This is a genomic window from Klenkia marina (genome assembly GCF_900101025.1).
Lineage (GTDB): Bacteria > Actinomycetota > Actinomycetes > Mycobacteriales > Geodermatophilaceae > Klenkia > Klenkia marina.
The window spans coordinates 848,496-904,134 of sequence record NZ_FMUH01000002.1 but is presented as its reverse complement, the minus strand read 5'-3'; the positions used below and the strand labels follow the sequence as shown (position 1 = coordinate 904,134).

The 55,639-nt window shown below is 74.6% G+C and carries 47 protein-coding genes and 1 pseudogene; 13 read left to right on the top strand and 35 right to left on the bottom strand.

The annotated features are described in order from the left end of the window. The 7 genes from BLP29_RS09605 to BLP29_RS09575 all read right to left on the bottom strand — a co-directional run. The coding region (locus BLP29_RS09605; RefSeq protein ID WP_133379100.1) for a hypothetical protein at positions 1-1,955 on the bottom strand (1,955 nt) is incomplete at its 3' end. Positions 1,956-2,043: 88 nt separating this feature from the next. After that, positions 2,044-3,447 carry an NAD(P)H-quinone dehydrogenase gene (locus tag BLP29_RS09600; protein WP_092802846.1) on the bottom strand — a complete coding sequence of 468 codons (1,404 nt, stop codon included), beginning with the start codon at positions 3,445-3,447 and terminating at the stop codon, positions 2,044-2,046. Positions 3,448-3,516: 69 nt separating this feature from the next. Beyond that, entirely contained in the window at positions 3,517-4,488 is a 972-nt protein-coding gene (gene meaB / locus BLP29_RS09595; protein WP_092802843.1) for a methylmalonyl Co-A mutase-associated GTPase MeaB, read from the bottom strand. Next, a complete protein-coding gene (gene scpA / locus BLP29_RS09590; protein WP_092802840.1) occupies positions 4,488-6,695 on the bottom strand; it encodes a methylmalonyl-CoA mutase in 2,208 nt (735 codons plus the stop codon). Before scpA ends, meaB begins: the two co-directional genes overlap by 1 nt. Then, positions 6,692-8,611 (bottom strand): methylmalonyl-CoA mutase subunit beta, encoded by a 1,920-nt coding sequence (locus tag BLP29_RS09585; RefSeq protein ID WP_092802837.1) that lies wholly within the window; start codon positions 8,609-8,611, stop codon positions 6,692-6,694. The genes scpA and BLP29_RS09585 overlap by 4 nt, the downstream gene beginning before the upstream one ends. 101 nt (positions 8,612-8,712) lie before the next feature. Further along, positions 8,713-9,933, bottom strand: coding sequence for an amidohydrolase (locus BLP29_RS09580; protein WP_092802834.1), 1,221 nt, complete (start codon positions 9,931-9,933; stop codon positions 8,713-8,715). After that, positions 9,930-11,066 (bottom strand): glutamate--cysteine ligase, encoded by a 1,137-nt coding sequence (locus BLP29_RS09575; protein ID WP_092802831.1) that lies wholly within the window; start codon positions 11,064-11,066, stop codon positions 9,930-9,932. Before BLP29_RS09575 ends, BLP29_RS09580 begins: the two co-directional genes overlap by 4 nt. Before the next feature lie 104 nt (positions 11,067-11,170). Here BLP29_RS09575 and BLP29_RS09570 point away from each other — a divergent pair, with 104 nt between their 5' ends. The 4 genes from BLP29_RS09570 to BLP29_RS09555 are packed head-to-tail and all read left to right on the top strand — an operon-like array spanning position 11,171 to position 15,091. Continuing rightward, positions 11,171-11,998, top strand: a complete 828-nt coding sequence (locus BLP29_RS09570; RefSeq protein WP_243469820.1) for a purine-nucleoside phosphorylase — start codon at positions 11,171-11,173, stop codon at positions 11,996-11,998. Further along, positions 11,995-12,819, top strand: a complete 825-nt coding sequence (locus BLP29_RS09565; protein WP_092802825.1) for an NAD-dependent epimerase/dehydratase family protein — start codon at positions 11,995-11,997, stop codon at positions 12,817-12,819. The genes BLP29_RS09570 and BLP29_RS09565 overlap by 4 nt, the downstream gene beginning before the upstream one ends. Before the next feature lie 44 nt (positions 12,820-12,863). Next, positions 12,864-14,474, top strand: coding sequence for a phospho-sugar mutase (locus tag BLP29_RS09560; RefSeq protein WP_092803294.1), 1,611 nt, complete (start codon positions 12,864-12,866; stop codon positions 14,472-14,474). After that, positions 14,471-15,091, top strand: a complete 621-nt coding sequence (locus tag BLP29_RS09555) for a DedA family protein (RefSeq protein WP_092802822.1) — start codon at positions 14,471-14,473, stop codon at positions 15,089-15,091. Before BLP29_RS09560 ends, BLP29_RS09555 begins: the two co-directional genes overlap by 4 nt. Here the strand turns inward: BLP29_RS09555 and BLP29_RS20635 are convergent. The 3 genes from BLP29_RS20635 to upp all read right to left on the bottom strand — a co-directional run bounded on the left by BLP29_RS20635 (position 15,067) and on the right by upp (position 17,145). Beyond that, positions 15,067-15,543 (bottom strand): DUF805 domain-containing protein, encoded by a 477-nt coding sequence (locus BLP29_RS20635; protein WP_165839331.1) that lies wholly within the window; start codon positions 15,541-15,543, stop codon positions 15,067-15,069. The two genes, BLP29_RS09555 and BLP29_RS20635, sit on opposite strands and share 25 nt — an antisense overlap. A gap of 82 nt (positions 15,544-15,625) precedes the next feature. Further along, entirely contained in the window at positions 15,626-16,522 is an 897-nt protein-coding gene (locus BLP29_RS09545; RefSeq protein ID WP_092802819.1) for a Gfo/Idh/MocA family protein, read from the bottom strand. Then, positions 16,522-17,145 (bottom strand): uracil phosphoribosyltransferase, encoded by a 624-nt coding sequence (gene upp / locus BLP29_RS09540; protein WP_092803288.1) that lies wholly within the window; start codon positions 17,143-17,145, stop codon positions 16,522-16,524. Before upp ends, BLP29_RS09545 begins: the two co-directional genes overlap by 1 nt. A gap of 58 nt (positions 17,146-17,203) precedes the next feature. On the opposite strand from upp, the gene deoC reads away from it, so the two are divergent. Genes deoC through BLP29_RS09525 form a run of 3 tightly spaced genes read left to right on the top strand, consistent with a single transcriptional unit; the run spans position 17,204 to position 20,492 of the window. After that, positions 17,204-18,193, top strand: a complete 990-nt coding sequence (deoC, locus tag BLP29_RS09535; protein ID WP_092802816.1) for a deoxyribose-phosphate aldolase — start codon at positions 17,204-17,206, stop codon at positions 18,191-18,193. Next, complete coding sequence (locus BLP29_RS09530) at positions 18,193-19,629, top strand: aldehyde dehydrogenase family protein (protein ID WP_092802813.1); 1,437 nt, start codon at positions 18,193-18,195, stop codon at positions 19,627-19,629. The genes deoC and BLP29_RS09530 overlap by 1 nt, the downstream gene beginning before the upstream one ends. Further along, positions 19,629-20,492 (top strand): aldehyde dehydrogenase family protein, encoded by an 864-nt coding sequence (locus BLP29_RS09525; protein ID WP_092802810.1) that lies wholly within the window; start codon positions 19,629-19,631, stop codon positions 20,490-20,492. The genes BLP29_RS09530 and BLP29_RS09525 overlap by 1 nt, the downstream gene beginning before the upstream one ends. A 38-nt stretch (positions 20,493-20,530) precedes the next feature. Here BLP29_RS09525 and BLP29_RS09520 read toward each other — a convergent pair whose 3' ends face one another. Continuing rightward, positions 20,531-21,055, bottom strand: coding sequence for a TetR/AcrR family transcriptional regulator (locus BLP29_RS09520; RefSeq protein ID WP_092802807.1), 525 nt, complete (start codon positions 21,053-21,055; stop codon positions 20,531-20,533). 51 nt (positions 21,056-21,106) lie between these two features. On the opposite strand from BLP29_RS09520, the gene BLP29_RS09515 reads away from it, so the two are divergent. Beyond that, positions 21,107-22,639, top strand: coding sequence for an MFS transporter (locus tag BLP29_RS09515; RefSeq protein WP_207798391.1), 1,533 nt, complete (start codon positions 21,107-21,109; stop codon positions 22,637-22,639). 52 nt (positions 22,640-22,691) lie between these two features. After that, entirely contained in the window at positions 22,692-24,038 is a 1,347-nt protein-coding gene (locus tag BLP29_RS09510; RefSeq protein ID WP_092802804.1) for a hypothetical protein, read from the top strand. Between the two features lie 535 nt (positions 24,039-24,573). Here BLP29_RS09510 and BLP29_RS09505 read toward each other — a convergent pair. The 10 genes from BLP29_RS09505 to BLP29_RS09460 form a co-directional block, all read right to left on the bottom strand. Further along, positions 24,574-26,211 carry a DEAD/DEAH box helicase gene (locus BLP29_RS09505; RefSeq protein WP_092802801.1) on the bottom strand — a complete coding sequence of 546 codons (1,638 nt, stop codon included), beginning with the start codon at positions 26,209-26,211 and terminating at the stop codon, positions 24,574-24,576. Between the two features lie 225 nt (positions 26,212-26,436). Then, the gene (locus tag BLP29_RS09500; RefSeq protein ID WP_092802799.1) at positions 26,437-27,495 is read right to left on the bottom strand and encodes an adenosine deaminase; all 1,059 of its coding nucleotides are present in this window, start codon (positions 27,493-27,495) and stop codon (positions 26,437-26,439) included. Positions 27,496-27,505: 10 nt separating this feature from the next. Continuing rightward, positions 27,506-28,315: an ABC transporter permease gene (locus tag BLP29_RS09495; RefSeq protein WP_092802796.1), complete on the bottom strand. Its 810-nt coding sequence runs from the start codon at positions 28,313-28,315 to the stop codon at positions 27,506-27,508. Continuing rightward, positions 28,312-29,193, bottom strand: a complete 882-nt coding sequence (locus BLP29_RS09490) for an ABC transporter ATP-binding protein (RefSeq protein WP_092802793.1) — start codon at positions 29,191-29,193, stop codon at positions 28,312-28,314. Before BLP29_RS09490 ends, BLP29_RS09495 begins: the two co-directional genes overlap by 4 nt. 196 nt (positions 29,194-29,389) lie before the next feature. After that, positions 29,390-30,670, bottom strand: a complete 1,281-nt coding sequence (locus BLP29_RS09485) for a thymidine phosphorylase (protein WP_092802790.1) — start codon at positions 30,668-30,670, stop codon at positions 29,390-29,392. Next, entirely contained in the window at positions 30,667-31,077 is a 411-nt protein-coding gene (locus BLP29_RS09480) for a cytidine deaminase (protein ID WP_092802787.1), read from the bottom strand. The genes BLP29_RS09485 and BLP29_RS09480 overlap by 4 nt, the downstream gene beginning before the upstream one ends. Next, positions 31,077-32,357: an ABC transporter permease gene (locus BLP29_RS09475; RefSeq protein WP_092802783.1), complete on the bottom strand. Its 1,281-nt coding sequence runs from the start codon at positions 32,355-32,357 to the stop codon at positions 31,077-31,079. The genes BLP29_RS09480 and BLP29_RS09475 overlap by 1 nt, the downstream gene beginning before the upstream one ends. Next, entirely contained in the window at positions 32,354-33,568 is a 1,215-nt protein-coding gene (locus tag BLP29_RS09470; protein ID WP_092802780.1) for an ABC transporter permease, read from the bottom strand. Before BLP29_RS09470 ends, BLP29_RS09475 begins: the two co-directional genes overlap by 4 nt. After that, the gene (locus tag BLP29_RS09465) at positions 33,565-35,097 is read right to left on the bottom strand and encodes an ABC transporter ATP-binding protein (protein WP_243469819.1); all 1,533 of its coding nucleotides are present in this window, start codon (positions 35,095-35,097) and stop codon (positions 33,565-33,567) included. The genes BLP29_RS09470 and BLP29_RS09465 overlap by 4 nt, the downstream gene beginning before the upstream one ends. Positions 35,098-35,218: 121 nt before the next feature. Further along, the gene (locus BLP29_RS09460; RefSeq protein ID WP_243469818.1) at positions 35,219-36,283 is read right to left on the bottom strand and encodes a BMP family lipoprotein; all 1,065 of its coding nucleotides are present in this window, start codon (positions 36,281-36,283) and stop codon (positions 35,219-35,221) included. A 288-nt stretch (positions 36,284-36,571) separates the two neighbouring features. On the opposite strand from BLP29_RS09460, the gene BLP29_RS09455 reads away from it, so the two are divergent. Further along, complete coding sequence (locus BLP29_RS09455; RefSeq protein ID WP_092802771.1) at positions 36,572-38,140, top strand: D-alanyl-D-alanine carboxypeptidase family protein; 1,569 nt, start codon at positions 36,572-36,574, stop codon at positions 38,138-38,140. 31 nt (positions 38,141-38,171) lie between these two features. Here BLP29_RS09455 and BLP29_RS21530 read toward each other — a convergent pair. From BLP29_RS21530 to hisC, 4 genes and pseudogenes are all read right to left on the bottom strand, one after another. After that, a pseudogene (locus BLP29_RS21530) lies at positions 38,172-38,903 on the bottom strand (YihY/virulence factor BrkB family protein); the annotation flags it as partial. Positions 38,904-39,057: 154 nt separating this feature from the next. After that, entirely contained in the window at positions 39,058-39,687 is a 630-nt protein-coding gene (locus tag BLP29_RS09445) for a 2'-5' RNA ligase family protein (protein WP_243469817.1), read from the bottom strand. Beyond that, positions 39,684-40,703 (bottom strand): tryptophan--tRNA ligase, encoded by a 1,020-nt coding sequence (gene trpS / locus BLP29_RS09440; RefSeq protein ID WP_092802764.1) that lies wholly within the window; start codon positions 40,701-40,703, stop codon positions 39,684-39,686. The genes BLP29_RS09445 and trpS overlap by 4 nt, the downstream gene beginning before the upstream one ends. Positions 40,704-40,740: 37 nt before the next feature. Next, entirely contained in the window at positions 40,741-41,856 is a 1,116-nt protein-coding gene (hisC, locus tag BLP29_RS09435) for a histidinol-phosphate transaminase (protein WP_092802762.1), read from the bottom strand. 26 nt (positions 41,857-41,882) lie between these two features. Between hisC and galE the strand changes: the two genes are divergently transcribed. Beyond that, positions 41,883-42,830: a UDP-glucose 4-epimerase GalE gene (galE, locus tag BLP29_RS09430; RefSeq protein WP_092802759.1), complete on the top strand. Its 948-nt coding sequence runs from the start codon at positions 41,883-41,885 to the stop codon at positions 42,828-42,830. Between the two features lie 66 nt (positions 42,831-42,896). Here galE and BLP29_RS09425 read toward each other — a convergent pair whose 3' ends face one another. Further along, the gene (locus BLP29_RS09425) at positions 42,897-44,228 is read right to left on the bottom strand and encodes a hemolysin family protein (RefSeq protein ID WP_092802756.1); all 1,332 of its coding nucleotides are present in this window, start codon (positions 44,226-44,228) and stop codon (positions 42,897-42,899) included. A 137-nt stretch (positions 44,229-44,365) separates the two neighbouring features. Between BLP29_RS09425 and BLP29_RS21525 the strand changes: the two genes are divergently transcribed. Further along, positions 44,366-45,103, top strand: coding sequence for a CAP domain-containing protein (locus tag BLP29_RS21525; RefSeq protein WP_092802753.1), 738 nt, complete (start codon positions 44,366-44,368; stop codon positions 45,101-45,103). A gap of 98 nt (positions 45,104-45,201) precedes the next feature. Here the strand turns inward: BLP29_RS21525 and BLP29_RS09415 are convergent, their stop codons facing one another. The 5 genes from BLP29_RS09415 to BLP29_RS09395 form a co-directional block, all read right to left on the bottom strand. Then, positions 45,202-46,083: an endonuclease domain-containing protein gene (locus BLP29_RS09415; protein ID WP_133379096.1), complete on the bottom strand. Its 882-nt coding sequence runs from the start codon at positions 46,081-46,083 to the stop codon at positions 45,202-45,204. 199 nt (positions 46,084-46,282) lie between these two features. After that, positions 46,283-47,500 carry an NADP-dependent isocitrate dehydrogenase gene (locus BLP29_RS09410; RefSeq protein WP_092802747.1) on the bottom strand — a complete coding sequence of 406 codons (1,218 nt, stop codon included), beginning with the start codon at positions 47,498-47,500 and terminating at the stop codon, positions 46,283-46,285. A gap of 34 nt (positions 47,501-47,534) precedes the next feature. Further along, the gene (gene mdh / locus BLP29_RS09405) at positions 47,535-48,482 is read right to left on the bottom strand and encodes a malate dehydrogenase (protein ID WP_092802744.1); all 948 of its coding nucleotides are present in this window, start codon (positions 48,480-48,482) and stop codon (positions 47,535-47,537) included. A 58-nt stretch (positions 48,483-48,540) separates the two neighbouring features. Then, positions 48,541-48,840, bottom strand: coding sequence for a DUF3017 domain-containing protein (locus BLP29_RS09400; protein WP_092802741.1), 300 nt, complete (start codon positions 48,838-48,840; stop codon positions 48,541-48,543). A 10-nt stretch (positions 48,841-48,850) separates the two neighbouring features. Continuing rightward, positions 48,851-49,714: a bifunctional methylenetetrahydrofolate dehydrogenase/methenyltetrahydrofolate cyclohydrolase gene (locus tag BLP29_RS09395; RefSeq protein ID WP_092802738.1), complete on the bottom strand. Its 864-nt coding sequence runs from the start codon at positions 49,712-49,714 to the stop codon at positions 48,851-48,853. Between the two features lie 328 nt (positions 49,715-50,042). Here BLP29_RS09395 and BLP29_RS09390 point away from each other — a divergent pair, with 328 nt between their 5' ends. Further along, the gene (locus BLP29_RS09390; RefSeq protein WP_243469815.1) at positions 50,043-50,738 is read left to right on the top strand and encodes a hypothetical protein; all 696 of its coding nucleotides are present in this window, start codon (positions 50,043-50,045) and stop codon (positions 50,736-50,738) included. Positions 50,739-50,784: 46 nt separating this feature from the next. Here BLP29_RS09390 and purH read toward each other — a convergent pair whose 3' ends face one another. From purH to BLP29_RS21235, 4 genes are all read right to left on the bottom strand, one after another. After that, a complete protein-coding gene (purH, locus tag BLP29_RS09385; protein ID WP_092802734.1) occupies positions 50,785-52,335 on the bottom strand; it encodes a bifunctional phosphoribosylaminoimidazolecarboxamide formyltransferase/IMP cyclohydrolase in 1,551 nt (516 codons plus the stop codon). After that, entirely contained in the window at positions 52,332-52,940 is a 609-nt protein-coding gene (gene purN, locus BLP29_RS09380; protein ID WP_092802731.1) for a phosphoribosylglycinamide formyltransferase, read from the bottom strand. The genes purH and purN overlap by 4 nt, the downstream gene beginning before the upstream one ends. 46 nt (positions 52,941-52,986) lie before the next feature. Then, positions 52,987-54,165, bottom strand: a complete 1,179-nt coding sequence (locus BLP29_RS09375; protein WP_133379094.1) for a cell division protein PerM — start codon at positions 54,163-54,165, stop codon at positions 52,987-52,989. A 131-nt stretch (positions 54,166-54,296) separates the two neighbouring features. Continuing rightward, on the bottom strand, positions 54,297-55,541 hold the full coding sequence (locus BLP29_RS21235; protein ID WP_092802728.1) for a hypothetical protein: 1,245 nt from the start codon (positions 55,539-55,541) through the stop codon (positions 54,297-54,299). Positions 55,542-55,639: the final 98 nt, after the last annotated feature.

Here is a 55,639-nt window from a genome sequence, read left to right as displayed (position 1 = left end):
AACAACCGCTGACCAGCACGCAGCACCGAACGGTCATCGGACCCCGAGGACCACAGCACAGCCCCCGAACCCGACGACACCACCACCGCACCGTCATCGGACAACCGGACCGACCCACCCGACGAGGCATACGTCCGCGTGGACCACAACGCCTCACCACGGCCCCCGTACACCACCAGGTTGCCGTCGGCCTGCATCACCGCACGAGCACCCGAACCACCGCTGTAGCTGGCCCACACCACACGATCACCGGCCCCGTACACCACCAGGTTCCCGTCGGCCTGCACCACCAACCGGTACGCACCGTTGGCCGAGACCAACGACTGGTCGGGGTACAGCTCGTCGCCCGTCAGCAGACTGGTCACGGTCGGTGCCAGCGCTGTCCGGACGCGAACAGCAGCCGAGCCGGCATCGGTCCTCTGGACGACGACGTGGAAGTCACCGCCGGCGACCTGGACCGCCGCACCGACCGGCAGGGCCTGCTGCATGTCGCCGTCCCACCCCGCGGACCCGGACGGTGAGCCGTCGAGCAGCAGGGAGGTGTTGGCGCCCGACGACGCGCGGCGCAGCACCACGCCGCTGGTCAGGCCGTAGGCGTTCCGGCTGTCCCCCAGCCAGGCGTCCCGGCCGCTGGCCTGGCGGTACTCGAGGTAGTAGACGGTGCCGTCGGCCGCGGTGAGCTTGATCGCCCGGGTCCCCGAGGACGCCGCCACGGGCACCAGCGTCACCGTGGTCGTCGCGTTGGACGTGGTGAGGGCGACCTGCTCGGAGGACGGCAACAGACCCAGGCGGGCGGCCTGGGCCGCGTTGAGGGTGCCGACCTGGTCCCAGGAGATGCCCATGATGTCGTAGAAGTCGTAGTAGTCGCGGGTGCGGCAGGAACCCGCCTCGAGGGACGAGTTGCACTGCAGCTCCGACGAGTGGCCGAGCCCGAAGTTGTGCCCGAGCTCGTGACCCATCACCGACAGCCGGGACGCCTGCACGTAGGAGTACCCGCCCGACCCGATGGAGGAGCCGACGGTTCCCAGGCCGTAGGCGCAGCCCGGCGCGTTGCGCGGGACGTAGAGCATGAGGTGCTTGCCGGCGCCCTCGGTCCAGCCGATCTGGCGGGCGACGTCGGACCACAGGGCGAACGGCGCGCTGCAGGCCTGGGCCGAGGTGATCCATCCCGAGGCGCCCTGGGCCGCGGAGATCCGCACCGTGCCGTTGCTCTGCTCGTCCCAGAAGGGCGAGACGTCGGCGTTCAGGGCGTTCACCACCGTGCTGATGGACGTGCCGTCGGCCGTCGCCCCGGAGGGCAGCACCAGGACGGCGGTGACCGTGTTGGTCGGGGTGGACCCGGCCGAGGCCGTCGTCGGGTCGGGGGCCGCGACGTCCAGCACGGTGGCCGACTGGACGTCGACGGCGGGGGCGAAGCCCTGCTCGGTCGAGGCCTCGTCGGTGACCGGGTCGCCCACGGTGACCGAGATGGTGGAGCCGACGGTGACGTCGGGCAGCGCATCCGTCGGCACCCGCACCGCGGTGCCGTCACCGGTGTCGATCCAGCTGAGCGGCTGCTCCCCCGCGTGGTCGTCGTGCCCGGTGTGCTCCTCGGCCCCGTGGTGGTCGTGGTCCTCGGCCGCCGGGTCGGGCCAGGCCTGCTGGAGCTCGCCGACGACGACGTCACCGGCGTCGGGCACCGTGGAGTCCTCGACCGCCGGCTGGTCGACCGGCGCCGGCTCGACGGGCTGGTCCGTGGTGGGCGCGGTCGTGGGCGCCGCCTCGGTGATCGGGGCCGCTGTGGTCGGCGTCCCGTCGGTGCTGCTCGCGCTCGTCGGGGCGGACGTGCCCGTCGACGGCGCCGCGGTGGGGTCCTCGGCGAGCGCGGGCGGCGCCACGACGAGGGACGCCAGGACGGCGAGGGACGCGGCGAGCACGGAGGAACGCAGCGCGCGGCGACGTCGGACCTGGGGCACGGGTGACTCCTGAGCAGAAGGGACTGCTCAGGAGTTCGTCGTCCGGGGCGACCGGCTTGAGCGGCTCACCCTCCCGGGTGAGGCGGACTCACCCGGGCTGGGAGTTCATCAGCCGCCGCCCGGCCTCGGTGATCGAGCCCGACAGCGAGGGGTAGATCGAGAACGTCTGCGCCAGGTCGTCGACCGTGAGCCCCTTGCTGACGGCCAGCGTGATCGGCAGCACCAGCTCGGACGCGCCGGGGGCGACCACGACGCCGCCGACGACCACGCCGGTGGAACGGCGGGCGAAGATCTTCACGAAGCCGTCGCGCAGGTCGCTCATCTTCGCCCGGGCGTTGGTGGCCAGCGGCAGCTGCACGCTCTCGATGTCGGTGCCCTCGGGCAGCGTCTTCTCCTGCACCCCGACGGTGGCGATCTCGGGGTGGGTGAACACGTTGCCGGCGACGGTGCCCAGCCGGATGGGCGACACGGCCTCGCCGAGCGCGTGCCACATCGCGATGCGGCCCTGCATGGCCGCGACCGAGGCGAGCTGGAAGACGCCGGTGACGTCGCCGGCGGCGTAGATGCCGGGCACCGACGTGCGCGACACCCGGTCCACGACGACGTGCCCGGACGGCGAGGTCGCGACCCCGCACTTCTCCAGGTTCAGCCCGTCGGTGTTGGGGACGGTGCCCACGGTCATGAGGGCGTGCGACCCGGTGACGACCCGGCCGTCGGTCAGCTTCACCTCGACCCCGGTCGGGGTGCGGACGACGGACTCCGCCCGGCCCCGGTCGGCGATCTTGCCGCCGCGGGACTGGAAGACCTGCTCGACCACGGCGGCGGCGTCGGCGTCCTCCCCGGGCAGCACCTGGTCGCGGGAGGAGACCAGCGTGACCGGCACCCCGGCCTCGAGGTAGCCGGAGGCGAACTCGGCCCCGGTCACCCCGGACCCGACGACGACGAGGTGCTCGGGCAGGTCCTCGAGCTCGTAGACGTCGCGCCAGCTCAGGATGCGCTCGCCGTCGGGCTCGGCGCCGGGCAGCACCCGCGGGTCCGCGCCGGTGGCGATGAGGACGACGTCGCACTCGACCTCCTGCTGCACCCCGCCCTCGTGGTCGCAGATCTCGACCCGGTGCGTGATGAGGCCGCGGACGTCGTCGGACAGCCGGGCGGTGCCGCTCACGCAGCGCACGCCGACGCTCTCGAGCCGCGCGTGGATGTCAGCCGACTGGGCGACCGCGAGGCCCTTGATGCGGTGGTTGACCGCCGACAGGTCCAGGCTCACCGTGGCCAGGTCGGAACCCTGCAGGCCCAGGACGGCGGAGTCGCGCACCGCGGTCATGGCCCCGGCGGCGGCGATGAAGGTCTTGGAGGGCACGCAGTCGGTGAGCACGCTGGCCCCGCCGAGGCCGTCACGCTCGACGACGGTGACGTCGGCGCCGAGCTGGGCGGCGACCAGGGCGGCCTCGTAGCCGGCCGGTCCGCCGCCGATGATGACGATGCGGGTCATGGGTGAGCTCCAGGGCAGTGCGGGCGGTGTGCGCCCCATTCTCCCCGGTTGCCGGGACGGCCGTCGCCGTCAGGGGGTCGGGTCGGCCAGGAACGTGGCGAGCAGCTCGCGGGCGGCCAGTGCCGGGGTCAGCTCGCCGGCCAGCACCCGTTCCTCGAGGGCACCCGCCGACGACCGGACGGCGGGGTGCTCGCGCAGCCGGGCCTCGAGCCCGTCGCGGACGAGCTGCCAGGTCCAGCGCACCTGCTGGGCGTTGCGGCGCCGGTCGAATTCCCCCGACGCCCTCAGCTGGTCGGTGTGCGCGACGACCCTGGCCCAGACCTCGGCCAGGCCCTCGCCGGTCAGCCCCGCGCAGGTCAGCACCGGGACGTCCCACTCCGAGGCGCCCCGCAGCATCCGGATGGCTCCGGCCAGCTCGCGGGCCGCCGTCCGGGCGTCTCCGGCGGCCGGGCCGTCGGCCTTGTTGACCGCGATGACGTCGGCGATCTCGAGGATGCCGCGCTTGATGCCCTGCAGGGAATCGCCGGTGCGGGCCAGGGTCAGGAACAGGAACGTGTCGACCATCTCGGCGACGGTGACCTCGCTCTGCCCCACCCCGACGGTCTCCACCAGCACCACGTCGTAGCCGGCGGCCTCGACCACCACCATCGACTCACGGGTGGCCTGCGCGACCCCACCCAGCGTCCCGGCCGTGGGCGAGGGCCGGATGAACGCGTTCGGGTCGACCGACAGCCGGGCCATGCGGGTCTTGTCGCCCAGGATCGACCCGCCCGACCGGGCCGACGACGGGTCGACCGCCAGCACTGCGACCTTGTGCCCCGCGGCGGTGAGGTCGACGCCGAGCTGGTCGATGAAGGTCGACTTGCCGACCCCCGGCACCCCGCTGATGCCCACCCGTTGAGCTCCCCCGACGTGCGGCAGCAGCTCGACCAGCAGCTCCTGTGCCCGCTCGCGGTGGTCGGCCCGCCGTGACTCGACCAGCGTGATGGCACGGGCGATCGACCGGCGGTCGCCGGCCAGGACGCCGTCCGCCAGCTCCATCAGTGCCCGAGGCGGGCCGACAGCTCCCGCAGCAGCTGCTGGGCCGCCGTCGCGATCACCGTGCCGGGCGGGAACACCGCCGCCGCGCCCATGTCCTTCAGCGTCTGCACGTCGTCGGGCGGGATGACCCCGCCGACCACGACGAGCACGTCGTCGGCACCCAGCTCGGCCAGCGCGTCGCGCAGCGCCGGCACCAGCGTGAGGTGGCCCGCGGCGAGCGAGGACACCCCGACGACGTGGACGTCGGCCTCGACCGCCTGCCGGGCGACCTCCTCCGGGGTCTGGAACAGCGGGCCCACGTCGACGTCGAAGCCGAGGTCGGCGAAGGCGGTGGCGATCACCTTCTGACCGCGGTCGTGGCCGTCCTGGCCCATCTTGGCGACCAGGATGCGCGGACGGCGTCCCTCGGCCTCGGCGAACGCCTCGGTCATGGCACGGGTCTCCTGCATCGGGCCACCCTCCCCTGCCTCCTCGCGGTACACGCCCGAGATGGTGCGCACCTGTCCGGCGTGCCGGCCGTAGACCTTCTCCAGCGCGTCGGAGATCTCCCCGACGGTGGCCTTGGCCCGGGCGGCGTCGACGGCCAGGGCCAGCAGGTTGTTCTCCAGCTCCTGCCCGCGCTCGCCGTCCGCGGCGGCCTGGGCGGCCTCGGTCAGCTTGCGCAGCGCGGCCTCGGTCGCGTCGCCGTCGCGCTCGGCGCGGAGGTCCTTCAGCCGCTGCACCTGCTGGGCCAGCACGTCGGCGTTGTCCACCTTGAGCACCTCGATGGCCTCGTCGGCCTCGACCGGGTACTTGTTCACCCCGATCACCGGCTGGCGGCCGGAGTCGATGCGGGCCTGGGTGCGGGCGGCGGCCTCCTCGATGCGCAGCTTGGGGATGCCGTCGCTGATCGCCTGGGCCATGCCGCCGTGCGCCTGCACCTCCTCGATGTGCGCCCACGCCTTGCGGGCCAGGTCGTAGGTGAGCCGCTCGACGTAGGCCGACCCGCCCCACGGGTCGATGACCCGGGTGGTCCCGGACTCCTGCTGCAGCAGCAACTGGGTGTTGCGGGCGATGCGCGCGGAGAAGTCGGTGGGCAGCGCCAGCGCCTCGTCGAGGGCGTTGGTGTGCAGCGACTGCGTGTGGCCCTGGGTGGCGGCCATGGCCTCGACGCAGGTGCGGACGACGTTGTTGTAGACGTCCTGCGCGGTCAGCGACCACCCCGAGGTCTGCGAGTGCGTGCGCAGCGACAGCGACTTCGGGTTGGTCGCCCCCTCGCGCTCCACGAGCTTGGCCCACAGCAGCCGCCCGGCCCGCAGCTTGGCGACCTCCATGAAGAAGTTCATGCCGATGCCCCAGAAGAAGCTCAACCGGGGCGCGAACGCGTCGACGTCCATGCCCGCCTCGCGGCCGGCCTTCAGGTACTCCACGCCGTCGGCGAGGGTGTAGGCCAGCTCCAGGTCGGCCGTCGCACCGGCCTCCTGGATGTGGTACCCGGAGATCGAGATCGAGTTGAACCGGGGCATCCGCTGCGAGGTGTAGGCGAAGATGTCGCTGATCACCTGCATCGACGGCCCCGGCGGGTAGATGTAGGTGTTGCGGACCATGAACTCCTTGAGGATGTCGTTCTGGATGGTGCCGCTGAGCTGCTCGGGCGCCACCCCCTGCTCCTCGGCCGCCACGATGTAGAGCGCAAGCACCGGCAGCACCGCGCCGTTCATGGTCATCGAGACGCTCATGCGGTCCAGCGGGATGCCGTCGAACAGCTGCCGCATGTCCAGGATCGAGTCGATGGCCACCCCGGCCATGCCCACGTCGCCGGGCACCCGCGGGTGGTCGGAGTCGTAGCCGCGGTGGGTGGGCAGGTCGAAGGCGACCGACAGGCCCTTCTGCCCCGCGGCCAGGTTGCGCCGGTAGAACGCGTTCGACGCCGCCGCGGTGGAGAACCCCGCGTACTGCCGCACCGTCCAGGGCTGGGTCGTGTACATCGTCGGGTAGGGGCCGCGACCGTAGGGCGGCAGCCCGGGGTACCCGTCCAGGAAGTCCAGGCCCTCGAGGTCCTCGGTGCCCAGCAGCGGCGGCACCCCGATGCCCTCGGGGGTCTCCCACGTGGCCTCGCCCACCGGTCGCCCGGTGCGCTCGGCGAACTCCGCCGCCCAGTCGGCCGCGGTCGCCGCGGCCGAGGTGGTGCCCAGCTCGAGGGACCCGAAGTCGGGGATGCCGCTCATGCCCGTGCTCCCAGCAGCTCGTCGAGGGTGGTGGTGAGGACGTCGACCGCGTCGCAGCCGGCGAAGACGTAGCCGTCCACCCCGTCGACGGCGAGGTCGGGCTTGCCGGCCAGCCAGACCCGGGTGGCCCCGGCGGCCCGCAGCGCGGCAGCGAGCTCGGCGGCCGCCCCGTCGGCCACGTAGTCCCTGTCGGCCCCGCAGATGCAGGCCGTCGTCGTGCGTGCGTCGGCCAACCCGTCGGCGCCGTCCCCGGCGGGGGTGGTCATCCCGCCGGCCTGGAAGAGGTTGGCCGCGAACGTCGCGCGGGCGGTGTGCGCGGCCGGCTTGCCGAGCGTGGCCAGGTAGACGGCCGGGCGGTCGGCCGGCTGCTCGGCGCGGTCCCGCAGGTCCTCGAATGCCGCTGCGGCCCGCACCCGGGGCAGCGCCCCCGGCCCGGGTGGGGGTGGCGTGGGCGCCGGTCGGCGGTCGGGCAGCACCTCGGCGACGTTCGGGAACTCGCTGACCCCGGTGATCGCGTCCTTCCGCGTGGCGAGCCGCCGGGAACGGTCGGCCCACGCCGCGGCCACGCGCTCGTGCACGAGCCCCGAGGACAGCGCGGCGGCGTACCCGCCGGCCCGCTCGAGATCGATGAACCACGCCCAGGCGGCGTGGGCCAGCGCGTCGGTCAGCGACTCGACGTACCAGGAACCGCCGGCCGGGTCGAGCACGCGCCCGAGGTGGCTCTCCTCCAGCAGCAGCGCCTGGGTGTTGCGCGCGATGCGGCGGGCGAAGGGGTCGGGCAGGCCGAGCGCGGCGTCGAAGGGCTGCACCGTGATCGCGTCGGCCCCGCCCACGCCTGCGCCGAACGCCGCGACCGTCGTGCGCAGCATGTTGACCCACGGATCGCGGGCGGTGGTCATCACCGACGAGGTCACCGCGTGCTGGCGCATGCCGCGGTCGGCGGCCGGGACGCCGGAGGACTCGCCGACCCGGTCCCAGAGCCGGCGAGCAGCGCGCAGCATCGCGATCGTCGTGAACTGGTCGGCGGTCGCGGCGAACCGGAACTCCACCGCCCGGGCGGCCTCGGCGACCGACAGGCCCTGCTCGGTGAGCGCCCGCAGGTACGCCACGCCCGCGGAGACCGCGCAGCCGAGCTCCTCGACCGCCGTCCCGCCGGCGTCGTGCGCGGGGGTGGCGTCGACGACCACCGCGCGCAGGTCCCCGTGCTCGGCGGCCCGGCGTGCGTACTGCCCCAGCCCGGTCAGGTCGGCGGCGACGCCGGTGCGGGCCTGGTCGCCGAGCGGGTCCAGGCCCAGGTTGCCGCCGGGCGCCAGGTCGGTGCGACCGGCCACGCGGTGGTCGAGGAGGTCGAGGAAGGCGTCGGCCGCGGCCGGCCCGCCCTGCAGGGTCACCGGCGCCAGGTCGAGCAGGACGTCGGACAGCACCTCGCCGAGGGCCCCGGCCGGGACACCGCCCTCGCCCAGCACCAGCCACAGCGAGGTCACGCCGTGCTCCAGGTCGGCGCCGATCGCGTCCTTCGTCGTCCCCGGGTCGGGGTCGGCGTGCCGCTGCCGGACGTCCCAGCCCGCGGGAGCGCTGGCGGCCACCTGCCCGTCGGCCGCCGCCGGCGCTGGGCGCACCACCCGCGAGCCGCGGACGAACGGCGGCAGGCCCGGGGCCCCGGTCGGCGGCAGGTCGGCGACGTCGGCCGCGGTGTACAGCGGCGCCACCGTCACCCCCGTGGCCACCGGTCGGCGCAGCGCCTCCTCCACCGGGTCGGGCAGCTGCTCGCGCCCGGCCTTGCGGAGCACGCCGGCGACCAGCTCTCGCCACCGGTCGCGGTCGACCGGGGGGAAGCCTGCGGCGAGTGCGAGCTCGTCGGGGGCGGTCGGGTCAGCCGGGGCCGACTCGACCGCGTCGGGGGTGGGGTGGCTCATCGTCGGGTCACCGTTCTCCGTGCTGCGCTGCGGGGAGGTACGTCGAGGGTCTGTCTACCGGACGCCACCGACGGGGGCGCACGGACGACGTGTCGGGACGGTCACACCTGACCGGCTCTGGCGCCGGTCGGGACGTCGGCGGCCAGCGAGTGCAGCGCGGTGCGGGCCATGAGCCGGACGCCGACCCCGATGGCCCGCTCGTCGACGTCGAACGTGCCCTGGTGGAGATCTCGCGCAGGTCCACCGAGTTCGCTGCCGTGGGTGCCCAACCGGGCCAGGGCGATCGGCAGGCGCTCAGCGAACCAGCCGAAGTCCTCCCCGCCCATGCTTTGCGGCGAGAGCACCACGCCGTCGGCGCCCACGGTCTCGATGGCGGCCGAGCGCAGCAGCGCCACGCCCCGGGGGTCGTTCACCACCGGGGGCACCCCGCGCACGTACTCCACCGACACCGTCGCGCCGGAGTCCTCGCCGACCCGGTGGACCAGCCGGCGCACCAGCTCCTCGGCTGTGTCCCAGACCGCTCGGTCGAGCACCCGCACGGTGCCGCGCAGCGACCCGGTCTGCGGGATCGCGTTGGCGGCGACGCCGGCGCCCACCGCGCCCCAGACCAGCGACATCGCCGCACGGGGGTCGACCTGGCGACCGAGCAGACCGGGCACCTCGGTGACCACCCGGGCCAGGGCGTGCACGAGGTCGACGGTGAGCTGGGGCCGGGCGGTGTGCCCACCGGGACCGGTCAGGGTGACCTCGAGCCGGTCGCAGGCCGCGGTGATCGAGCCGGTGCGCAGCCCCACCCGGCCGACCGGCACCGACGGGTCGCAGTGCAGCGCGAACGCCCGGGCGGCACCGTCGAGCGCACCGGACTCGAGCACCTGCAGGGCGCCACCGGGCACCTGCTCCTCGGCGGGCTGGAACACGCACCGCACCGTGCCGGGCAGGTCGTCGAGGGCGGCGAGCGCCCGGGCGACGCCGAGCAGCACGGTGGTGTGCACGTCGTGCCCGCAGGCGTGGCACATGCCGTCGCGGGTCGAGGCGTACGGGACGTCCTTCAGGTCGGCCAGCGGCAGCGCGTCGATGTCGGCCCGCAGCACGGTGACCGGCCCTCCGGTGCCCACCTCGCAGACCAGGCCGGTGCCCCCGGGCAACCGCCGGGTGGTCAGCCCGGCCCGGCGCAGCTGGCGCTCGAGGTAGGCGGTGGTCTCGTGCTCGGCGAACCCCAGCTCGGGGTGGGCGTGCAGGTGCCGCCGGGTGGCGACCAGCTCGTCGTGGTGGGCGTCGACCCACCGGTCGACGGCCTCGGCTGCGGTGGAGGCGCGGCTCACGCAGGCAGCCCGTCCCGCATCTCGGCCAGCAGGCTGTCCACCACCGGCTCGAGCCGGCCGTCGTGCGCCGCGGCCACGGCCCGCTGGCGCTGGTAGGAACCGCCCACCTCGAGGATGCGCAGCACGTCGCCCAGCTCGGTGGCGCACTGCAGCCGCCTCGCCGTCGGCATGAGCTCCTCGACCAGGTCGGCGAGCGCCTCGCGCACCGGGCGCACCGTGCCGCGCTCGTCGACGATGATCTCGGCGTCCAGGCCGTAGCGGGCCGCCCGCCACTTGTTCTCGCGCAGCACCCAGCTGGCCGGCACCGGCAGGGTGTAGCCACGGTCGATCTCGCGGTCGAACTGCTCGACCAGGCACTGGCTGAGCGCGGCCACCGCCCCGATCTCGTCGAGGGTCGGCAGGCCGTCGCAGATGCGCAGCTCGACGGTGCCGAAGTCCGGGTGCGGGCGGATGTCCCACCAGACCTCGCGCACGCTCTCGATGGCGTGGGTGGAGATCAGCGTCTCCATGTACTCCTCGAACCCGTCCCAGCCCGAGAGCTGGTAGGGCAGACCCGCCGTCGGCATGCCCTCGAAGACCTTGGACCGGGCACTGGCCAGGCCGGTGTCGGCCCCGACCCAGTACGGGGAGGACGCCGACAGCGCCAGGAAGTGCGGCACGTACTGGGTCAGCGCGTTGACGATCGGGATGATCTTGTCCGGCGACCGGACGCCGACGTGCACGTGGACGCCGAAGATCTGCAGCCGGCGGGCCAGCCACTGCATCTTCTCGACCAGCTGCGCGTAGCGCTCCTTCGGCGAGATGTCCTGGGTCTGCCAGTCGGTCATCGGGTGGGTGCCGGCGCAGAGCACGCCCAGCCCGCGCCGGTCGGCGGCCTCCACGACCTCGGCGAGGGTGCCGGCCAGGTCGGCCTTGGCCTCGGCGACCGTGCCGCAGATGCCGGTGATGATCTCGACCGTCGACTGCAGCAGCTCGTGCTTGGCCTTCGGGTGCTCGTCGAGACCCTCGGGGGTCAGCTCGGCCAGGATCTCGTTGGCGCCCGACGTCAGCTGGCGGGTCTCGCGGTCGACCAGCTGCAGCTCCCACTCCACCCCCAGGCTCGCGCGCTCGGACGATGAGAATCGGATCTCCACCGGGCGAGTCTAGGAGCGCCGGACCCAACCCACCTGCCCAACGGGACCGACCGCCTCCGGCTGGACCGCCGTCGATGTCGGTGAGCTGGGCTAGCGTCATCCGCGTGAGCCAGCCCAGCACCCCGTCCTCCCCCGCCGACCCCACCGACCCCGCCGCCGTCGCCCGCCGCGCGGCCGACGACCTGGTCGCAGCCCTCGGCGAGGGCCACGACACCGCGGTCGTCATGGGCTCGGGCTGGGCGCCGGCCGCCGACGCCTTCGGCGAGACGCTGGCCAGCGTCGCCATCGGTGACCTGCCCGGCTTCGCCGCGCCGACCGTGCAGGGCCACGGCGGCGAGATCCGGTCGGTCGCCGTCGGCGACCACAAGGTGCTGCTCTTCCTCGGCCGCACCCACCTCTACGAGGGGCGCGGGGTCGAGCCCGTGGTGCACGGCATCCGGACGGCGGCCGCGGCCGGCGTCCGCACCGTGCTGCTGACCAACGCCGCCGGCGGCCTGTCCCCGCAGCACACCGTGGGCCAGGCGGTGCTGATCAGCGACCACCTCAACCTCACCGCCCGCTCGCCGCTCGTGGGCGCCCGGTTCGTCGACCTGACCGACCTGTACTCCCCCCGGCTGCGCGAGCTGGCCCGGCAGATCGACCCGTCGCTGGTCGAGGGCGTCTACGCCGCGCTGCCCGGCCCGCACTTCGAGACCCCGGCCGAGATCCGCATGCTGGGCACCCTGGGCGCCGACCTCGTCGGCATGAGCACCGCGTTGGAGGCCATCGCCGCCCGCGCCGAGGGCGTGGAGGTCTTCGGCCTGTCGATGGTCACCAACGCCGCCGCCGGCATGACCGGGGCACCCCTGGACCACCACGAGGTGCTCGCCGCCGGCAAGGCCGCGGCCACCCGGCTGGGGGCCTTCCTCGTCGAGCTGATCGGCCGCTCGTGACGGGCCCGGTGCTGGTCACCGGCGCGGCCGGGTACATCGGCGGGCTCCTGCGCCACGGGTTGCCCGAGCGCGGGCACGCGCTGCGCAGCCTCGACGTCGTCGCCGTCGTCGAGCCGCGTCCGGGCGAGGAGCACCTGGTGGCCGACGCCACCGACCTCGCCGCCGTCACCGCGGCCGCCCGCGGCGCCTCGGCGATCGTGCACATGGCCGGCATCGCCACCGAGTCGTCGTGGGCGGCGATCAGCCACGCCAACATCGAGGGCACCTACGTGGCGCTCGAGGCCGCCCGCCTGGCCGGGGTCCCCCGCGTCGTGCTGGCCAGCAGCAACCACGCCACCGGCATGTCGCCCCGGGTGGAGAACGCGCAGACCGACGCCCAGCCCCGGCCCGACACCTACTACGGCGTCTCCAAGGTCACGATGGAGGCCCTGGGCTCGCTCTACGTCGACCGCTACGGCCTCGACGTCGTCTGCCTGCGCATCGGCTCCGCGCAGCCCGAACCGGTCACACCGCGGCACCTGTCGACCTGGTTGTCGCCCGCCGACACCGTCGGCCTGGTCCACGCCGCGCTCACCGCACCGGCGCCCGGCTTCTCCGTCGTCTGGGGCATCTCGGCCAACACCCGCGGCTGGTGGGACCTCACCAGCGCACGGGCCCTGGGGTACGACCCGGTCGACGACGCCGAGGCGTTCGCCGCCGCCGTCACCGCCGCGCACGGCGAGCCGACCCCGGGCACCGTCGAGTTCGACCGGGTCGGCGGCGAGTACGCCGGCCCCGACTTCGCGGTCGACGCCGTCGCCGCCCGCGCCCGGCAGCCGTGAGCACCGCCCCCAGGGGCACCGCAGCCGGAGGCGGCGCGGGCGCCGTGGACCGGGCAGCGGTGGAGGCGTGGATCGCCGGCGACCCGCACCCCGGTGACCGGGCCGAGCTGCAGGCCCTCCTCGACCGCGGTGACGCCGACGCCCTCGCCGAGCTGGCCGCCCGGTTCGCCGGGCCGCTCACCTTCGGCACCGCGGGCCTGCGGGGTCCGCTGCGCGCCGGGCCCGGGGGCATGAACGCGGCCGTCGTGGCCCGAGCGGCCGCCGGCCTGGGTCGGTACCTCGCCGACGAGGGCCTGGGCGGGCGCGGCGTCGTGGTCGGCTACGACGGCCGGCACCGCTCCGACGAGTTCGCCCGGATCACCGCCGAGGTGCTCAGCGGAGCCGGGTTCGCCGTCCAGGTGCTGCCCCGGCCGCTGCCGACCCCGGTGCTGTCGTTCGCCGTGCGGCACCTCGGCGCGGTTGCCGGGGTCATGGTCACGGCCAGCCACAACCCGCCGCAGGACAACGGCTACAAGGTCTACCTCGGCGACGGCGCCCAGCTGGTGCCCCCGGCCGACCGGGCCATCGAGGCCGCCATCGCCGCCACCGGCCCGGCCCGCGACGTCCCCCGCGGCGAGGACTGGACGACCCTGGGCGACGACGTCGAGGCCGACTACGTCGCCGCGGTCGTGGCCGCACTGCGTCCCGACCAGGTCCCCGGCCGCGAGCGGCTGGTGGTCGCCACCACCGCCATGCACGGCGTCGGGACGGCGACCACCCGCGCGGTGTTCGCGGCCGCGGGCTTCGCCGAGCTGCACGCGGTGCCCGAGCAGGAGCACCCCGACCCCGACTTCCCCACCGTCGCGTTCCCGAACCCCGAGGAGCCCGGCGCGGTCGACCTGCTGCTGGCCCTCGCCGAGCGGGTCGGGGCCGACGTCGCGCTGGCCGAGGACCCGGATGCCGACCGGTGCTCGGTGGTCTGCGGCGGCCGGCAGCTCACCGGCGACGAGGTCGGCGTGCTGCTGGGCGACTGGCTGCTGCGCCGCGGGGTGGCCGGCACCTACGCCCGATCGCTGGTCAGCGGCTCGCTGCTGGGCGACGTCGCGGCCGCGCACGGCCAGCCGACCGAGGAGACCCCGACCGGCTTCAAGTGGATCATCCGGGCCGGCACCCCGGGCGCACCGCTGGTCTTCGGCTACGAGGAGGCCCTGGGCTACGCGGTCACCCCCGGGGTGGCCCACGACAAGGACGGCATCTCCGCCTCGCTGGCGGTCGCGCTGCTGGCCGCCGAGCTCGCCGCCGACGGCCGCACCCTGCTCGACCGGCTCGACGAGATCGCCGCCGACCATGGGGTGCACGCCACCGGCCAGCTGTCGGTCCGGGTGACCGACCTGGCGCTGATCACCGACGCCATGGCCCGGCTGCGGGCGGCGCCCCCGGCGCAGCTGCTGGGCCGCCCGGTCGAGGTCGAGGACCTGCTGCCCGACGTCGACGGCGTGCGCCTCTCCGGCGAGGGGGTGCGGGTCGTCGTCCGGCCGAGCGGCACCGAGCCCAAGCTGAAGGCCTACCTGCAGTCCGTCGTCCCGGTGGCGGGGTCCGTGCCGGCCGCCCGCGGGCGCGGCGCCGAGGACCTCGCCCGGCTCCGGGCGGAGATGTCGGCGGCTCTGGGTCTGTGATCGAGTGGCTGCAGGGGCTGCCGCCCCTGGTCGTGTACGTGACCGTGCTGCTGGTGGTCGGCGTCGAGAGCGTCGGCGTGCCGCTGCCCGGGGAGACGGTGCTCATCGGCGCGGCCCTGCTGGCCGGCCAGGGGGTGGTCTCCCCCGTCACGGTCGCGGTGTGCGCCGCCCTCTCGGCAGCGGTCGGCGACACCGTCGGCTACCTGCTGGGCCGCCGCTACGGCGACCGGCTCTTCGCCTGGGCCGGCCGCAGGTCACCGAAGCACCTGGGGCCGGACAAGCTGGCCGCCGCCCAGGCCCTGATGGAGAAGCACGGCACCTGGGCGGTGTTCCTGGGCCGGTTCGTGGCGCTGCTGCGCATCATGGCCGGCCCGCTCGCAGGCTCCTTGGGCATGCCCTACCGGCGGTTCGCGGTCGCCAACTGGTCGGGTGCGGTGCTGTGGGCGGGAGCCACCACGGCGGTCGTGGTGGCGCTGGGTGCGGCGGCGGAGGAGCTGCTCGGCCGCATCTCGACCGGCGGCCTGGTGGCGATCGCCGCCGTCGCCGTGGTGGCGGTGGTCGTGCTGCGCGTGCGTGTGCGCCGCCGGCGGCTTCAGCGCCAGTCCGACGGCGGGTAGTCCGGCGCACGGTCCGCCGGGCCCGGAGTCCACGGCTCGACCTGCTCGGGGCCGGTGACCGGCGGGCCGACCTGACCGGGGGTCCCGGACGGTGCGGGGCCGTAGCGGTTGGCGGCCGGCTGCCCCGGCACGAACCCGCAGATGCCCAGCAGCGCCAGCTGCCCGAACACCGGCACGAGGTTGAGCAGCAGCCACCAGGCCGAGCGGCCCTGGTCGTGCAACCGGCAGGCGTGCGCGCTGAGCGAGGGCACCAGCGTCAGCCAGCCGAGGGCGTTGGTGAAGAACCCGACCTCGAGCTCGGTGGCGCGCCCGGCGAGGACGTCGGCGGCGTTGGTGGACCCGAACGAGAGGTCGACGCCGAAGGCGAGCAGGCCGAGCACGGCGATGGGCAGCACGTAGTGCAGCCAGAACACCCGGCGGCCGATGCGACCCCGCCGGAGGTACCAGTTCACGAACTCCACACCGATCCCCCTGCGTCGTCCCTGGTGCCGACGGTACTGGTCGGCCCCGCCCCCGGCCGGCAGGCCGCTGCGGTCAGACCTGCCGACGGGCCCCGGCGGCCACCGCGGCCTCGGCGGCGGCCAGCACCCGCACCTGGTGCGCGCCGTACCCGGCGTCGCAGGGGTGCGCGCCCCCGGTGAGCGCGGCGGCCTGCAGCTCGGTGACGGCCACGGCGTGCGCCTCGTGCGCACTGCCCTCGGGCGGGGGCAGCAGCACCAACCGGCCCGCGTCGCCGTGCACCCAGAACTCCTCGCCGGCCGACAGGCTCGAGGCCGACGCCGACAGCGTGTGGGTGCTGGTGGCCCCGCCCTCGTGCTCGAGCACGACGTTCACCGTCCCGTCGGCGGCGCGGGTGCCCAGCGCGGCGACCACGGGGCCGAGGGCGGGCTCCATGAGCGACAGGGCGTGCGGGCCGAGGTCCCACAGCGGCGCGCCGGGCTCGGCCCGCCAGACCGAGCCGCGGAACGGGCTGTCGGCGGCGAAGGTGCTGGCCAGCCAGGTGACGCTGCCGCCCACCAGCGCCGACCGCGACGCCTGCTCCAGCCACGACGCCGTCTGCTCCCGGAAGCGGTAGGTGAGGAACACGACCGAGGCGACCCCGGCCGCCGTGGTGGCCGCGACCACCCGCTCGGCGTCGGGCACCGACAGCGCGACCGGCTTCTCCAGCAGCAGGTGGCAGCCGGCCTCGGCGGCGCGCACGGCGAGGTCGGGCTGCACCGAGGGCGGCACGGAGATGCTCACCGCGTCGACGTCGGCGAGCAGGGCGTCGAGGTCGGCGGTGCCGGGGACGTCGTGCCGGGCGCCGGCTGCGACCGCCTTGGCCTCGTCCCGCCCCCAGATCCCGACGAGCTCGGCCTCGGGGTGCGCGGCCAGCGACGCCGAGTGCACCTCGGTGGCCCAGAACCCGCTGCCGAGGACGGCGAAGCGCATCAGACGGCGCCGAACTGACGGTCGCCGGCGTCGCCCAGACCCGGGACGATGTAGGCGTCGGCGTTGAGCTCGGAGTCGATCGAGCCGGTGAACACGCGCAGCGGCAGTCCGGACTGCTCGAGCCGGGTGATGCCCTCGGGCGCGGCCAGGGCGCACAGCACGGTGATCGAGGTGCAGCCGCGCTCGGTGAGCAGCGTGCAGCAGTGCACCAGCGAGCCACCGGTGGCCAGCATCGGGTCGAGCACGAAGACCTCGCGGTCCACCAGCGACTCCGGCAGCGAGGCCATGTAGGCCTCGGGCTCGAAGGTGGTCTCGTTGCGGGCCAGGCCGACGAAGCCCATCTGCGACTCGGGCAGCAGCGAGTGCGCCGTGTCGGCCATGCCCAGCCCGGCCCGCAGCACCGGGACGATGAGCGGCGGGGCGGCCAGCCGGTAACCGGTGGTGGTGGTCACCGGGGTGGTGATCTCGTACTCCTCCACGGCGAGCTCGCGGGTGGCCTCGAAGACCAGCAGCTCGGTGAGGTCCCGCAGGGCCGCACGGAAGGCGGCGTTGTCGGTGCGCTCGTCGCGCATCCGGGTCAGTCGGGCGCGGGCGATCGGGTGGTCCACGACGGTGAGCTGCACGTCGGTCACCGTATCCGCCCGCGGACGGGTTGTCGGCGGGGTCAGCCATGATGGGTCCATGACGCACGCGCTCGACCCCACCGCGCCCGGGCGCGGTACCCCTGCCGTCGGGCTCGACGCGTACGCCGACGTGACCCGTTCGGACGCTGCGCTGCGCGCCTTCCTGCACGGCCTGCCCGGGGTCGACCAGGTCGGCGCCGAGGCCCGCGCCGCCCAGCTGGGCACCCGGTCGATCAAGACGACGGCGAAGGCCTGGGCCATCGACGCCGCCATCTCGATGGTGGACCTGACCACGCTCGAGGGCGCCGACACCCCCGGGCGGGTCCGCTCGCTGGCCGCCAAGGCCCGCCGTCCCGACCCGACCGACGCCAGCTGCCCGCAGGTCGCCGCGGTCTGCGTCTACGGCGACCTCGCCGGCGTGGCCCGCGACGCCTTGGTGGGCACCGGCATCCACACCGCGGCGGTGGCCACCGCGTTCCCGTCGGGCCGGGCCAGCCGCGCGGTGAAGATCGCCGACGTCCGCGACGCCGTGGGCAACGGCGCCGACGAGATCGACATGGTCATCGACCGCGGCGCGTTCCTCGCCGGCCGCTACCTCGACGTGTTCGAGGAGATCGTGGCGGTGAAGGAGGCCTGCGGGTCCGCGCACCTCAAGGTGATCCTCGAGACCGGCGAGCTGCGCACCTACGACGCCGTCCGGCGGGCGTCGTGGCTGGCGATGCTGGCCGGCGGCGACGTCATCAAGACCTCCACCGGCAAGGTCTCCCCCGCCGCCACCCTCCCGGTGTGCCTGGTGATGCTCGAGGCCGTGCGCGACTTCCGCGCCGCCACCGGGGTGCAGATCGGCGTCAAGCCCGCCGGCGGCATCAGGACCACGAAGGACGCCGTCAAGCACCTCGTGATGATCAACGAGGTCGCCGGCCCCGACTGGCTGGACCCCGACTTCTTCCGCTTCGGCGCCTCCAGCCTCCTCGACGACCTGCTCCTGCAACGGCAGAAGCTCCGCACCGGCCACTACTCCGGCCCCGACCACGTGAGCGTCGTCTGATGTCCGTCTTCGAGTACGCCCCCGCCCCCGAGTCCCGCTCGATCGTCACGCTGCGGCCGCACTACGGGCTGTTCGTCGACGGCGAGTTCACCGACGGCGGCGGCGAGCCGCTGAAGACGGTGAACCCGGCCACCGAGGAGGTGCTCGGCGAGGTCGCCGTGGGCACCGACGCCGACGTCGACCGCGCCGTGCGCGCGGCCCGCAAGGCCTTCACCCGCGTGTGGGGCCCGATGCGCCCGGCCGACCGCGGCAAGTACCTGTTCCGGATCGCCCGGCTGCTGCAGGAGCGGGCGCGCGAGTTCGCGGTGCTCGAGACCCTCGACAACGGCAAGCCGATCACCGAGTCGCGCGACGTCGACGTCCCGCTGGCCGCGGCGCACTTCTTCTACCACGCGGGCTGGGCCGACAAGCTCGACCACGTGGGCCTGGGTGCCGCCCCCCGCCCGCACGGCGTGGCCGGCCAGGTCATCCCGTGGAACTTCCCGCTGCTCATGCTGGCCTGGAAGGTCGCCCCGGCGCTGGCCGCGGGCAACACCGTGGTGCTCAAGCCGGCCGAGACCACCCCGCTCACCGCGCTGCTGTTCGCCGAGGTGTGCCAGCAGGCCGACCTGCCCCCGGGCGTGGTCAACATCGTGACCGGCGCCGGCGACACCGGCCGCGCGGTGGTCGAGCACGCCGACGTCGACAAGGTCGCGTTCACCGGCTCGACCGAGGTGGGCAAGCAGATCGCCCGCGCCGTCGCCGGCACCCAGAAGGTGCTCACCCTCGAGCTCGGCGGCAAGGCGGCGAACATCGTCTTCGACGACGCCCCGGTCGACGAGGCCGTCGAGGGCATCGTGCGCGGCATCTTCTTCAACCAGGGCCACGTCTGCTGCGCGGGCTCGCGCCTGCTGGTGCAGGAGTCGGTGCACGACGAGGTCGTCGCCGCGCTCAAGCGGCGCATCGGCACCCTGCGGGTGGGCGACCCGCTGGACAAGAACACCGACGTCGGGGCGATCAACTCCCCCGAGCAGCTGGCCCGCATCCGCGAGCTGGTCGGGATCGGCGAGGCCGAGGGGGCCCAGCTGTGGCAGCCCGAGGGTCAGCTGCCCGACCGGGGCACCTGGTTCAAGCCGACGGTGTTCACCGACGTCACCCCCGCGCACCGCATCGCCCGCGACGAGGTGTTCGGGCCGGTGCTCTCGGTGCTCACCTTCCGCACCCCCGACGAGGCCGTGGCCAAGGCCAACAACACCACCTACGGGCTCTCGGCCGGCATCTGGTCGGAGAAGGGCTCGCGCATCCTGTCGGTCGCGAACCAGCTGCGCGCCGGCGTCGTGTGGGCCAACACGTTCAACCAGTTCGACCCGACGTCGCCCTTCGGTGGCTACAAGCAGTCCGGCTACGGGCGCGAGGGCGGCCGCCTCGGCCTGCGCGCGTACCTGAAGGAGTCCTGATGAGCGAGCGCATCGAGGTCCGCAAGACCTACAAGCTCTACGTGGGCGGCAAGTTCCCCCGCTCGGAGTCCGGGCGCACCTACGAGGTGACCGACTCCCGCGGGCGCTTCGTGGCCAACGCCGCGTGGGCCTCGCGCAAGGACGCCCGCGACGCCGTCGTGGCCGCCCGCGGCGCGTTCGCCGGCTGGTCGGGTGCCACCGCCTACAACCGGGGGCAGGTGCTCTACCGGGTCGCCGAGGTGATGGAGGGCCGTGCGGCGCAGTTCGCCGCCGAGGTCGCCGCCGGCGAGGGCCTCTCGGAGACCAAGGCCCGGGCCGCCGTCGACGCCGCGATCGACCGCTGGGTCTGGTACGCCGGCTGGACCGACAAGCTGGCCGCGGTGCTCGGCGGCACCAACCCGGTCGCCGGGCCGTACTTCGACTTCTCGGTGCCCGAGCCCACCGGCGTGGTCGCCGTGCTGGCACCCCAGCGCTCGTCGCTGCTGGGCCTGGTCAGCGTGCTGGCGCCGGTGCTGGCCACCGGCTGCACGGCCGTGCTGGTCAGCTCGAAGGAGCGCCCGCTGCCGGCGATCACGCTGTCGGAGGTGCTCGCGACGTCCGACGTCCCGGGTGGGGTGGCCAACCTGCTCACCGGCGACGCCGCCGAGATCGGCCCCTGGCTGGCCGAGCACGCCGACGTCGACGGCATCGACCTCTGCGGCGCCGGGACGACGGCCATGGAGCTCGAGCGGTCGGCCGCCGGCACCCTCAAGCGCGTGCTGCGGACGACGGCCGAGGAGCCCGACTGGACGGCCGACCCGGGCCTGTCCCGCATGACCCCGTTCCTGGAGACCAAGACGGTCTGGCATCCGATCGGCGTGTGAGGCCCCCGGCTCCCGGCTCCCGCAGGAGGTGCTGACCGTCAGCGACGGGCGAGGGACTCCAGGAGCGCCACCAGTGCGGCGTCGTCGGGGGCACCGGGCAGGCCGGTGAGGCTCTCCAGGTACAGGCCGTCGCCGACCAGCCGCACCACGCGGGCGACCACGGGGTCGGGGATCAGGTCCTCCAGCGCCGCGGTCCAGCCGCGTTCGACCTCCGCGATCACCGCTCGGGCGGCCGGTTGCCCGGTGCCGGCCAGGCCCAGCAGCGCCTGGTAGGTGCGGCCGAGCCCCGTCTCGACCTCGCTGTTCGCCGTCCGCACCCAGTAGGCCACCGGCCCCTCGGGGGCCCCGCGCAGCCGGTCGACGTCGGCGGCGGCGCGCTCGCGCAGCCGGCCGGCCAACCCGTCGACCAGGGCCTCCTTGCTGGGGAAGTGGTAGAGCAGGCCGCCCTTGGAGACAGCGGCCGCCTCGGCCACGGCGTCGAGGGTGACGGTGGCCCCGGCCCCGTCGACCAGCAACGCCTCGTAGGCGTCCAGCACGCGGTCCCTGTTCGACGGTCTCGCCATGGTGGTTTACTGTACCAGCTGGACGGTACAGAAATGATGGAACGAGGAACCGTGAGCACGACCGCAGCACCCACCCCCGCACGCGCACCGCAGCCCCCGCGGGCCGGGCGCCGCCAGTGGGCCGGGCTGGCCGCCCTGATGCTGCCGGTGCTCCTGGTGGCCGTCGACGGCACGGTGCTGACCTTCGCCGTCCCCTCCATCGCCGCCGCGCTGACCCCGAGCAGTGCCGGCCTGCTGTGGGCCGTCGACGTCTACCCGCTGGTGCTGGCCGGCCTGCTGGTCACGGCCGGCTCGCTCGGCGACCGCTTCGGCCGGCGCCGGCTGCTGCTCGTCGGCGCCACCGGGTTCGGCGCGGCGTCGGTGCTGGCTGCCTTCGCACCCTCCATCGGCTGGCTGATCGCCGCCCGCGCACTGCAGGGGGTGTTCGGCGCCGCGCTCATGCCCTCCACGCTCTCGCTGCTGCGCAACCTGTTCCTCGACCCCCAGCAGCGCCGGCTGGCCATCGCGATCTGGGCAGCCGGCTTCTCCGGCGGGGCCGCGCTCGGCCCCGTGGTCGGCGGCTTCCTGCTCGAGCGGTTCTGGTGGGGCTCGGTCTTCCTGATCAACGTGCCCGTGCTGGCCCTGCTGCTGATCGCCGGCGCCTTGGTGCTGCCCGAGTCCAAGGCCCCGCAGCCCGGGCCGCTCGACGTGGTCAGCGTCGTCCTCTCGCTGGCGGCCATGCTGCCGCTCGTCTACGCGATCAAGAAGCTTGCCGGGGGCGGTGTCACCCCGCTCAGCGTCGGTGCGGCGGTCGTCGGGCTGGTCGCCGGCACGGTGTTCGTGCGCCGGCAACTGCGTCGCCCCGCCCCGCTGCTGGACCTCTCGCTGTTCCGCTCACGGGTCGTGCGCGCCGCCATCAGCGCCAACCTGCTGAGCATCGCGGCCTTCGGCGGTCTGCTGCTCATCGCCTCGCAGTACCTGCAGCTGGTGCTGGGCCTCAGCCCCATGGAGGCCGGCCTCGTGCTGGTGCCGGGCCTGGCCGCCGCCGTGGTCGCCGGGCTGCTGGCCGTGCCGCTGTCGCGCCGGGTGCCGGTGCGGGCGCTGGTCGTCGTCGGGCTGCTGCTCGGCGCGGCCGGGTTCGCCCTGGCCACCCAGCTGGGCACCGGCACCGCCGTCTCGACCGTCGTCCTGGCGTTCGTGCTGGTGGCGGCCGGCGCCGGGCTGGCCGAGACGCTCACCAACGACGCGATCCTCACCGCCGCGCCCGCCGAGCGGGCCGGGCAGGCCAGCGCGGTCAGCGAGACCGCCTACGAGATGGGTGCCGGCCTGGGCATCGCGGTGTTCGGCAGCGTCCTCGGCGCGGTCTACGCCACGCGGCTGGCGCTGCCGGCCGGCCTGGACGCCGCCGACGCCGGGGCCGCCGACACCCTCGGCGGCGCACTGGACGTCGCCGGTCGGCTGCCGGCCGACGCCGCGGCCGCCCTGGCCGACAGCGCCCGCAGCGCGTTCGCCGTCGCCACCGACACCAGCGCGCTCATCGGCCTGGGGGTCATGCTGCTGGCCGCCGCCGTGGTCGCCGCGGTCTGGCGCGCGCCCCGCAGCTGATCGCCCCGGGCCCCGCTCGCCCCCGCCCACCCCGGGCAGGCAGGATGACCCCGTGGCCAGGCCCAGCATCGTCCCCATCGCCCTCACCCTCGACGACCGCACGGGCTACACCCTGTGGGCTCCCCCGTGGGAGGAGGACGGCGAGGAGTGGCAGGCCTTCCTCGGCAACTCCGAGGGCGAGACCGCCGTCGTCCACCTGTTCCCCACCCCCGACGCGCTGGCCGCCTTCTGCCGCACCAGCACCGACCACGACCTCGCCGACCACCCGGTCTGGCCGGTCGTGGCCGGGCTGGGCGCCGCCGACGTCACCCCTGACGACGACCACCGCTACGACCTCGACGGGGTCTACGACGTCGTCGCCGACAACCCCGACCGCTGGGCCGTCGACGAGCTCGCCGCCACCTTCGAGATCGCCGGCCGAATCGCCGAGTGCTGCGACACCGCCCCCGACGACGACGAGGACGAGGACGAGGACGAGACCGCCTTCGAGTCCGTCGCCGAGCTGATGGCCAAGCCCGAGGTGGCCCTGCTCTCGCTCGGCATCGACGCCTTCGTCGGCCGCGCCGGCGAGGAGGCCTGGATCCGGCTCGGCGGTGCGGTCGACGAGCTGTGGGAGGACGTCGTCGAGGAGCTCGACGAGCACCTCGACTGGACCGGCGCCGGCACCGCCGACCCCGACGACTACCCCTCCGCCGCCGAGAGCGAGGTGGCCGTCCCCGACGAGGACGACGACGAGGACGACGCCGAACCGGCCGAGGACGACGACGAGCCCGCTGCGACCGCCGCGCCCACCAGCGCGATCAGCAGCCCCAGCCGGATCGCCGCCGACCCCGTCGCGGTCGCCGCGGCCGCAGGGTTCTGGGAGGGCGTCGGCATCCTGCCCGTGGAGGTCGTGGTGCCCGAGGGCGCCGGGCTCACCCTGCGCTGCTACGTCGAGGACGAGTCCCGCTTCCTCGGCGCCGACGGCGAGGTCTTCCTGTTCGCCTCGCCCGCCGAGTTGGCCGCCTTCGCGCACGGCGACGAGGACCACGACCTCACCGAGATCGCCTCGTGGCCCGAGGTCGCCGACACCGACACCCTGCCGCTGCCGGTCGACCAGGACCGCTACGACCTCGTCGAGGTCGGCGAGGTGCTCGCCGAGGTCGCCGACGGCGCCGCCGGGCTGGTCGACCACAGTGTGCTGGTGCAGCCGGTGGAGGGCGTCCGCGACCTCGCCGAGTACGCCGGTCTCACCCGGGTCGACGAGCTGCTGGCCGCCAGCACCCCCCTGGGGCAGGCCGTGGCCCGCGCCGAGCGCGAGCCCGGTGCCGCGCTGCGCGCCGAGGACGCCGCCGTGCTCACCGGCCCCTGGGACGAGCTGGTCCGCGAGGTCAGCACCGCCCTGGTCTTCCGCGACTGACGCAGGGGGTCCCGACGACGCGGCGGCGCCGTTCCCGGGGCCACGTCGCCCGTCCGGCAGCACCACGGCAGGTGCGCTCGCAGGCGACCGGCGATGCCTGCCGGCTCACGGGCGCAGCCAGGCGACAGGTGGGCCCGCAGGCGCGTGGCCCGGGTGGGCGGCTCACCCGGGAGGGCAGCCGGGCGACGGGTGCACCTGGGGGCCGACCGGGAGGGCCGTCCCGCACGGGAGCGCACCGCTCCGCGACTGCGTCCTCGGGCGGGTGCTCGTGCCACGTGAGCCGTGTACGCGCGCACCCGGGCCAGGAGTGCGCGCCTGGCCGGCGACCGAGGAGGCCGACCCGCACCGGAGCGCACCCGGGCGGCGGCTGCGCCCTCGGGCGGGGCGACAGCGCCGGGCCACCCGTGCCGGCGCGCACCAGCCCGTGGCCGCGCCCGGGTGCGGGGCGGCCCGGGGACGCCGAACGCCCGGCCCCTCCGAGGAGGGACCGGGCGTCCAGGTCAGGACCCGTCGCGGGGGCGACGAGGTGTTGCTGTCAGTACGAGCGCGCGGGGCGCGGCGGGCGGCCGCCGGCGTTGCCGCCCTGGGGGCGGGAGCCACCGGGACGACGGTCGCCGTAGGAGGGCCGGTCCGAGCGGGCCGGACGGTCGCCGTAGGACGGCCGGTCCGAGCGCACCGGGCGGTCGCCGTAGGCGGGCCGCTCACCCGCGGGGCGGGCCGGGCGGTCGCCGTAGGCGGGCCGGTCACCGGCCGGGCGAGCCGGACGGTCGCCGTAGGAGCGGGCCGGGCGGTCGCCGTAGGAGCGCTCGCCGTCGCGACGCGGGGGACGACGGTCGCCGTCGCGACGAGGACGCCCGCCACCCTGGCCACCCCGCGAGGGACGGACCGGGCGCTCGACCGGCTCGACGTGGACGCCGGAGGCGACCAGCTCCGCGATCGGCGCGTCACCCGGACGGATCCGGGAGACGTCGGTGTTCACCGCGGCCTGGCGGAAGCGGCGCTTGGCCTGGCCCACCTGGTCGGGCAGCAGCAGCGAGACGACGACACCCGCGGCCCCGGCGCGCGCGGTGCGGCCGGAACGGTGCAGGTAGGTCTTGTGGTCGGCCGGCGGGTCGTAGTGCAGGACCAGCTGGACGTCGTCGACGTGGATGCCGCGGGCGGCGACGTCGGTGGCGACCAGCACCGGCGAGCGGGCGTCGGTGAACGCCTCGAGCGCGCGGCGACGGGCCGACTGCGGCAGACCGCCGTGGATCGGCTCGGCCTTGATGCCGACGGCCTGCAGGTTGTCGGCCAGCCGGTCGGCGCCGTGCTGGGTGCGCACGAAGATGATCGTGCGACCCGGGCGGGCGGCCAGCTGCTCGGTGACCTTGAGCCGGTCGGGGAACGAGACGCTGTAGGCGCGGTGCTCGGCCGGCGGCGCGCTGTCGACGGGCTTGACGACCTCGTGGCGGGCCGGGTCCTTGAGGTAGCGGCGCACCAGGGTGTCGACCTCGCCGTCCAGCGTGGCCGAGAACAGCATCTTCTGGCCGCCGGGACGGACCTGGTCGAGCAGCTCCTTGACCACGGGCAGGAAGCCCAGGTCGGACATGAAGTCGGCCTCGTCGATGATCGCGATCTCGACGTCGGCCAGGGTGCACTCGCCCTGGTTGATGAGGTCCTGCAGGCGGCCCGGCGTCGCGATGACGACGTCGACGCCGCGGCGCAGCTGCTGGATCTGGCGGTACATCGAGGCACCGCCGTAGACGGCGGCGAACTGCACGCCGTTGGACTGGCCCAGCGGGGCCAGGTTGTCGTGCACCTGCTGCGCGAGCTCACGGGTGGGCACGAGCACCAGGCCGCGCGGGGCGCGGCGGCCCTGCTGCACGTCCTGGCCGAGGCGGTGCAGCAGCGGCAGGCCGAAGGCGAGGGTCTTGCCCGAGCCGGTGGCGGCCTTGCCGAGCACGTCGCGGCCGGCCATGGCGTCGGGCAGGGCCGAGACCTGGATGGCGAACGGGTGGTGGATGCCCCGACGCTCGAGCGCGGTGATCAGCTGCTGCTGCAGGCCGAGCTCGTGGAAGGTCGGGCCGACGGGAGCCGGGGCGGCCGCGGGGGCCGTCTCGGCGACGGCCTCGGGGGCCTCGTCGGTGGAGGTGGGAACGGTGGTGCTGGTGTCGACGGTGTCGAACGAGGACAAGCGGGGACTCCGATGCAGATCGGGCGCGTCCCGTGGTGTGGTGCCGGGCCCGCCTGAGGCGGGACTCACTGGGCGACCCCAGGATGCGTCTGCGGTGACGCGGAGGTCTGCACGGATGCGCTCTACCCCGGGCAGGACCGCCCGGGAGGTGTGGCCGGCGATCGCCGACCTGCCCAATCTAGCAGCGATCGCGCCCGAGTCATTCCCGCGGACGGGTGTGCGTGATCACCCGCGCAGGGCCGCGTAGCCCTCCCGGACCCGCTGCAGGAGGGCCGCGCGGTCGGCGTCGCCGAGGAAGGCGCCGGCCACCGCCCGCTCGGTGACGGTCGCGACGTCGTCCCAACCCCACCCGTGGGCCTCGCTGACCGCCACGAACTCGCTGGTCACCGACACCCCGCTCATCAGCCGGTTGTCGGTGTTGAGGGTGACGGCGAACCCGGCGCGGTGCAGCCGGCCGACCGGGTGGCGGGCGATCGAGGGGTAGGCGCCGGTCTGCACGTTGGACGACGGCGCCACCTCGAGGGTGACCTGCTCGTCGAGAACGCGCTGGGCGACCGGACCCAGGGGGCTGCCGTCCTCGGGCACCTCGTCGGCGATGCGCACCCCGTGGCCCAGCCGCTCGGCCCGGGCGCCCTCGAGCGCCCCGCGGATGCTCTCGATGCCGTCGGCCTCGCCGGCGTGGACGGTGCGGTGCGCGCCGGCCCGGTCGAGCAGGGCGATGGCGGAGGGGTGCCGGTCGGCCGGGAACCCGATCTCGGGGCCGGCGAGGTCGAAGCCGACCACCCCCGCGTCGCGGTACCGGACGACGAGCCCGGCCACCTCGTCCCAGCGGTCGGCCTGGCGCATGGCGCACAGCAGGGCCCCGACCCGGATGGTGCCCGCCTCGCGCGCACCGGCGGCGAACCCGTCGAGGATGGCCTCGACCGCTGCCTCGATCGGCATGGCGGTGAGCAGCTCGGGGGCCATGCGCACCTCGGCGTGCACGACGCCGTCGGCCGCGAGGTCGAGGGCGCACTCGCGGGCCACCCGCTGCACGGCGTCGGGGGTCTGCATCACCGCGACGGTGTGCGCGAAGGTCTCGAGGTAGCGCACGAGCGAGCCCGAGTCGGCGGCCTGCCGGAACCAGGCGCCCAGGGACTCGGCGTCGGACGCCGGGAGGTCGGTGTACCCGATCGCGTCGGCCAGCTCGAGCACCGTCTGCGGGCGCAGGCCGCCGTCGAGGTGGTCGTGCAGCAGCACCTTGGGGGCGCGGGCGAGGGTCTCCGGGGTCAGCGGCGCGGGCATGCCGGGGAAGCTACCCGTCGGCGCGGTCCCGCCAGCGGAAGGTGCGCACGCACAGCAGCAGGCCGACGACCACCCAGGCGGCCAGCACCAGCGCGACGCGGCCCAGCTCCCACGACCCGGCCGGCTCCTGGGCCGCCAGCGCGTCGGGCAGGAACACCGAGCGCAGCCCCTGCGCCATCCACTTGAGCGGGAAGACCGCGGCGACGGTCTGCATCCACTCGGGGATCTGGTCGAACCGGAAGAACACCCCGGAGATGAACTGCAGCACCAGCGCGAAGGGGGTGACCATCGCCGAGGCCGAGCGCCCGTTCTTGGGCAGGCTCGAGACCGCGATGCCCAGCAGGGTGCAGGCGGCCGAGCCCAGCAGCGCGACCCAGGCGAAGGTCAGCCACTGCGTGCCGCTGGGCAGGTCGATGCCGTAGAGGACCTTCCCGACCACGAGCAGGATCGCGATGGTGGCGACCGTGACGGCGAGGACCTGCACGACCTTGCCGATGAAGTAGGCGGCCTTGGGCATCGGGGTGCCGGCCAGGTGCTTGAGCGTGCCGTCGCTGCGCTCGGTCGCGATGCCGATGGCCATGTTCTGCAGGCTGGCGCCGAGGATCCCGGCGGCGATGACGCCGGCCATGAAGTACTGCGTGAAGCTGACCCCGCCGCCGATCTCGTAGTCCAGCACCGCCCCGAAGACCACCAGCAGGATCACCGGGAACATCAGGGTGAACACGACCGACTCGCGCTGCCGGAAGAACTCCTTCAGCTCGACGCCGGCCCGCACCCGGAACACCCGGGGCAGGGACGGCAGGCTCGACGGCGCGCTCATCGGGCGGGCTCCTCGGCGGGCTGACCGATCATCTGCAGGTACACGTCCTCGAGGGTCGGGCGGGTGACGGCCAGGTCGGGCACCTCGCCGGCGAACCGACCGGCGAGCTCGGCCACGAAGGCCGTGGGGGTCGGGGTCGGGCTGCTGCGCCGGACGCCGTCCTCGGTCCAGCTGACGACGGCGGGTGCGGCCTGCCGGCCACCCAGCTCGGCCGGGACGGCGACCTCGACCAGCCGGCCGCCGGCGATGACGCCCACCCGGTCGGCGAGCTCCTCGGCCTCGTCGAGGTAGTGCGTGGTCAGCAGCATCGTCGTCCCGAGCTCGCGCAACGACCGGATCAGCGACCAGAACTGGCGGCGGGCCTCGGGGTCGAAGCCGGTGGTGGGCTCGTCGAGGAACAGCAGGTCGGGCTTGCCGACGATGCCGAGCGCGACGTCCAGGCGGCGGCGCTGGCCGCCGGACAGCGACCGGCCCCGGGCCCCGGCCTTCTCGGCCAGCCCGACGAGCTCGAGCACCTCGACCGGGTCGCGGGGGTCGGGGTAGTAGGCCGCCTGCGCGCGCAGCAGCTCCAGGCAGGTGAGCTGGCTGTCCCCGGCACCGGACTGCAGCACGATGCCGATGCGCGAGCGCCACCGCCGTCCGCCCGCCGCCGGGTCCTGGCCCAGCACCCGGACGTCCCCCTCGTCGCGCGAGCGGTAGCCCTCCAGCACCTCGACGGTCGTGGTCTTGCCAGCACCGTTGGGGCCCAGCAGCGCGAAGATCTCACCGCGCCGGATGTCCAGGTCGAGGCCGGCGACGGCGTCGCGGTCGCCGTACCGCTTCACCAGACCGCGGATGCTGATCGCCGCGTCGGCGTCGGCGTCGAGGGGAGCACTCACGAGGAGACACGATTGCACGGCGACGCTCCGCGTCGCCGTGCGGTGCACACCGCGACGCTCCGCGTCGCACCGCGGCCAGGTGCCGTACCCCCGTGGCCACGAGCGACGCTGCCACCGGCTCGGGGTGACCCTCCGGGCCACCCGTCGCCGGGGAGGGACGAGTCCTTCGTCGGGGGACCCTCCGGGCCCCCGCTCGTCAGGACGTGATGCGGTCGACGACCAGGGGGAGGACGGTGTCGTCGGTGTCGACGCCGACGGCGCCCTCGAGGGCCTGCAGTGCGCGGTCGATGCGGCTCGCGTCGTCGGTCTGCAGCTCCAGCAGGGGCTGACCGGCGGTGACCTGCTCCCCCACCGACGCGTGCCAGACGACGCCGGCCGCCGCGCTGACCGGGTCCTCCTTGCGGGCCCGGCCGGCACCCAGCCGCCACGCGGCCACGCCGAGGGAGAAGGCGTCGAGCCGGGTGAGGGTGCCGGTGGCCGGCGCGGTGACCACGTGCCGCTCGGTCGGCTGCGGCAGCGGGGCGTCGGGGTCGCCGCCCTGCGCGCGGATCATCGCCTTCCAGCTGTCCATCGCCCGGCCGTCGGCCAGGGCAGCTGCGGGGTCGACGTCGCCGCGACCGGCGCCGGCGAGCATCTCGCGCGCCAGCGCTAGGGTCAGCTCGACCAGGTCGGCCGGGCCGCCCCCGGCGAGCACCTCCAGGGACTCGGCGACCTCGACGGCGTTGCCCGCCGAGCGGCCCAGCGGGCGGTCCATCGCGGTCACCAGCGCGACGGTGTGCACGCCGGCGACCTCGCCCAGACCCACCATCGTGCGGGCCAGCTCGCGGGAGCTCTCGACGTCCTTCATGAACGCGCCCGAGCCGGTCTTGACGTCGAGCACCAGCGCGTCGGCGCCCTCGGCGATCTTCTTGCTCATGATCGAGCTGGCGATCAGCGGGATCGACTCGACGGTGCCGGTGACGTCACGCAGCGCGTAGAGCAGCTTGTCGGCCGGGGCGAGGTCGTTGCCCGCGGCGCAGACGACCGCGCCGACGTCGCGCAGCTGCCCGAGGTACTCCTCCTCGCTCAACGCGGCCCGCCAGCCGGGGATGGCCTCGAGCTTGTCCAGGGTGCCGCCGGTGTGCCCCAGGCCGCGGCCCGAGAGCTGCGGGACGGCGACCCCGCAGGCGGCCACGAGCGGGGCCAGCGGCAGCGTGGTCTTGTCGCCCACCCCGCCGGTGGAGTGCTTGTCGGCGGTCGGGCGGCCCAGCGACGAGAGGTCCTTGCGGACGCCGGAGTCGATCATCGCCCGGGTCCAGGCAGCCAGCTCGTCCGGCGTCATGCCGCGGAAGAACACGCTCATGAGCAGCGCGCTCATCTGCTCGTCGGGCACCTGGCCCGCGGTGTAGGCGCCGATCACCCAGCGGATCTGGTCACCGGTCAGCTCCACGCCGTCGCGCTTGGCGCGGATGACGTCGATCGCGTCGTGCTCGCTCATGCCCGCTCAGCCGCCTTGATGAGGTCGTCGGGGCCGAAGGCGTCGGGGAGCACCTCGCGCATCGGCACGATGCCCAGCGACACCGTCTCGATCATCATCTCCGCGCCGCCGAACTCCCACAGCAGCTGCCGGCACCGGCCGCAGGGCATCAACGGCTGCCCGTCGCCGCCCACGCAGGCCACCGCGACCAACCGACCCCCGCCGGTGCGGGCCAGCTCGCTGACCATGCCGCACTCGGCGCACAGCCCGATGCCGTACGAGGCGTTCTCGACGTTGCAGCCGGTGACCACGCGGCCGTCGTCGACCAGCCCGGCCACCCCGACCGGGAAGCTGGAGTACGGCGCGTAGGCGTGCGTCATGGCCTCGCGGGCCGCGGCCCGCAGGGAGTCCCAGTCGACGTCGGGCATCAGTGCTCGCCTCTCCGGTAGACCAGGCCGTCGGCCTTGGGCATGCGCAGACGTTGCGAGGCCAGCGAGAGCACCAGCAACGTGGTCAGGTGCGGGGTGAAGCTGACGATGCCCTCCGGCAGCTCCTCGATGGTGATGTAGCCGACCAGCGAGGCCGCGGAGAAGGCGGCGGCGGTGATGGCCTGCGTGTACTTGCCGCGCGCGCCCTGCACGACCGCGACGGCCAGCAGCAGGATCGCCACGAGCAGGAGCAGGGCGACCACCCCGGTGCGGCTGCGCAGCTGGAGCGCGTCGGCGAAGCCGAACAGGCCCGCACCCGCGGCCAGCCCACCCGGCCGCCAGTTGCCGAAGATCAGCGCGGCCAGACCGATGAAGCCGCGGCCGTTGGTCTGGCCCTCCCGGTAGATGTTGGCGATGAAGACCAGGAAGACGCCACCGAGGCCGGCCAGTCCGCCGGAGATGACCACGGCGATGTACTTGAGCCGGTAGACCGGCACACCGAGGGAGTCCGCGGCGGCCGGGTTCTCCCCGCACGAGCGCAGCCGCAGGCCGAAGGGGGTGCGCCACAGCAGCAGGTACGCCGCCGGCACCATCAGGACGGCGAGCACGGTGAGCACCCCGACGCCGTTGCTGACCCCGCGCAGCACGCCGGCCAGGTCGCTGACCAGGAACCAGTGCTGGTCCTCGAGCTTGCCCAGCAGGTCCGGACCCGAGGAGAGCACGGGCAGCGAGAACGTGGGCGGCCGCGACGACATGGCCGGGGACTGCGTGACGCCGCCGCCGGCCGGGTTGTCGACGTAGATGCTCTCGGACAGGAAGCGGACGACGCCGGCGGCGAGGATGTTGATGGCGACACCGGAGATCACGTGGTCGACGCCGAAGGTGACCGTGGCGACCGCGTGCAGCAGGCCGCCGAGCGCGCCCATGACGATGCCCCCGACGACGGCGCCCTGCCAGCCCCACTGGTAACCGGCGAAGCCGGCCCCCCAGGTGCCCAGGATCATCATGCCGTCCAGGCCGATGTTGACCACGCCCGCGCGCTCGGCGAAGAGCCCGCCCAGGGCGGCGAGCAGCAGCGGCACGGCCAGCAGCAGCGTGGCGGCCATGGTCGAGGACGACGTCAGCGCCTGCTGCCCGGAGATGACCCGCACGGCCGAGACGAGCAGCAGCAGGCCGACGAGGATCCAGGTGATGCGGCGGCCGCGGCCCCCGCCCAGGAACAGCTCGGTCACCGGACCCCGCGAGGGCGCGGTCGTGGTGGTGGGGACGGCGGTGCTCACTGGGCGCTCCCCGTGGGCTCGGTGCGGCCGGCGGACCCGGTCGCGTTGGTCAGCGCCGGGCCGGTCGGCGGGGTGCTGCCGGGCTCGGGGCTGCTGCCGTCGCCGGCGGCGGGCGGGGCGACCGCGCTGCCGGACTCGGCCTGCCGGCGGGCGATGCGCCGGGCGATCTCGTTGGCGATGACCACGGCCAGCACGATCGTGCCCTGGATGATCGTGACCACCGAGGACGGGATGCTGGCGATCTGCAGCGGCACCGAGGCGCGGTCCAGGAAGGCGAACAGCACCGCCGCCACGGCGATGCCCAGCGGGCTGTTGCGGCCCAGCAGCGCGATCGCGATGCCCAGGAAGCCCAGCCCCGAGGTGAACTGCGTGCCGTAGCTGTGGTCGGAGCCCAGCAGGTCGGGCAGGCCGATCAGCCCGGCGACGGCGCCGGAGATGAGCATCGTGGTGATGACCATGCGCTTGGCGTCCACGCCGCTGGCCGAGGCCGCCGACGCCGACAGGCCGGTGGCCCGCAGGTCGAAGCCGAAGCGGGTGCGCTTGAGCAGCACCGCGACGGCGACGCCCACGACGACGGCCACCAGCAGGAAGCCGTAGAGCTGGCGGGGCGGGTTCGCCAGGCCGAGGGCACCCAGCAGGCCGTTGAGCGAGGGGAACCACCCCGACTCGGGGATCTCCGTCGTCGTGACGATCGAGGCCCCCGGCTCGCTGCCGCGCAGCGGGCCGGTGAGCAGGAACGACGCCAGGCCCAGGGCGATGAAGTTCAGCATGATCGAGCTGATCACCTCGCTGACCCCGCGGGTGACCTTGAGGACGCCGACGATGCCGGCCCAGATCGCGGCCACGCCCATGGCGACGACGATGATCAGCAGCACGTGCAGCGGGCCGGGCAGTGACACCGAGGCGCCCACGCCGGCCGCGACCACGGTGGCCATGCGGTACTGGCCCTCGACGCCGATGTTGAACAGGCCCATGCGGAACGCCACGGCCACCGCCAGGCCGGCCAGGAACAGCGGCACCGCCCGGTTGAGCACGACGACGATCGCGGTGACCTGCTGGCTCGGGGTGTCGCCGAAGTCGACCATGACCGAGAAGGCCCGGGCCGGGTCGACCCCGATGGCGGCCATGACCGCGGCGGAGATGACCAGCGCGATGACGACTGCCAGCGCGGGGGCCAGCAACGCCTGACCGGTGCGGCGCAGCGCGCTCACTGCACGCTCCCCGCGGGGCTGGTCACGGCGCCGGTCATGTACCCGCCGAGCTGCTCGGGGGTGACCGCCTGCGGGTCGAGGGTCGCCACGACGGAGCCGCGCAGCATGACCTGCAGCGTGTCGGACAGGCCGATCAGCTCGTCGAGGTCGGCCGAGATCAGCACGATCCCCATCCCTTCCGCACGTGCGTCCTTGAGCAGTTCCCAGATCACCGACTGGGCGCCGACGTCGACCCCGCGGGTCGGGTGGGCGGCGATGAGCAGGCGGGGTCCGGCGCTCATCTCGCGGCCGACGATCAGCTTCTGCTGGTTGCCGCCCGACAGCGCGACGGCCAGGGTGTCCGGCCCGGGGGCGCGGACGTCGTACTCGCGCATGATCCGCTCGGTGTCGGCCCGGGCGGCCTTGCGGTCGATGAACAGGCCCTTGGCGTTCGGCGCCTCGGTCTGGTGGCCCAGCACGCGGTTCTCCCACAGCGGGGCGTCCAGCAGCATGCCCTGGCGGTGCCGGTCCTCGGGGATGAAGCCGATGCCGCGCTCGCGCCGGGTGCGGGTGGTCCACGAGGTGATGTCGTCGGCACCGAGCACGATGGTGCCGGCGGCCAGCGGGCGCAGACCCATGACGGCGTCGACGAGCTCGGCCTGGCCGTTGCCCTCGACGCCGGCGATGCCCACGACCTCGCCCTCGCGCACGGTGAGCGTGACGTCGTCGACGGCGGGGCGGGTGCCCGGCCCGGCCACGGTGACCCCGCGCAGCTGCAGCACCGGGGTCTCGCGGACGGTGGAGGTGCGGGTCTCGGGGGTGGGCAGCTCGGCGCCGACCATCATCTCCGCGAGCTGCTTGGCCGTCGTCGTCCGCGGGTCGGCGGTGCCGACGGTGGTGCCGCGCCGGATGACGGTGATGGCGTCGGCGACCTTGCGCACCTCGTCGAGCTTGTGCGAGATGAAGATGACCGTGAGGCCCTCGCGCTTGAGCTCGGCCAGGTTGCCGAAGAGCTCGTCGACCTCCTGCGGCACGAGCACCGCCGTGGGCTCGTCGAGGATGAGCGTGGTGGCGCCGCGGTACAGCACCTTGGCGATCTCGACGCGCTGGCGGTCGCCCACGCCGAGGTCCTCGACCAGGGTGTCGGGCTCCAGGCCCAGCGCGTAGGCGTCGGAGATCTCGACGATGCGCCGGCGGGCGTCGCCGCCGATGCCGTGCAGCTTCTCGGCGCCCAGGACGACGTTCTCGAGCACCGTGAGGTTGTCGGCGAGCATGAAGTGCTGGTGCACCATGCCCACCCCGGCGGCGATGGCGTCGGCCGGGCTCTTGAAGACGACCTCGCGGCCGCCGAGGAGGATCTGGCCCTCGTCGGGGCGGTGCATGCCGTAGAGGGTCTTCATCAGCGTCGACTTGCCGGCGCCGTTCTCCCCCACGATGGCGTGCACCTCGCCGCGGGCGACCCGCAGCTCGATGTCCTTGTTCGCCACCACGCCGGGGAACCGCTTGGTGATCCCGCGCAGCTCCACCGCCAACGGTGCTGACTCCGTCACTACCACTCCCGAGGGGCTCGAGCTCCGCATGGACTGCGGCCGGTTGGACCGTACACAGGAGAAACGGCGGGCCCGGGCGCTACCGCCCGGGCCCGCCGTCCTCGTGCCGCTGTGCAGTGGATCAGTTGCTCGGGGTCTCCGGCACGGTGATGTCGCCGTCGACGATCTTCTGGGTGTACTCGTCGATGGTCGACTTGATGTCGTCGATGAAGCCACCGGAGTAGGACAGGCCCACGCCCTCGGTCGACAGGTCGCTGACCACGTCGGTGCCGCCCTCGACGGAGCCGTCGACGAAGGTGCCGATGTAGGCCTCGACGGCGTTGTCGACCCGCTTGAGCACCGAGGTCATGATCACGGCCTGCAGGGCCGGGTCGCCGACGGTCTCGTACTGGTCGGAGTCGACGCCGATGGCGCGCTTGCCCGAGGCGGCGGCGGCCTGGAAGACGCCGATGCCCGAACCGCCGGCGGCGGCGTAGACGATGTCGGCGCCGCCGTCGAACATGCCCTGGGCCACGATCTGGCCACGGGCCGGGTCGTTGAACCCGGAGAAGTCACCGGCGGGCGAGATGTACTGCACCTGCACGGTGATGTCGGGGTTGACGGCCTGGGCACCGGCGACGAAGCCGGCCTCGAAGGCCTGGATCAGCGGGGTCTCGACGCCGCCGACGAAGCCGACGTTGCCGGTCTCGCTCTTGGTGGCGGCGGCCACGCCGCCGAGGAACGAGCCCTCGTTGGCGGCGAACAGCAGGCCGGTGACGTTGTCGGCCACGTCGACACCGGAGGAGTCGACGATGGCGAACGAGGTGTCGGGGTACTGCTGCGCGACGTCACCGATCACGTCGCCGTAGGCGAAGCCGACGGCGATGACCGGGTTGAAGCCCTGGTCGGCCAGCTGGGTGAGCAGGTCGGCGCGGTCGGAGGCGTCGCTGTTGGGCGAGATCTCCTGGACGGTGCCGCCGTTGGTCTCGATGGCGGCCTCGACACCGGCGTAGGCCGAGTCGTTGAACGACTTGTCGCCGCGGCCGCCGGTGTCGTAGGCGAGACCGATCTTCGGGCCGTCCTCACCACCACCGCTGCCGCCGCTGCCGCCGCTGCCGCCGGCGGGCTCGTCGCTGGCGCAGGCGGCCAGGGCCAGGCTGCCGGCGATGGCCAGGGCGGCCAGCTTCATCCCACGCGCTCGGCGCAAGGGGGTCTCCTCTCGTGTGGGACGTCGCCCGCCCGGAGGTCGGGGCGCCCCGGGGTGTGCACTCCGGTGTCCGCCGGCCCCGGCCCGTGAGGGCGGGGCAGCGATGGCGGCACGCTAACCGCGCCCGACGGCTCCCCGGCACCCCTGCCCGGGCACCGAGACCCGATCGTTAGGACCCGGACACGTCCCGGGCACAGGTCGGCACACCCGGCACACGCGTCACGGCCGACCACCCGACACGCTCCGGACCCCGCCGTACGGGCGACCGCACCGTTAGCGTCCACCACCATGCGACCACTGCTGCCCGGTGCACGCACGGCCGCGGTGGCACTCGTCACCGGCCTCGTGCTGCTGGCCGGAGCGCCCGCCGCGCTGGCCGAGGACGGGGCCCGACCCACCGTCGACACCAGCGCCCCCACCCCGACCGCGCCCCCGGACGGCGGCCCCGCCCAGGGCCACGCGCCCGACGGCAGCACCGTGGGCGGCGACGGGCTGAACACGCGCGGGCTGGTCACCGCCGCCGGCGCCCCGGCCCAGCCCGAGGGCATCGACGCGCGCGGCTGGCTGGTCGCCGACCTCGACACCGGTGAGGTGCTCGGCGCACAGGACCCGCACGGCCGCTACTACCCCGCCAGCACCCTGAAGACGCTGACCCTGCTCACCCTGGCCCCCGAGCTGGACCCCACGCTGGTCGTCGAGGGCACCACCGACGACGAGGGCATGGAGGGCAGCCGGGTCGGCATCGTCGCCGGCGGCCAGTACCCGGTGTCGCTGCTGTTCGACGCGCTGGTGATGCAGTCGGGCAACGACGCCGCCAACGCCCTCGCCCGGGCCGCCGGCGGGGTCGACGCCACGCTCGCGGCGATGAACGCCACCGCGCAGCGCATCGGGGCCCTGGACACCGTCGCCGGCACCCCGTCGGGCCTGGACGTCGCCGGGCAGACCTCCTCGCCCTACGACCTCGCGCTGATCATGGCCCAGCTGGTCGAGAACCCCACGACCGCGGCCGTCCTGCAGCAGACCACCGCCCAGATGCCCGCCGTGCCGGGCAAGAGCGACGGGTACCAGATCCAGACCCAGAACACGCTGCTCACCGAGTACCCGGGGACCCTGGGCGGCAAGACCGGCTTCACCGACGCCGCCCGGCACACGTTCGTGGCCGCGGCCGCGCGCGACGGCCGGCGGCTGGTGGTCAGCCTCATGCAGACCGAGCGCTACCCGGTGTCCACCACCGAGCAGGCCGAGCGGCTGCTGGACTGGGGCTTCGCCACCCCCGCCGGCGGCGGCGTCGGCACCCTCGTGCGCCCCGGGGACGTCGACACCGACGCGACCGCCGTCGACCTCCCGGTCCCCTCCCCCGCCGACGGCACGCTCACCTCCCAGGACGCCGCGGCCGCCGTCGCCGCGGCGCAGTCCCCCGCCGTCGACCCGGCGTCCACCCAGGCGCCCGCGGAGTCGGTGCTGCTGCCCGTCGCGCTGGCCACCGGGGCGGTGGCGATCGTCGTGGCCACGATGGTGGGCCGCCGGCGCGCCGTCCGGCTGGTGCCCGCCGGCGGCTGGTCCGACGACCGCGCCGTCAGGCGTCCCCCGCCGCGCCGTCCCGAGGCCGGCCCGCCCGGGCCCCCCGCCGGTGGCGCACGGCGGCTGCCCGTCGACCTGCCGCCGCACCCATCAGGGCCCCTCCCACCAGGAACCCTGCCCCCACCAATCCCGCGGCCAGCGTCAGCGGCGCCGGACGAGGGCCCCGCTCGTCGACCAGCACCACGTCGGGCAGCCGGGTCGGCGCGGGCGGGCCGTGCGGCACCTGCGCGTCCGAGTGCTCGACCGCCGGGAGGGTCGCGGTCCACGAGGCCGTGAAGAAGGCGAACCGGGCGACCACGTTGATCCACACGATCAGCCCGACGAAACCGCCGAACGCCGATGCGGTGACGTTGCCGCTGAGGATCTGCAGGTAGTAGCCGCCGACCAGCTTGAGCAGCTCGAAGCCGACGGCACCGAACACCGCCCCGGGCAGCAGCATGCGCGCGCGGTGCGGGGTGTCGGGCACGCCCTTGAGCACCCACAGGAACATCAGGGTGTCCCCGACCAGTGCCAGCCCGATGCCCAGCGCTGCGGTGAGCAGGAAGAAGCCGGGGACCCGGTCGATGCCCAGCGCGTCGAAGACCACGGTGGAGGCCGCGGTGGTGCCGGTGGTGAGCGCGATCGACAGCACGCCGGCGCCGGCCAGGCCGAGCAGCACGACGACGTCCTTGAGCCGGTCGCCGAGGAAGTCGGGCGGGTCGGGCTTGCCCCGCCAGATGGTGTCCATCCCGACGCGCAGCTTGTCGATGGCGCCGATGCCGACCACCAGGAACCCGATCAGGCCGATCACGCCGGTCGTCCGACGGGCGCCGATGGCACCGGCCACCGACTGCGCCAGGTCGCTGCCGGTCTTGCCCGGCACCGCGTCCTGGATGGCGCCGACCAGCTCCAGCTGCAGGGCGGTGTTGCCGGCCAGCACGAAACCGGCGATGGAGGCCAGCAGCAGCACGACCGGGAACAGCGCCAGGAAGGCGTAGTAGGTGACCGCCGCGGCCAGCGTGTCGGCCTGGGCGCGGTTGTAGTGCCCCCCGGCGTGCACCAGGTGGTCGAACCATCCGTACCGGGCGCGCCCGCGGTGGATCAGCTCGCGGATCCGGTCGACGGTCCGGGTGATCACGTTGCCGCCGGCGGCCGGCTCCTGCGGTGTGGTCACGGCCGAGAGTGTGCAGGCCGCAGCTCGGACCCGCAGGCCGTCAGGCTCCGGCGAGACCCGTCAGGGGGTAACGGCGGGCCACCGACCAGGCGCCGGAGGGCTGCTGCTCGAACTCGGTGAAGTGCTCGACCCGGAAGGTGGCGCTGACGTCGGCCAGCTCGGCGGCGGCCATGTCCAGGGCGTCGGCGGGGACGTCGTGGGCGACCGTGACGTGCGGGTGGTACGGGAACGCCAGCGGACGGTCGAGCGGGCCGCTGCGGACGTCGGTGGCGATGCGCTCGCAGTCCACGACGCCGCGGGCCACCGTCACGAACACGACCTCCGACACCGGCCGGAAGGTGCCCGTGCCCTGCAGGTGGATCTCGAACGCCGGGTGGCTGCGGGCGACGCCGGCCAGGTGCGCCGCGATGAGCGGCCGGTCGGCGACGGCGACCTCGGTGGGCGGCAGCAGGGTGACGTGCGGGGGGACGACGCCGGCCTGCGGGTCACCGCACTTGGTGCGCCAGTCGACCAGCAGCTGCGCCCACGGCTCGGGGATGTCCACCACCACGCCCAGCACCGCGGTGGCACCGACGTCCTTGTTCGCGCTGCGCGGCACGAAGGTGTCGTCGTGCCGGCGTCGGGCGGAGCGCGGACCCGGCGGCGGCACGGGGGGCAGCGGGCGGGTCACGGCGTACCCAGCGGGGGGAGGAAGCCGATCCGCTCGTACACCGTGGCCAGGGTCGGGGCGGCCACCTCGCGGGCCCGGGCTGCGCCGGCGGCCAGCACCCGCTCGAGCTCGGCGGTGTCGGCCAGCAGCTCGGCGGTGCGGGCCTGCACCGGCGCCAGCGCCTCGACCACCACCTCGGCGAGCTCCTTCTTGAGGTCGCCGTAGCCCCGGCCGACGAAGCGCTCCTCGAGCTGGGCGACGGTCTCCCCGGAGAAGGCCGCGTGGATGGTCAGCAGGTTGCTGACCCCGGGCTTGCCCTGCGGGTCGAAGACGACCTCGCGACCGGTGTCGGTGACCGCGCTGCGGATGCGCTTGCCGATGACCTTGGGGTCGTCGAGCAGGTTCACGCACCCGGCCTCGGGCAGGCTCTTGGACATCTTCTTGTCCGGCTGCTGCAGGTCGAGCACCTTGGCCGCGCCCGGGGGGATGTAGGCCTCGGGGAGGACGAACGTGTCGCCGTAGCGACCGTTGAACCGGGTGGCCAGATCGCGGGTCAGCTCGAGGTGCTGGCGCTGGTCCTCGCCCACGGGCACCCGGGCAGCCTGGTACAGCAGGATGTCGGCGGCCTGCAGGATCGGGTAGGTGAACAGCCCGACGCTGGTGCTGGCCTGGCCCTGACGGGCCGACTTGTCCTTGAACTGGGTCATGCGGCCGGCCTCGCCGAAGCCGGTCAGGCACTGCAGCACCCACCCGAGCTGGGCGTGCTCGGGTACGTGGCTCTGCACGAACAGCGCGCTGCGCTCGGGGTCGACGCCCAGCGCGACCAGCTGCGCGGCGGACACCAGCGTGCGGCGGCGCAGCACGGCCGGGTCCTGCTCGACGGTGATCGCGTGCAGGTCGACGACGCAGTAGAACGCCTCGTGGTCGGCCTGCATGCTGACCCACTGCCGCAGCGCACCGAGGTGGTTGCCGAGGTGGAAGGAGTCCGCCGTCGGCTGGATGCCGGACAGCACGCGGGGAGCAGGCACGTCCCTCATCGAACCACGCGCCACACCCGCCCCGGTGCGGACCCGCTCAGCCGAGGGCGTCCGCGCCCGCGACGACCTCGTCGAACGCGGCGAGGAAGACGTCGTCCTCCTCGGGCGTGCCGACGGTGACCCGCAGGCCCTCACCGGCGAACGGCCGGGTGATGACCGCCCGCGCCTCGAGGCCGGCGGCCACCTCGGCGGTGCGCTCGCCCAGCGGCAGCCACACGAAGTTGGCCTGGCTGTCGGCGACCGCCTGACCGCGCTCGCGCAGCGCTGCCGTGAGCCGGTCGCGCTCGGCGGTGACCTCGGCGACCCGGGCGCGCACCTCGTCCTCGCTGGCCAGTGCGGCGACCGCGGCGGCCTGGGCGACCATCGATACGCCGAAGGGCACGTGCGTCCTGCGCACGGCGTCCGCGACGGCCGGGTCCTCGGCGAGCAGGTAGCCGACGCGCAGGCCCGCCAGCCCCCACGCCTTGGAGAAGGTGCGCAGCACGGCGACGTTGGGCCGGCCGCGCATCAGCTCGGTGCCGTCGGTGACCTCGGGGTCGGTGACGAACTCGCGGTAGGCCTCGTCGAGCACCACCAGGGTCGACGCCGGCACCGCGTCGAGGAAGGCCTCGAGCTGGGCACGCCGCACCGCCGTCCCGGTGGGGTTGTTCGGGTTGCAGACCAGCACGACGCGGGTGTCCTCGTCGAGCGCGGCCGCCAGGGCCTCGAGGTCGTGGGTGTCCGACGGCCCTCCGCCCGTACTGGCCACCAGCGGCACCTGGACGGCGCGGGCACCGGCCACCTGGGCCAGCAGCGGGTACATCTCGAACGACCGCCACGCGAAGGCCAGGCCCGCACCCGGCTCGACGAACGCCTGCGTGACCTGCTGCAGCAGGGTGACCGCCCCGCACCCCACGGCCACCTGGCCGGGGTCGACCCCGTACCGCTGCGCGAGCGCCCCGGTGAGGACGGCGGCGCCGTTGTCGGGGTAGCGGTTGGTCTCCCCCGCCACCTGCGAGATCGCGGCGACCACGGCCGGCAGCGGCGGGAAGGCGACCTCGTTGCTGGCCAGCTTCACCGCCTTCGGCACCCCGATCTCGCGGGCCAGGTCGGCCGGGTTGCGACCGGGCCGGTAGGCCGGCAGAGCGCTGACCGCGGCGCGCGGGCTGACCATGACGGATCCTCCGTAGGCTTCGGGGCATGCGTGTTCTCGTCGCCGGTGGTGCCGGCTACATCGGCAGCGTAGTCACGGCGGCCCTGCTGGCCGGGGGTCACGAGGTGACCGTGCTCGACGACCTCTCGACCGGCCACGCCGACGCCGTGCCCGAGGGCGCGGCGTTCGTGCGGGCCTCGCTGCACGACTCGGCCCCGGTGCTGGCCGATGTACGCCCCGAGGCGGTGCTGCACTTCGCGGCCAAGAGCCTGGTCGGGGTCTCCCAGACCCAGCCCGAGGACTACTGGCACACCAACGTCGGCGGGTCGCTCGCGCTGCTGGAGGCCATGCGGGCGGTCGACTGCCGGCGCATCGTCTTCTCCTCGACCGCGGCCACCTACGGCGAGCCCGACGCCGTCCCGATCACCGAGGACGCCCCGACCCGGCCCACGAACACCTACGGAGCCTCCAAGCTGGCCGTGGACCACATGCTCACCTCGTACGCGGTGGCCCACGGGTTCGCCGCGGTGAGCCTGCGCTACTTCAACGTGGCCGGCGCCGGCTTCGGCCGCGGCGAGCGCCACGCCGTCGAGACCCACCTGATCCCGATCGCGCTGCAGGTGGCGGCCGGCACGCGCGACGCCATCACGGTGTTCGGGGAGGACTACCCCACCCCCGACGGCACCTGCATCCGCGACTACGTGCACGTGCTCGACCTCGCCGACGCCCACCTGCTGGCCCTGCCGGCCCCCGCGCCGGGCGAGCACCGCATCTACAACCTGGGCAACGGCACCGGGTTCAGCGTGCGGCAGGTGGTCGACGCCGTCCGCGAGGTCACCGGCCACCCCGTGCCGGTCGTCGTCGGCGCCCGGCGGGCCGGCGACCCGGCCCAGCTCGTGGCGTCGTCCGAGCGCATCCGTGCCGACCTCGGCTGGGACCCGCAGCACGCCGAGCTCACCACCATGGTCCGCGACGCCTGGGCGCTGGTGAGCTGACGGGACGGCCCCGTCCCGGGGCCCGCGGCGTGCCGAGTGCACCGTGGGGTGGGACGGGGCCGTTCCTCAGGTGGCAGCGGCGCCGGCGCGGAGGGTGTCGCCGTCGATGGCCGGCGCGGGCGCCGGGGCCACCGCGATGCGGGCGATCCGGCGTCCGTCGAGCTCGGTGACCGCGAGCACCCGGCCCTCGTGCTCGGCGGTGTCGCCCACCGCGGGGATGCGGCCGAGCTCGGCCAGCACCCACCCGGCCACCGTCTCGTAGGGCCCCTCGGGCAGGTGCAGGCCGGTGGCCTCGGCGAAGTCGTCGAGGTTGAGCAGGCCGTCGACGTCGTGCGGTCCCTCGGCCGGCTCGTCGGTCTCGGGGGCGGCGTCCTCGTCGTACTCGTCGTAGATCTCGCCGATGACCTCCTCGATGAGGTCCTCCAGCGTCACGATGCCGTCGGTGCCGCCGTACTCGTCGACGACGATCGCCAGGTGGTGGCTCTCGCGACGCATCTCCGACAGCGCGGTGAGCACCCCCGCCGTCCCGGGCAGCTGCTTGACCTCGCGGGCCAGGTCGCCGACCGTCGCCGCCCGCCCGGCGGGGTGGTTGGGCTGCAGCAGGTCGCGCACGTGCACGAAGCCGACGACGTCGTCCTGGGTGCGGCCGACGACCGGGTAGCGGGAGTGGCCGTTGTCGGCGATGAGCTTGGCCGCCCGGCTGGCGGTGAGCGAGGCCTCGAGGAAGTCGACCTCGGTGCGGGGGGTCATGACCTCGCGCACCTCGCGGTCCCCGGCCCGGAAGACCTCGTCGATGAGCCGGCGCTCGTCGGTGGACAGCGACTCGTGCGCGGCCACGAGGTCGCGCAGCTCCTCCTGGCTGATCGACTCGCCGCTCTGCTTGGGGTCCCCGCCCAGCAGCCGCACCAGCAGGTCGGTCGAGCGCGAGAGCAGCCAGATGACCGGCCGGAACACCGAGGCGATGCGGTTGAGCGGACCGGCGACGACCAGCGAGAACCCCTCGGCCCGCTGCAGCGCGAGCCGCTTGGGGGTCAGCTCGCCGACCACCAGCGACAGGTAGCTGATGCCGATGGTGACCAGCACGAAGCTGACCGGGTCGGCGGCGCCGCGGGGAACCCCCAGGCCCACCAGCCAGTCCCCGAGCGGGGCCGACAGCGTGCTGGCGCCGAAGGCCGCGGAGAAGAACCCGGCCAGGGTCACCCCGACCTGCACGGCGGCGAGGAAGCGGTTGGGGTCGTGCAGGAGCTTGGTGAGCGCCTTCCCCCGGCTGCCGCGCTCGCCCAGGGCCCGCACCTGGGACTCCCGCAGCGAGACCAGCGCGATCTCGGCGCCGGCGAACGCGCCGCCGATCAGCACGAACACGACGACCATGACGATGTTGAGCCAGACGTCGCTCACCGGCGGCGTGCTCCTTCTGCAGGGTGGTGGGGCCGTCCCAGGATCCCGGGTGCGGGGCGGACGGTCCACCCGGCAACGGTCGTGCCGCGGTGCGCGTTCCGTCTCACCCGCGGTCCACCCCGCTACGGTGGTCGCCCATGACCGCCCCCCGGAGCCACCGCCGGACCCCCCGCGGCCTGCGGGTCCCGCGCCGCTGGGTCCCCGCCCTCGCCGTGCTGGCCGTGCTCGGCGTCCTGGGCGGCGTGCTGTGGGCGCTGCCGGGCGGCGGTGACCCGGTGCCCGCCGCGGCGACGGCGAGCAGCACCGCACGGACGTCGAGCGCGGCCGCGACCACGTCCGCGGCCCCGACCACCGTGACCCCGGCACCGCCCACCACCGAGGCGCCGCCCACCACCGAGCCGCCCACCGTCGAGGCACCGGTGCCCACCACGCCCGAGCCGGGTCCGGCACCGGAGCCCGCCCCGGCCCCCGCGCAGGTCGCCGTGGCCGACCCCGGGGACCCGGGCGCCGAGGCGGCGGTGGTCGAGCTCGTGAACGCCGAGCGGTCGGCGGCCGGGTGCGCCCCCGTGTCCGCCGACGCCGGACTGGCCGCGGTCGCCCGTGCGCACAGCGCCGACATGCGCGACCGCGGCTACTTCAGCCACACCACCCCGGAGGGCCTCTCCCCCTGGGACCGCGCCGCCGCGGCCGGGGTGGCGGGGGCGTCGGCGGAGAACATCGCCCAGGGCTACGGCGACGCGGCGTCGGTGATGGCGGGCTGGATGGACAGCCCCGGCCACCGCGCCAACATCCTCGACTGCGGCAACACCCGGCTTGGCGTCGGCATGGTCACCGGCGGCCCCGGCCCGACGTGGACCCAACTCTTCGGCCGCTGACCCGCTGACCGGTTGCCCCGATGTCGGGGACATCGGGGTCCTACGGCTGCGCCCGAAGCCCGATGTCCCCGACACCGGTCGGCATCCACCGCGAGCGATCACCGGAGGGCGATGAGCGCACGAAGGCGGGCGACCACCTCTGCGGGGCGATGCAGGTCGGCCGCGGTCAGGTGGAGCACCAGCCACCCGGCCTGGGTCAACCGGTTGAGCCGTCGTCGGTCGCTGCTGAGCTGCCCCCGCTCACCGTGCCAGACGCCGTCGTACTCCACGGCGATGCGTAGGTCGGGCAGCGCGAGGTCGACGCGGGCCACCCAGCGCCCGTCGTCGTCCCGCACCTCGAACTGGGGAACGACGGGGAAGCCGGCGAGGGCCAGGAGGACCCGGGTGCGCGACTCCTGCGGTGACTCCGCCCGCGGGTCTGCCAGGGCCACCGCCTGCACAGCCCGCCGGGTGCCGGGGCCGGCCGGCAGCCCGACCACGCGCTCGTGCAGGTCGTCGCGGTCCACCAGACGCCGGGTCAGCAACAGGTCGAGCAGCACGACCGCCTCGGCCGTGCTCTCCCACCGGGCGATGTCGGACGCCGTCCGCGCGGCGGTGGTGTGCCGGAGACCGCGCAGCTCGGCGAGGTCGTCGGGCTCGGTACCGCCCTGCCGGATGCGGAGCCCGGTCACGGGGCCGAACCGGTGCTCCCGCGGGACGAGCACCTCCACCGGGGTCGATTCGTCTGCCGCCTCGGTCACCCCCAGCAGCCAGGCAGCGCTGCGGCCGGCCACCACCGCGGTGGGCGGCAGCACGAGCCGCGCCGCGGCCAGACGCACGCCGTGCGTGTCCGGCAACGACGCATCCGCGTAGACCCCGCGCATCACCCGCCGCCATGCCGAGCCACGCAGCTGCTCGGACGTCAGCCAGCCGCGGTCACAGGCGGTGCGGCCGAGGAAGACGCGCCCGACGAGTTGTCCGGGACGGCGGGCCGGGGACACCGCACCAGCCTGCCCCGCTGCGACGACGACTCCGCACTTGTCCACAGGGACCCCAGCCCGGTCCGACGACGTCGGGGACATCGGGGATCCCGAGGCCGTCCGGGGGCCCGATGTCCCCGACATCGTGGTGCTCCCTTGTGCCCCGGACGTGCGACGGCCCCCCTTCCGCGGAGCGGGAGGGGGGCCGTCGTCGGGTGGATCAGGCAGCCATGGCCTTCTGCAGGTTGGCGTCGATCGCGGCGAGGAAGTCCTGGGTGGTGAGCCAGGGGGCGTCCTTGCTGATCAGCAGGGCGAGGTCCTTGGTCATCTGACCGCCCTCGACCGTCTCGATGCACACGCGCTCGAGGGTCTCGGCGAACTGGGTGACCTCGGGGGTCTCGTCGAGCTTGCCGCGGTGGGCCAGGCCCCGGGTCCAGGCGAAGATCGACGCGATCGGGTTGGTCGAGGTCTCCTTGCCCTGCTGGTGCTGGCGGTAGTGCCGGGTCACCGTGCCGTGCGCGGCCTCGGCCTCGACGGTCTTGCCGTCCGGGGTGGCCAGCACCGAGGTCATGAGGCCCAGCGAGCCGAAGCCCTGCGCCACGGTGTCGGACTGGACGTCGCCGTCGTAGTTCTTGCAGGCCCAGACGTAGCCGCCCTCCCACTTGAGGTTGGCGGCGACCATGTCGTCGATGAGGCGGTGCTCGTAGGTGATGCCGGCGGCCTCGAACTTCTCCTGGAACTCGGCCTCGAACACCTCCTGGAAGATGTCCTTGAACCGGCCGTCGTAGGCCTTGAGGATCGTGTTCTTCGTCGACAGGTACACCGGGTAGTTGCGGGCCAGGCCGTAGTTCAGCGAGGCGCGCGCGAAGTCGCGGATCGAGTCGTCGAGGTTGTACATCGACAGCGAGACACCGGCGCCGGGGGCCTGGAAGACCTCGCGCTCGATGGGCTCGGAGCCGTCCTCGGGGGTGAAGACGACCTTCAGGGTGCCCGCGGAGGGGAACTTGAAGTCGGTGGCGCGGTACTGGTCGCCGTAGGCGTGGCGGCCGACGATGATCGGCTTGGTCCAGCCCGGCACCAGGCGCGGCACGTTCTGCATGATGATCGGCTCGCGGAAGATCACGCCGCCGAGGATGTTGCGGATCGTGCCGTTGGGCGAGCGCCACATCTGCTTGAGGCCGAACTCCTCGACCCGCGCCTCGTCCGGGGTGATCGTGGCGCACTTGACCCCGACGCCGTGCTGCTTGATGGCGTTGGCCGCGTCGATCGTCACCTGGTCGTCGGTGGCGTCGCGGTTCTCCATGCCGAGGTCGTAGTACTCGAGGTCGACGTCGAGGTACTTGAGGATCAGCTCGTCCTTGATGAACTGCCAGATGATCCGGGTCATCTCGTCGCCGTCGAGCTCGACGACCTTGCCCTTGACCTTGATCTTGCTCACGTGGAAGTGGTCCCTCTCTGTTGGAAGCCGACCCTCAGAGGTCGGCGACGTCCGCTTGCTTGGCTCGTACGGCCTCGGCTGCCTCACGCAGCCCGGCCAGCTCGTCGTCGGTGAGGTCGGTCTCGACCACCCGCCGGACACCCTCGCGGCCGATCTCGGCCTCGACCCCCAGGTAGACCCCGGAGATCCCGTGCTCGCCGTCGACCCAGGCGCACACCGGCATGACGGCACCGGAGTCCTCGATGACGGCCTTGGCCATCCGGGCCGCGGCCGCCGAGGGCGCGTAGTACGCCGAGCCGGTCTTGAGCAGCGCCACGACCTCGGCCCCGCCGTTGCGGGTGCGGTCGACCAGGTGCGCGATGCGGTCGGGTGCCATGACCTCCGACAGCGGCCGGCCGTCGACGGTGCACCGGCTGGGCACCGGGACCATCGTGTCGCCGTGGCTGCCCAGGGTCAGCGTCTGCACCGAGGCGGTCGGGACGCCGAGCTCGCGGGCGACGTTGTCGGTGAACCGCGCGGTGTCGAGCATGCCGGCCTGGCCCATCACGCGGTGCGTGGGGAAGCCGGTGGCCAGCTGCGCCAGCGCGGTCATCTCGTCGAGCGGGTTGCTGACCACGATCACGACGGCGTCGGGCGAGGTGCGCGCGACGTTCTCCGACACCTGCCGGACGATGCCGGCGTTGGTCTCGATGAGGTCCATGCGGCTCATGCCCGGCTTGCGCGGCAGGCCCGCGGTGATGACGACGACGTCGGATCCCTCGGTGCCCTCGTAGGAGCCGCCGCCGACCCCGACGACCTCGGTCTCGAAGCCCTCGATCGAGCGGGACTGGTTGAGGTCGAGCGCGAGCCCCTCGGGCTTGCCCTCGACGACGTCGGTGAGCACCACGGTGCCCACGACGTCGTACTGCGCCAGACGGAGTGCGGTGGTGGAACCGTAGAAGCCGGAACCCACCACGGTGATCTTGCCGGGCTTCGTCGCCATGGCCGCCAACCTATCGCCGGAGCTGCTCGGCTGCGCCCCCGGGCCGGTCAGGCCGCGGTCAACCAGGGGGGATGGCCACCGCGACGAGGGCCAGGGCCACTCCCCCGCCGGTGGTGAGCAGCACGTCGGTGACCGTGCTCCGGACGGCCAGGAACCCCTGGCGGCGCACCGGCAGCACCATGCGCAGCACCCCCGCGGCGATGAGCGCCAACCCCATCACGAGCAGGCCACGGCGCCAGTTGCCCGACGCCACGGTGAGCAGACCCACCGCCACCACCAGCAGCACACCGGTCAGCGGCAGCTGCCGCAGCACCCCCGCCAGGAAGGGACGCCGGGTGTGCAGCGGGGCGCGGGCCACGGCGTCCTCCTCAGGCCACGACGGGGGCCGCGGCCCGCTCGGCGAGCCCCACCACGTTGCTGAGCAGCATCGCCCGGGTCATGGGCCCGACCCCGCCGGGGTTCGGGGCGACGTGCCCGGCGACGTCGACCACGTCGAGGGCGACGTCGCCGGCGATCTTGCCGTCGACCCGGCTGACCCCGACGTCCAGGACGGCGGCCCCGGGCTTGACCATGTCGGCGGTGAGCAGGCCGGGCACCCCGGCTGCGGCCACGACGACGTCGGCGGTGCGGGTGTGCGCGGCCAGGTCGCGGGTGCCGGTGTGGCACAGCGTGACGGTGGCGTTCTCGCTGCGCCGGGTGAGCAGCAGCCCGAGCGGGCGGCCGACGGTGACCCCGCGGCCGACGACGACGACCTCGGCACCGGCCAGGGGGACGTCGTAGCGGCGCAGCAGCTCGACGATGCCCAGCGGGGTGCACGGCAGCGGGCCGGGGACGCCGAGCACGAGGCGACCGAGGTTGGTCGGGTGGAGGCCGTCGGCGTCCTTGTCGGGGTCCATCGCCTCGAGGACGGCGGCCTCGGACACCTGGCGCGGCAGCGGGAGCTGGACGATGTAGCCGGTGCAGGCGGGGTCGGCGTTGAACTCGGCGACGACGGCGAGGACGTCGGCCTGGGTGGCGTCGGCGGGCAGCTCGCGCTGGATGCTGGCGATGCCGACCTGCGCGCAGTCGGAGTGCTTCGCGTTGACGTACCACCGGCTGCCGGGGTCGTCGCCGACCAGCAGCGTGCCCAGCCCCGGACGGCGACCCGCGGCGGCGAGCGCGGTCACCCGCTCAGTCAGCTCGGTGCGGATCGCGGCCGCCGTGGCCTTGCCGTCCAGTCGTGTCGCGGTCACCGGCCCAGTCTGCCGCACGGGTGAGGTGCGGCGACCGCGTCGTCCCCGGGACCCGCGGCGCGCGGAGCGTGTCGTGGGGAGGAGGTGACGTGCTGGAACGGCCTCGTCCCCGGGACCCGCGGCGCGCGGAGCGTGTCGTGGGGAGGAGGTGACGTGCTGGAACGGCCTCGTCCCCGGGACCCGCGGCGCGCGGAGCGTGTCGTGGGGAGGAGGTGACGTGCTGGAACGGCCTCGTCCCCGGGACCCGCGGCGCGCGGAGCGTGTCGTGGGGAGGGACGAGGCCGTCTCCTAGGGTCGAGGGCTGACCGGTCAGCGCCGAGGAGGACAGATGAGCCAGCCCGACCCCGACCGCACCCAGGTGTTCACCACCCCCGGGTCCGCCCGCACCCCCGACCCGGCCGACGAGCAGGTCACCGCCGTCCACCCCACCGCCTCCGCGCGGGACGACGCGGACCGGCAGGACACCGCGGTGGTGCCCGCGGTCCCGCCCGCCGGGGCGGCGCCCGCCCCGGAGCCGGTGCAGACGTGGCGGCCCCCGGCCGACCCGGGGGCGACCGCGCCGGCCTGGTCGACCAAGCCGGTGGCGGTGCGGCGTCCCGACCCCGTCGGCGCGCTGCTCCTGCAGCTGGCCGGGGTCGCCGCGGGGCTGAGCCTGGCGCTGCCGTGGACGCCGGGCGGTGCGACCGGCTACGGCCTGGCCGAGGACGTCGTCGACACCGCCGGTCGTGACTGGACCGACCTGTTCAGCACCGGGCTGTGGCAGCCGGGTGCGGTGCTCGCCGGTGGGGCGCTGCTGTTCGTGCTCGGCCTGCTGCTGCTCCTGCCCGCCCGCGCCCACCGCTTCCTCGGGGCGCTGGCGCTGGTGGTGGCCGGCGTGGTCGTGGCCGCCGTCCTGGTGCCGGCGGCCGCGCAGCGCTGGCGGCCCGAGGCCTTCGACCTGGGGTTCGCCTTCGCGCTGGCGGTCGCCGGCCTGGGTCTGCTGGGCGCCCTGAAGGCGCTGCTCACCGGCCCGAAGCTGAGGTGAGGCGCCGGGACGACCCCCTCGCCGCCGGGCGAGGGGGCCGCTGGCGCTAGTGCGCGAAGTGGCGGGTGCCGGTGAGGTAGAGCGCGATGCCGGCCTCGGCGGCCGCGGCCACGACCTCCTCGTCGCGCACCGACCCGCCCGGCTGGACGACGGCGGTGACCCCTGCGTCCAGCAGCACCTGCAGGCCGTCGGCGAACGGGAAGAAGGCGTCGGAGGCGGCGACCGAGCCCGCGGCCCGCTCCCCCGCCCGCTGCACGGCCAGGCGGGCGGCGTCGACCCGGTTGACCTGGCCCATGCCCACGCCCACCGTGGCGCCGTCGCTGGCCAGCAGGATGGCGTTGGACTTCACCGCGCGCACCGCCCGCCACGCGAACACGAGGTCGTCGAGGGCGGCGGCGTCGACCGGCGAGCCGGTGGCCAGGATCCACGTGGTGGGGTCGTCGCCCGCGGCGGACACCCGGTCGGCGTGCTGCACGAGCACGCCGCCGCTGATCGGCCGGAGCTCCACCGGCTCGGCCACGGCGTCGGCGGGCATGCGGAGCAGGCGCACGTTCTTCTTGCGGGTGAGCACGTCGACGGCGTCGTCGGTGAAGGCCGGGGCGACGACCACCTCGGTGAACACCTCGGCGATCTGCTCGGCCGTGGACAGGTCGACCTCGCGGTTGGCCGCGATCACCCCGCCGAAGGCCGAGACCGGGTCGCACGCGTGCGCCTTGCGGTGGGCGTGCGCCAGGTCGGCGCCGACGGCGATGCCGCAGGGGTTGGCGTGCTTGATGATCGCCACGCACGGGGCGTCGTGGTCGTGCGCGGCCCGCCAGGCGGCGTCGGTGTCAACGTAGTTGTTGTAGGACATCGCCTTGCCGTGCAGCTGCTCGGCGTGCGCCAGCCCCTGCCGGTCGCCCCGGTAGAGGGCGGCGGCCTGGTGCGGGTTCTCCCCGTAGCGCAGCACGTCGGCGCGCTCCCAGGTCGCCGCGGTCCACGAGGGGAAGCCGCTGGCGTCGGGGGCCACCGTGCTGCCCAGCCACGAGGCCACGGCGACGTCGTAGGAGGCGGTGTGCCGGAAGGCGTCGGTGGCCAGCTGCTGGCGCTGGGCCAGCGTGGTGCCGCCCTCGGCGACGGCGGCGAGGACGTCGTCGTAGCGGGCCGGGTCGACGACGACGGCGACCGACGGGTGGTTCTTGGCCGCGGCGCGGACCATGGCCGGGCCGCCGATGTCGATCTGCTCGATGCACTCGTCGGGCGTGGCACCCGAGGCCACGGTCTCGCGGAACGGGTAGAGGTTGACCACCACGAGGTCGAAGGCGGCGATGCCCAGCTCGTCGAGCTGACGCACGTGGTCGGCCTTGCGGCGGTCGGCCAGGATGCCCGCGTGCACGCCGGGGTGCAGCGTCTTCACCCGGCCGTCCAGGCACTCGGGGAAGCCGGTGACCTGCTCGACCGGGGTGACCGGGATGCCGGCCTCGGCGATGCGGCGCGCGGTCGCACCGGTGCTGACCAGCTCCACCCCGGCGTCGGCCAGGCCGCGGGCTAGCTGCTCGACGCCGGTCTTGTCGTAGACGCCGAGCAGCGCCCGGCGGACGGGGGTGCGGTCGGTCATGGGGTGCTCCTGGGCTGGTCGGAGGGGGTCGTGGCGGAAGCGAGGTCGTCGAGGGTGTCGACGAGCAGCACCCGTTCGACGGCCTTGATCCGGTCGTGCAGACGGGCCTCGTCGTCGCCGGGCAGCACCGGCACCGGGGCCTGGGCGACCACCGGGCCGGTGTCGACGCCGGCGTCGACGAGGTGGACGGTGGCCCCGGTGGTGGTGACGCCCGCGGCGAGGGCGTCGCGCACGGCGTGCGCCCCCGGGAAGGCCGGCAGCAGGGCCGGGTGCGTGTTGAGCAGCCGACCGCCGAACGCGGCGAGGACGGCGGGGCCGAACAGCTTCATGAACCCGGCGCTGACCACCCAGTCGGGGCGGTGCGCGGCGATCGCCCCGGCCAGCGCGGCGTCCCAGGACACCCGGTCGGGGTGGTCGGCGAGCGGGACGACGAAGGTGGGCACGCCACGCTCGCGGGCCGCAGCCAGACCGGGCGCCTCGCGGTCGGCGCCGACGGCCACGACGGTGAACGACGGCCTGTCGGCTGCCATCAGCGCCGCGCAGAGGGAACCGGTGCCGGACAGGAGCACGACGACCCGGGCAGGTGTCGGGTGGTCCGGCGGCACGTACCGGGAGGCTACTCGGGCCTCTGCGGCCCCGGACCTCGGGCGTTCAGCCGCGCCAGCGGGTGACGGCGGCCGCGATCGCGGCGGCCAGCCCGGCCTGGGCGGCGGTGGCCAGGCCTGTCGCCAGGGCGGGTGCACCGACCTCGGCGAGTGCGCCGTCCCCGAGCGAGCCGCCGCCGACCAGGCACAGCACCCCGGTCAGCACGCCGACGCCGACCCCGGTGACGACGCCCCACAGGGCCGCGGTGACGGCCCCGCCGTCGGCGTCGGTCAGCCGGCGGGCGGTGGCCGTGCCGGCGACCAGGCCCGCCGCGGCCGGCAGCACCTGCGACACGAACGCCAGCAGCGGCACCGCCTGGGTGTCGGGCAGGGCCGCGAGCAGCGGCAGCGCGGGCACCGCACCGAGGGTGACCCCGGCGGTCGAGACGAGCGTGCCCGCCCCGACGGCGAAACCGGGGCCGGCGGCGAGGCCGAGGACGGCGACGGCGGCGTTGGGCAGCAGCAGGGCGCTCAGCCCGACCAGGCCGACCGCCCCGGCGCCGGCCCCGCCCAGGGTGGTGGCCAGCGCCGCGACCCCGGAGACGTCCCCCACGAGCGCGACGGCGACCACCGCGAAGGCCAGGGCCAGCAACCACCAGGTGCCGGCGAGCACCCCGCGGGCCACCGCCGGGCCCGGCCCGCGCACGCGGCCCAGCAGCTCGCCCGCCCACCCCGACTCCCGCCCGGCGCCCCACGCGGCGGCCAGCAGCGGGAGCAGCACCGCGCCCGCCAGGGTGCGCGGCCACTGCACGGCGGCGTCGGGGCCGGTGACGAGCAGGGCCACGAGCACGGTGAGCAGCAGGTGCCCGCCGGCCACGGTGCCGGCGGCGGTGAGCACGTCGCGGGCCGAGCCGAGGTCGCGTTCGGCCACCACCCATCGGGCGGCGCTGCTGATGCCCCAGGCGACGGCGGCGGTGAGCACCAGGGGGGCCAGCGCGAGCGACCCGGCCTGCCAGTCCAGTCCCGCCCCGTGGGCGAGCAGCCACAGCCGGGCGGCGAGGGCGGTGTCCTGACCGGTGGACAGCCCGCCGTCGGGGTCCAGCGCCGAGACGACGACGAGGGCGAGGGTGAGCACCAGGAGGCCGGCGACGGTGACCGCGGCCGACGCCGCGGCGGCCAGCACGGGCGTGGGCGACCCGGTGACGGCACGGAGGCGGGCCGTCGTCCGGGTGAGGAGCTCGTGCATCCCCCCACTCTCGCAAGCCCACCGGCCCGGCGGGGGACGGGCCCGCCGGGGCCGACCAGATCACCGACGACGAGACCCGCCCCGGAAGGCTCCGGAGCGGGTCTCGTGGTGGTGCGGGTGGTGCGGTGCGGTCAGGCGTCGCCCGAGGGCTTCGGCCGGTCGCGGTCCTCGTCGGCCGCGGGGGGCGGCGGCGGGGTGCTGGGCGCGGCGTACGTCGGCGGCGCCGGCGGGTTGCCGCCGGTCGACGGCCCGCCCGAGGGGTTGGCGCTCCAGCTGCCGGCCGGGGCCTGACCCGGGGTCTGGCCCGGGGTCGACGGGCCGGACGAGGACGGGCCCGCGGACGGCTGGCCGTAGGACGGCGTGCTGGACCCGGACGACGGCTGCCCGTAGGACGGGGCCGACGCCGACGGCTGACCCCACCCGCCCTGGTTCTGCTGGCCCGGCTGGCCGTAGGCCTGGCCCGGCTGCTGGCCGTAGCCGGCGGGCTGCGACGAGCTGCCGTAGCCGCCCTGCGGGCCGGTCTGGCCGAAGCCCTGAGCCCCCTGCTGGCCACCGTGCTGCTGACCACCCTGCTGCTGGCCACCGTGCTGCTGACCGAACTGCGGGGCCTGCTGGTTGGCCCAGGACGCGGCGTTGGCCAGCCCCCCGGACATGGCCGGCTTGTTCTTCAGCTCGGGGAGCAGGCCGAGGACGGCGAACGCCAGGGCCGCGGCGGACACCAGGAAGGTCAGCAGCGCGAAGATGCTGAAGCCGGCCTCGAAGGTCTGGATCCACTCGATGAGGGTGAGCAGGAACGCCAGCCCGGTGAGCCCGACGGTGACGAAGCTGCGGGGGAACCCGAGCTTGAGGTCGACGAACGCCGGGAGCAGCACCCACACGGCGGCCAGCAGCAGCAGGATGAACGAGAAGACGATCAGCCCGGACTCGAAGCCGTTGACGCTGTAGCTGTAGCCGAAGCCGAAGTCGCCGCTGAACCAGGGCAGCAGCGAGAAGAGCAGGTAGAGCAGCGCACTGCCGGCGACCACGTAGTCGGCGACCTTGAGCTTCTTGAGGTCGAAGCCGCCGCCGGAGGCGGGCTGGCCGAACGGGGCCGGGCCGCCCTGCCCGTAGCCGCCCTGGCCGTACTGCGGCTGGCCGGGCTGGCTCTGCGCGGGCTGGCCGTAGCCGCCCTGCGCGGGCTGGCCGTAGCCGCCCTGCAGGGGCTGCCCGTAGCCGCCCTGCGGGGGCTGCCCGTAGCCGCCCTGCTGGCCGTGCTGGCCCTGCTGGCCCTGCTGGCCCTGCTGGCCGTAGCCGCCGGACTGCTGGCCGGGCTGGCCGTAGCCGGCAGGACCCTGCCCGGGTCCCCCCGGCGTCTGGTCGGGTCCGCTCGTCGTCATCGCTCGGCTTCTCTCCTGAGTCGTTCCGGGTGGGACGTGATCAGCATGTCAGGGTCCCGGCACGCATGGTCTCCACGCGCCGGGGGTGCCGCAACCGC

Coding starts and splice junctions, on each gene's coding strand:
- hisC (WP_092802762.1), bottom strand. CDS start 41,856: ATGGTCAGCCCGCGCGCCGCGGTCAGCGCTCTGCCGGCCTACCGGCCC.
- meaB (WP_092802843.1), bottom strand. CDS start 4,488: ATGGAGCTGGCGGACGGCGTCCTGGCCGGCGACCGCCGGTCGATCGCC.
- BLP29_RS09500 (WP_092802799.1), bottom strand. CDS start 27,495: ATGCCCGCGCCGCTGACCCCGGAGACCCTCGCCCGCGCCCCCAAGGTG.
- BLP29_RS21525 (WP_092802753.1), top strand. CDS start 44,366: ATGACCGCCCCCCGGAGCCACCGCCGGACCCCCCGCGGCCTGCGGGTC.
- BLP29_RS09485 (WP_092802790.1), bottom strand. CDS start 30,670: ATGAGCGAGCACGACGCGATCGACGTCATCCGCGCCAAGCGCGACGGC.
- galE (WP_092802759.1), top strand. CDS start 41,883: ATGCGTGTTCTCGTCGCCGGTGGTGCCGGCTACATCGGCAGCGTAGTC.
- mdh (WP_092802744.1), bottom strand. CDS start 48,482: ATGGCGACGAAGCCCGGCAAGATCACCGTGGTGGGTTCCGGCTTCTAC.
- BLP29_RS09375 (WP_133379094.1), bottom strand. CDS start 54,165: ATGCACGAGCTCCTCACCCGGACGACGGCCCGCCTCCGTGCCGTCACC.
- BLP29_RS09585 (WP_092802837.1), bottom strand. CDS start 8,611: ATGAGCCACCCCACCCCCGACGCGGTCGAGTCGGCCCCGGCTGACCCG.
- BLP29_RS09390 (WP_243469815.1), top strand. CDS start 50,043: ATGAGCCAGCCCGACCCCGACCGCACCCAGGTGTTCACCACCCCCGGG.
- BLP29_RS21235 (WP_092802728.1), bottom strand. CDS start 55,541: ATGACGACGAGCGGACCCGACCAGACGCCGGGGGGACCCGGGCAGGGT.
- BLP29_RS09495 (WP_092802796.1), bottom strand. CDS start 28,315: ATGAGCGCGCCGTCGAGCCTGCCGTCCCTGCCCCGGGTGTTCCGGGTG.
- BLP29_RS09545 (WP_092802819.1), bottom strand. CDS start 16,522: ATGCGCTTCGCCGTCCTCGGCAGCGGGTTCTGGGCCACCGAGGTGCAC.
- BLP29_RS09455 (WP_092802771.1), top strand. CDS start 36,572: ATGCGACCACTGCTGCCCGGTGCACGCACGGCCGCGGTGGCACTCGTC.
- BLP29_RS09480 (WP_092802787.1), bottom strand. CDS start 31,077: ATGCCCGACGTCGACTGGGACTCCCTGCGGGCCGCGGCCCGCGAGGCC.
- BLP29_RS09525 (WP_092802810.1), top strand. CDS start 19,629: ATGAGCGAGCGCATCGAGGTCCGCAAGACCTACAAGCTCTACGTGGGC.
- BLP29_RS09530 (WP_092802813.1), top strand. CDS start 18,193: ATGTCCGTCTTCGAGTACGCCCCCGCCCCCGAGTCCCGCTCGATCGTC.
- scpA (WP_092802840.1), bottom strand. CDS start 6,695: ATGAGCGGCATCCCCGACTTCGGGTCCCTCGAGCTGGGCACCACCTCG.
- BLP29_RS09520 (WP_092802807.1), bottom strand. CDS start 21,055: ATGGCGAGACCGTCGAACAGGGACCGCGTGCTGGACGCCTACGAGGCG.
- trpS (WP_092802764.1), bottom strand. CDS start 40,703: ATGAGGGACGTGCCTGCTCCCCGCGTGCTGTCCGGCATCCAGCCGACG.
- deoC (WP_092802816.1), top strand. CDS start 17,204: ATGACGCACGCGCTCGACCCCACCGCGCCCGGGCGCGGTACCCCTGCC.
- BLP29_RS09600 (WP_092802846.1), bottom strand. CDS start 3,447: ATGACCCGCATCGTCATCATCGGCGGCGGACCGGCCGGCTACGAGGCC.
- purH (WP_092802734.1), bottom strand. CDS start 52,335: ATGACCGACCGCACCCCCGTCCGCCGGGCGCTGCTCGGCGTCTACGAC.